50 protein-coding genes (1 of these 50 cut by a window edge) are annotated in these 55,266 nt (G+C 73.9%); 26 read left to right on the plus strand and 24 right to left on the minus strand.

From position 1 onward, the window contains the following. A protein-coding gene (locus AMK13_RS20145) for a hypothetical protein (protein WP_074003500.1) crosses the window boundary here: on the minus strand, positions 1 to 668 show its start. Its footprint begins 1,612 nt before the window's first position; only the first 668 of its 2,280 coding nucleotides appear in the window; the start codon lies at positions 666 to 668; its stop codon lies off the left edge, out of view. A 16-nt stretch (positions 669 to 684) separates the two neighbouring features. Then, a complete protein-coding gene (locus AMK13_RS20150) occupies positions 685 to 3,933 on the minus strand; it encodes a DUF6603 domain-containing protein (RefSeq protein ID WP_074003501.1) in 3,249 nt (1,082 codons plus the stop codon). Positions 3,934 to 4,089: 156 nt separating this feature from the next. On the opposite strand from AMK13_RS20150, the gene AMK13_RS42925 reads away from it, so the two are divergent. Next, entirely contained in the window at positions 4,090 to 4,770 is a 681-nt protein-coding gene (locus AMK13_RS42925) for a hypothetical protein (RefSeq protein WP_143204581.1), read from the plus strand. Positions 4,771 to 4,876: 106 nt separating this feature from the next. Here AMK13_RS42925 and AMK13_RS20155 read toward each other — a convergent pair whose 3' ends face one another. Then, entirely contained in the window at positions 4,877 to 5,488 is a 612-nt protein-coding gene (locus AMK13_RS20155; protein WP_074003502.1) for a TetR/AcrR family transcriptional regulator, read from the minus strand. A 144-nt stretch (positions 5,489 to 5,632) separates the two neighbouring features. Between AMK13_RS20155 and AMK13_RS20160 the strand changes: the two genes are divergently transcribed. From AMK13_RS20160 to AMK13_RS20170, 3 genes are all read left to right on the plus strand, one after another. Then, a complete protein-coding gene (locus AMK13_RS20160; protein WP_074003503.1) occupies positions 5,633 to 6,577 on the plus strand; it encodes an alpha/beta fold hydrolase in 945 nt (314 codons plus the stop codon). 129 nt (positions 6,578 to 6,706) lie between these two features. Beyond that, positions 6,707 to 7,012: a GNAT family N-acetyltransferase gene (locus tag AMK13_RS20165; RefSeq protein ID WP_049653355.1), complete on the plus strand. Its 306-nt coding sequence runs from the start codon at positions 6,707 to 6,709 to the stop codon at positions 7,010 to 7,012. Between the two features lie 131 nt (positions 7,013 to 7,143). Beyond that, entirely contained in the window at positions 7,144 to 7,497 is a 354-nt protein-coding gene (locus AMK13_RS20170) for an antibiotic biosynthesis monooxygenase family protein (protein WP_074003504.1), read from the plus strand. Between the two features lie 114 nt (positions 7,498 to 7,611). Here AMK13_RS20170 and AMK13_RS20175 read toward each other — a convergent pair whose 3' ends face one another. The 4 genes from AMK13_RS20175 to AMK13_RS45005 form a co-directional block, all read right to left on the minus strand. Beyond that, positions 7,612 to 9,264, minus strand: a complete 1,653-nt coding sequence (locus tag AMK13_RS20175) for a phospholipase D-like domain-containing protein (protein ID WP_241852964.1) — start codon at positions 9,262 to 9,264, stop codon at positions 7,612 to 7,614. A gap of 156 nt (positions 9,265 to 9,420) precedes the next feature. Continuing rightward, on the minus strand, positions 9,421 to 10,710 hold the full coding sequence (locus AMK13_RS20180; protein WP_143204582.1) for an MFS transporter: 1,290 nt from the start codon (positions 10,708 to 10,710) through the stop codon (positions 9,421 to 9,423). A 168-nt stretch (positions 10,711 to 10,878) separates the two neighbouring features. Then, entirely contained in the window at positions 10,879 to 11,235 is a 357-nt protein-coding gene (locus tag AMK13_RS20185) for an ArsR/SmtB family transcription factor (RefSeq protein ID WP_049654374.1), read from the minus strand. A 99-nt stretch (positions 11,236 to 11,334) separates the two neighbouring features. Then, a complete protein-coding gene (locus AMK13_RS45005; protein ID WP_074003505.1) occupies positions 11,335 to 14,436 on the minus strand; it encodes a SpaA isopeptide-forming pilin-related protein in 3,102 nt (1,033 codons plus the stop codon). Between the two features lie 329 nt (positions 14,437 to 14,765). On the opposite strand from AMK13_RS45005, the gene hcp reads away from it, so the two are divergent. Both hcp and AMK13_RS20200 read left to right on the plus strand, forming a co-directional pair. Continuing rightward, positions 14,766 to 16,436: a hydroxylamine reductase gene (hcp, locus tag AMK13_RS20195; protein WP_074003506.1), complete on the plus strand. Its 1,671-nt coding sequence runs from the start codon at positions 14,766 to 14,768 to the stop codon at positions 16,434 to 16,436. Beyond that, positions 16,433 to 17,464 (plus strand): FAD-binding oxidoreductase, encoded by a 1,032-nt coding sequence (locus AMK13_RS20200; protein WP_074003507.1) that lies wholly within the window; start codon positions 16,433 to 16,435, stop codon positions 17,462 to 17,464. The genes hcp and AMK13_RS20200 overlap by 4 nt, the downstream gene beginning before the upstream one ends. 42 nt (positions 17,465 to 17,506) lie before the next feature. Here the strand turns inward: AMK13_RS20200 and AMK13_RS20205 are convergent, their stop codons facing one another. Together AMK13_RS20205 and AMK13_RS20210 are read right to left on the minus strand one after the other, a co-directional pair. Further along, complete coding sequence (locus tag AMK13_RS20205; RefSeq protein WP_074003508.1) at positions 17,507 to 18,940, minus strand: PTS transporter subunit EIIC; 1,434 nt, start codon at positions 18,938 to 18,940, stop codon at positions 17,507 to 17,509. Between the two features lie 31 nt (positions 18,941 to 18,971). Then, a complete protein-coding gene (locus AMK13_RS20210; RefSeq protein WP_063780231.1) occupies positions 18,972 to 19,577 on the minus strand; it encodes a MarR family winged helix-turn-helix transcriptional regulator in 606 nt (201 codons plus the stop codon). A 190-nt stretch (positions 19,578 to 19,767) separates the two neighbouring features. Between AMK13_RS20210 and AMK13_RS20215 the strand changes: the two genes are divergently transcribed. From AMK13_RS20215 to AMK13_RS20240, 6 genes are all read left to right on the plus strand, one after another. Continuing rightward, a complete protein-coding gene (locus AMK13_RS20215) occupies positions 19,768 to 20,967 on the plus strand; it encodes a cytochrome P450 (RefSeq protein ID WP_074003509.1) in 1,200 nt (399 codons plus the stop codon). A 94-nt stretch (positions 20,968 to 21,061) separates the two neighbouring features. Next, positions 21,062 to 21,259, plus strand: a complete 198-nt coding sequence (locus AMK13_RS20220) for a ferredoxin (RefSeq protein WP_049654383.1) — start codon at positions 21,062 to 21,064, stop codon at positions 21,257 to 21,259. After that, entirely contained in the window at positions 21,256 to 22,464 is a 1,209-nt protein-coding gene (locus AMK13_RS20225) for an NAD(P)/FAD-dependent oxidoreductase (RefSeq protein ID WP_074003510.1), read from the plus strand. Before AMK13_RS20220 ends, AMK13_RS20225 begins: the two co-directional genes overlap by 4 nt. Before the next feature lie 149 nt (positions 22,465 to 22,613). Then, positions 22,614 to 23,201 carry a hypothetical protein gene (locus tag AMK13_RS20230; protein WP_074003511.1) on the plus strand — a complete coding sequence of 196 codons (588 nt, stop codon included), beginning with the start codon at positions 22,614 to 22,616 and terminating at the stop codon, positions 23,199 to 23,201. Between the two features lie 221 nt (positions 23,202 to 23,422). Next, positions 23,423 to 25,210 (plus strand): MFS transporter, encoded by a 1,788-nt coding sequence (locus AMK13_RS20235; RefSeq protein WP_074003807.1) that lies wholly within the window; start codon positions 23,423 to 23,425, stop codon positions 25,208 to 25,210. Next, positions 25,207 to 25,656, plus strand: coding sequence for a MarR family winged helix-turn-helix transcriptional regulator (locus AMK13_RS20240; RefSeq protein ID WP_049659418.1), 450 nt, complete (start codon positions 25,207 to 25,209; stop codon positions 25,654 to 25,656). The genes AMK13_RS20235 and AMK13_RS20240 overlap by 4 nt, the downstream gene beginning before the upstream one ends. 41 nt (positions 25,657 to 25,697) lie before the next feature. Here the strand turns inward: AMK13_RS20240 and AMK13_RS20245 are convergent, their stop codons facing one another. Further along, positions 25,698 to 26,897 carry a trans-2-enoyl-CoA reductase gene (locus tag AMK13_RS20245; RefSeq protein ID WP_074003512.1) on the minus strand — a complete coding sequence of 400 codons (1,200 nt, stop codon included), beginning with the start codon at positions 26,895 to 26,897 and terminating at the stop codon, positions 25,698 to 25,700. A 360-nt stretch (positions 26,898 to 27,257) separates the two neighbouring features. On the opposite strand from AMK13_RS20245, the gene qcrB reads away from it, so the two are divergent. Further along, positions 27,258 to 28,967: a cytochrome bc1 complex cytochrome b subunit gene (gene qcrB, locus AMK13_RS20250; protein WP_074003513.1), complete on the plus strand. Its 1,710-nt coding sequence runs from the start codon at positions 27,258 to 27,260 to the stop codon at positions 28,965 to 28,967. Here the strand turns inward: qcrB and ctaF are convergent. The 3 genes from ctaF to AMK13_RS20265 all read right to left on the minus strand — a co-directional run bounded on the left by ctaF (position 28,933) and on the right by AMK13_RS20265 (position 31,895). Further along, a complete protein-coding gene (ctaF, locus tag AMK13_RS20255) occupies positions 28,933 to 29,328 on the minus strand; it encodes an aa3-type cytochrome oxidase subunit IV (protein ID WP_074003514.1) in 396 nt (131 codons plus the stop codon). The genes qcrB and ctaF overlap by 35 nt on opposite strands. After that, positions 29,325 to 31,040: an aa3-type cytochrome oxidase subunit I gene (gene ctaD, locus AMK13_RS20260; RefSeq protein WP_074003515.1), complete on the minus strand. Its 1,716-nt coding sequence runs from the start codon at positions 31,038 to 31,040 to the stop codon at positions 29,325 to 29,327. The genes ctaF and ctaD overlap by 4 nt, the downstream gene beginning before the upstream one ends. Positions 31,041 to 31,253: 213 nt before the next feature. Next, entirely contained in the window at positions 31,254 to 31,895 is a 642-nt protein-coding gene (locus AMK13_RS20265; RefSeq protein WP_049660133.1) for an L-threonylcarbamoyladenylate synthase, read from the minus strand. Between the two features lie 229 nt (positions 31,896 to 32,124). Between AMK13_RS20265 and AMK13_RS43595 the strand changes: the two genes are divergently transcribed. Next, complete coding sequence (locus tag AMK13_RS43595; RefSeq protein ID WP_049660132.1) at positions 32,125 to 32,466, plus strand: hypothetical protein; 342 nt, start codon at positions 32,125 to 32,127, stop codon at positions 32,464 to 32,466. A 75-nt stretch (positions 32,467 to 32,541) separates the two neighbouring features. Here AMK13_RS43595 and AMK13_RS44155 read toward each other — a convergent pair whose 3' ends face one another. From AMK13_RS44155 to AMK13_RS20280, 3 genes are all read right to left on the minus strand, one after another. Further along, positions 32,542 to 32,697: a DUF6131 family protein gene (locus tag AMK13_RS44155; protein WP_143204583.1), complete on the minus strand. Its 156-nt coding sequence runs from the start codon at positions 32,695 to 32,697 to the stop codon at positions 32,542 to 32,544. A gap of 167 nt (positions 32,698 to 32,864) precedes the next feature. Then, positions 32,865 to 34,388: a threonine/serine ThrE exporter family protein gene (locus tag AMK13_RS20275; RefSeq protein WP_074003516.1), complete on the minus strand. Its 1,524-nt coding sequence runs from the start codon at positions 34,386 to 34,388 to the stop codon at positions 32,865 to 32,867. A 250-nt stretch (positions 34,389 to 34,638) separates the two neighbouring features. Beyond that, complete coding sequence (locus tag AMK13_RS20280; RefSeq protein WP_074003517.1) at positions 34,639 to 35,301, minus strand: TetR/AcrR family transcriptional regulator; 663 nt, start codon at positions 35,299 to 35,301, stop codon at positions 34,639 to 34,641. Positions 35,302 to 35,478: 177 nt separating this feature from the next. Between AMK13_RS20280 and AMK13_RS20285 the strand changes: the two genes are divergently transcribed. Then, entirely contained in the window at positions 35,479 to 36,117 is a 639-nt protein-coding gene (locus tag AMK13_RS20285) for an SRPBCC family protein (RefSeq protein ID WP_074003518.1), read from the plus strand. A gap of 134 nt (positions 36,118 to 36,251) precedes the next feature. Next, a complete protein-coding gene (locus AMK13_RS20290) occupies positions 36,252 to 36,425 on the plus strand; it encodes a CsbD family protein (protein WP_074003519.1) in 174 nt (57 codons plus the stop codon). A gap of 108 nt (positions 36,426 to 36,533) precedes the next feature. Here the strand turns inward: AMK13_RS20290 and AMK13_RS20295 are convergent, their stop codons facing one another. After that, the gene (locus AMK13_RS20295) at positions 36,534 to 37,937 is read right to left on the minus strand and encodes an FAD-dependent monooxygenase (protein WP_074003520.1); all 1,404 of its coding nucleotides are present in this window, start codon (positions 37,935 to 37,937) and stop codon (positions 36,534 to 36,536) included. An 85-nt stretch (positions 37,938 to 38,022) separates the two neighbouring features. Here AMK13_RS20295 and AMK13_RS20300 point away from each other — a divergent pair, with 85 nt between their 5' ends. Further along, complete coding sequence (locus tag AMK13_RS20300) at positions 38,023 to 38,733, plus strand: TetR/AcrR family transcriptional regulator C-terminal domain-containing protein (protein ID WP_049656883.1); 711 nt, start codon at positions 38,023 to 38,025, stop codon at positions 38,731 to 38,733. 164 nt (positions 38,734 to 38,897) lie between these two features. On the opposite strand, the gene AMK13_RS20305 is transcribed toward AMK13_RS20300, so the two are convergent. Beyond that, on the minus strand, positions 38,898 to 40,889 hold the full coding sequence (locus AMK13_RS20305) for a LamG-like jellyroll fold domain-containing protein (protein WP_074003521.1): 1,992 nt from the start codon (positions 40,887 to 40,889) through the stop codon (positions 38,898 to 38,900). A gap of 247 nt (positions 40,890 to 41,136) precedes the next feature. Here AMK13_RS20305 and AMK13_RS44160 point away from each other — a divergent pair, with 247 nt between their 5' ends. Beyond that, entirely contained in the window at positions 41,137 to 41,622 is a 486-nt protein-coding gene (locus AMK13_RS44160; protein WP_074003522.1) for a DUF6343 family protein, read from the plus strand. A 137-nt stretch (positions 41,623 to 41,759) separates the two neighbouring features. Next, a complete protein-coding gene (locus AMK13_RS20315; RefSeq protein WP_049656887.1) occupies positions 41,760 to 41,984 on the plus strand; it encodes a hypothetical protein in 225 nt (74 codons plus the stop codon). A gap of 146 nt (positions 41,985 to 42,130) precedes the next feature. On the opposite strand, the gene AMK13_RS20320 is transcribed toward AMK13_RS20315, so the two are convergent. Continuing rightward, complete coding sequence (locus tag AMK13_RS20320; RefSeq protein ID WP_074003523.1) at positions 42,131 to 42,367, minus strand: DUF6296 family protein; 237 nt, start codon at positions 42,365 to 42,367, stop codon at positions 42,131 to 42,133. A 258-nt stretch (positions 42,368 to 42,625) separates the two neighbouring features. Between AMK13_RS20320 and AMK13_RS20325 the strand changes: the two genes are divergently transcribed. Both AMK13_RS20325 and AMK13_RS20330 read left to right on the plus strand, forming a co-directional pair. Then, positions 42,626 to 43,891 carry an AI-2E family transporter gene (locus tag AMK13_RS20325; RefSeq protein ID WP_107418793.1) on the plus strand — a complete coding sequence of 422 codons (1,266 nt, stop codon included), beginning with the start codon at positions 42,626 to 42,628 and terminating at the stop codon, positions 43,889 to 43,891. Between the two features lie 283 nt (positions 43,892 to 44,174). After that, on the plus strand, positions 44,175 to 44,924 hold the full coding sequence (locus AMK13_RS20330) for a sigma 54 modulation/S30EA ribosomal C-terminal domain-containing protein (protein WP_074003525.1): 750 nt from the start codon (positions 44,175 to 44,177) through the stop codon (positions 44,922 to 44,924). Positions 44,925 to 45,030: 106 nt separating this feature from the next. On the opposite strand, the gene lpdA is transcribed toward AMK13_RS20330, so the two are convergent. Both lpdA and AMK13_RS20340 read right to left on the minus strand, forming a co-directional pair. Beyond that, a complete protein-coding gene (gene lpdA, locus AMK13_RS20335) occupies positions 45,031 to 46,437 on the minus strand; it encodes a dihydrolipoyl dehydrogenase (RefSeq protein WP_074003526.1) in 1,407 nt (468 codons plus the stop codon). 266 nt (positions 46,438 to 46,703) lie between these two features. Beyond that, the gene (locus AMK13_RS20340; protein ID WP_079272314.1) at positions 46,704 to 48,341 is read right to left on the minus strand and encodes a M28 family peptidase; all 1,638 of its coding nucleotides are present in this window, start codon (positions 48,339 to 48,341) and stop codon (positions 46,704 to 46,706) included. A 153-nt stretch (positions 48,342 to 48,494) separates the two neighbouring features. Between AMK13_RS20340 and AMK13_RS20345 the strand changes: the two genes are divergently transcribed. Then, entirely contained in the window at positions 48,495 to 48,671 is a 177-nt protein-coding gene (locus AMK13_RS20345) for an antitoxin (RefSeq protein WP_049656309.1), read from the plus strand. A 75-nt stretch (positions 48,672 to 48,746) separates the two neighbouring features. On the opposite strand, the gene AMK13_RS43600 is transcribed toward AMK13_RS20345, so the two are convergent. After that, positions 48,747 to 48,902 (minus strand): hypothetical protein, encoded by a 156-nt coding sequence (locus tag AMK13_RS43600; RefSeq protein ID WP_158077730.1) that lies wholly within the window; start codon positions 48,900 to 48,902, stop codon positions 48,747 to 48,749. A gap of 75 nt (positions 48,903 to 48,977) precedes the next feature. Between AMK13_RS43600 and AMK13_RS20350 the strand changes: the two genes are divergently transcribed. Together AMK13_RS20350 and AMK13_RS20355 are read left to right on the plus strand one after the other, a co-directional pair. After that, positions 48,978 to 49,568: a TetR/AcrR family transcriptional regulator gene (locus tag AMK13_RS20350; RefSeq protein ID WP_074003527.1), complete on the plus strand. Its 591-nt coding sequence runs from the start codon at positions 48,978 to 48,980 to the stop codon at positions 49,566 to 49,568. Further along, positions 49,565 to 51,061 carry an MFS transporter gene (locus AMK13_RS20355; protein ID WP_074003528.1) on the plus strand — a complete coding sequence of 499 codons (1,497 nt, stop codon included), beginning with the start codon at positions 49,565 to 49,567 and terminating at the stop codon, positions 51,059 to 51,061. The genes AMK13_RS20350 and AMK13_RS20355 overlap by 4 nt, the downstream gene beginning before the upstream one ends. Positions 51,062 to 51,093: 32 nt before the next feature. Here AMK13_RS20355 and AMK13_RS20360 read toward each other — a convergent pair whose 3' ends face one another. After that, positions 51,094 to 51,621 (minus strand): DinB family protein, encoded by a 528-nt coding sequence (locus tag AMK13_RS20360; protein WP_074003529.1) that lies wholly within the window; start codon positions 51,619 to 51,621, stop codon positions 51,094 to 51,096. Then, complete coding sequence (locus AMK13_RS20365) at positions 51,572 to 52,978, minus strand: MATE family efflux transporter (RefSeq protein WP_158077731.1); 1,407 nt, start codon at positions 52,976 to 52,978, stop codon at positions 51,572 to 51,574. The genes AMK13_RS20360 and AMK13_RS20365 overlap by 50 nt, the downstream gene beginning before the upstream one ends. A gap of 240 nt (positions 52,979 to 53,218) precedes the next feature. On the opposite strand from AMK13_RS20365, the gene AMK13_RS20370 reads away from it, so the two are divergent. Next, positions 53,219 to 54,433 (plus strand): IS110 family transposase, encoded by a 1,215-nt coding sequence (locus AMK13_RS20370; protein WP_074003531.1) that lies wholly within the window; start codon positions 53,219 to 53,221, stop codon positions 54,431 to 54,433. A 225-nt stretch (positions 54,434 to 54,658) separates the two neighbouring features. Then, complete coding sequence (locus AMK13_RS20375) at positions 54,659 to 55,213, plus strand: PadR family transcriptional regulator (protein WP_074003532.1); 555 nt, start codon at positions 54,659 to 54,661, stop codon at positions 55,211 to 55,213. The last annotated feature ends 53 nt before the right edge of the window (positions 55,214 to 55,266 follow it).

The raw sequence follows: 55,266 nt of genomic DNA on the forward strand, positions 1-55,266 counted from the left end.
TAGCGGCCGGCGTCCAGCTCCTCCGCGAGACCGGCCCCGACCCCCGACCGGGAGCGGAGCGAGGCGGGGTCGCCGACTTCCCGGATGTGCGCGAGGAAGTCGAGGTCGGCCGGCCTGGGGGCGATGGCGGTGAACACCCCGGTGGGCACGTCGACGCAGCGGCAGGTGCTGTCCAGGACGTCGGGGAGCACCGTGGCCGCGTCGATGTCGGGCACCCGGACCTGCTCGGTGCCGGAGGCCAGCAGGGCCCGGACCGTCATCGCCGTACCGGTGTCCTGGGGTTGCTCGCCGCGCTCCCCCTCGGCGAACAGCAGCAGCGCGACCCAGGGGGCCCGGGACGTCTCGTCGAGCTGCTGTTCCCAGGGCAGGGTGGCGCGGTCCAGGGTGAGGTGGGGCAGCTGGTCGCCGAAGTCGCCCCGGGCCCCGGCCGCCGGGCCGCAGCTGTGGACCATGCCCGGGTCCAGGCTGAAGCGCGGGGCGCGTACGTCGAAGTCCTGTGCGGCGTCGAACGTGTCCAGCGTGGTGCCGCCGTCGGCGACGGTGTGGGTGACGGTGATCCGGTAGGACCCGCCGGGCAGGGCGGGCCGGTAGGAGTCGTAGAAGGTGACGAGGCGCCCGGTCTCGTCCGGGGCGCCGGGCGTCCCGGTTTCGGTGGGGTGGAGGCTCACAGGGGTCTCCCGGAGGTCAGGCTGCTGCCGGGGCCGGCACCAACAGGGGTTCAGCGGACAGGCCGGCGGCGGCGAAGGCTCCGTAGCCGGGGAGCGGGTCGTCCGTGCCGGGGCTCACCCCGAGCGCGGCCAGCGCGGCGTCGAGGCCGCTCCGCGCCGCGGTCACCGGCGCCGAGGCGATCTCGGCGGCGATGATGCCGACGACGCTCGGGTCCCCGTCCTGCCACGGGTGGGGGACGGGGCCGACGGGCTGTTGCTCCGGGCCGACCGGGAGCCGCCCCTGGTCGAGGTCCTCGGCCGACAGGGCCTCCTCGGTGGCCGTGAGCGGGTTCGGGGCCAGGGCCGCGGGGGGCACGGTGACCGTGAAGCCGGTCAGCTGGTCGGCCACCAGGTCCTGCCCGCCCACCGGGACGGGCGGCGGGCTGTCCAGCGGAGTGCCCCACAGGGCCTTGGGGACGTTGCTCCGCGACTCCTGGACCTGCCAGCCCTCGCCGCGGACGTCGACGGTCTCCTCGCCGCGCTTGATCGTGAGGCGCTGCTGGGAGACCAGACCGGTCTTCGCCATCGGGCGGATGCCCAACGCGTCCCCCGAAGCGAAGGGTGCGTCGTCGAGGAGCAGCTCCGAGGCCGGCACGGCACAGGTCACGGTGAAGCCGAAGCCGTGCGCGGACACCGCCCAGACGTCCCCGGCACCGGACTGCCCGCCGCCGACGGAGGAGCCGCCCGGCAGCAGGCCGGCCACCGCCGTCACCCGCAACACCTGTGCCACTGGCGGAAGTTGGGGTAGGAACTCCTCCCAGGTCAGCGGGTCCGGAGCGGTGTCCCCGTGGGAGCCGAACGGGATGGTCACATGGAAGAACAGCACGTGGAAGGTGGCGCGGCCCCCGACCGGCGGCCCCCACAGATGGACGTCGACGCCCAGCTCCAGGGTGATGGTGAACAGCCAGAGGTGGAGCGACACGCCGACGTCCACGCCGACGTCGACCTGGAAGTACAGCGGCTTCCACTGGACGAGCGCGTCCAGGTAGGCGGTGAGCCACGCCTTCACCGGCCCCGCGTGGAAGTTCACGTTCAGCGACGCCCCCGCCATGACGGCCGAAGGGGTCAGCGCCGCGTACGCCTCACCACGGATCGACACGCAGTCGGAGATCGACCACGAGAACCCCAGCCGCGGCACGTCCGGGTACCAGGAGGGCCGCTTGAAGGCGGGGTGGTAGCCGCCGATGGTGACCAGGGCGTCGCCGCCGTGCCCGCCACCCAGCCACAGGCGCAGGGCCAGGCCCCCGGTCAGCTTGCAGGCCGGGTCGATGACGAAGGACTCGGGGGTCAGCGTCGAGGTCCAGGCCAGCAGCCCCTGCGAGGACTGGTAGAGGGCCTCCGTCTCCACCTGGAGCTGGGCGATGGCGTGGCCCGCCTTCGGGAACGCCGCCGTCGTCAGCCCCAGGAGCCCGACGGTGAAGTCCTGACCGAACTCCACCACGGCCAGCGCCAGCGACTCGACCAGCTCGAAGGAGGTGAACTGCAGCCCGACGGCACACCAGGTCTCGCCCGCCCGGGGGCTCACCCACCCGTCCTGGTCGAGCTTCTCCAGCAGTTCCAGCGGGTCGTCGGACTTTCCGCCCGTCATCATGGTGACGAGGGGGAAGGCGTCCACCCCGTCCGGGGCCGGCAGCTTGAGGTCGCTGTTGTAGCCGAAGCCGCCGAGGAAGCCCTTGACCCGGAACGGCGGCGGCCCGAGCCCCTCCCCCGCCAGGGACAACTGTCCGAGGACGAACATCGACGCGAAGCCGTCCGCACGGTGGGAGTACGCGCCCAGGGCGGAGAGGCTGACCGGCGGCGTCCGGACGACCAGCCCGCCCTCGACCTGGAGGTCGTACGGGGCCGGCGCGGGCTGCCGCACGACCAGCGCCCCGGACAGTTCCACCGGCGGGTGGTCGAAGGCCACACCCAACCCGTCCAGCCGCGTGCGCACCCCGAAGGTATCGCCGTCGAGGGCGAGCCCGAGCCCGAGCCCGTCGGCGCCGACCTCCAGGCCCGAGGCCGTGAACGAGGCGTCCACCAGCACCCACGCGGTGCCGTCCTGGTAGGTCAGCCCGAGTCGGGCGACGGTCAGCGGCCCGAGCGTCCGGTCGAGCCGGACCCAGGCGACGGTCGCGGCGCCGGCCGCCGCGTCGCGCACCCCCGTGCGCGGGGCGGGCGGATTCGGCGTGGACGTCGGGAAGAGCGCGACCAGCGGCTCCTGCTCCACCCCGCCGATCGCGTAGGGCACCGAGAGCGCGGCGCCCTCCTCCAGCCCGGCGGCGGGCGCGGGGAAGCGGGGCAGCCCGGCGGCAGCCGTCTCGGTGGCCGCGACGGCCTCGTTGAGGGCCGTGAGCTGGTCATGGGTCAGCCGGCCCGTGCAGACCGAGACGGCCGCGCCGTCCAACCGGATGTCGTCCTCGGCCGGGAGGAGGCGTCCGACGAGCGGCAGGTCCGACGCCTTCGCGGTGACGACGGCCTCCAGCGTGGCCGCCCACACGTAGCCGGTGGCGCCGGAGCCCTCGGCCGGAACCGCGGCGAGGACGGACCGGGTGTGCTCGGTCGTCACGGCGAGCACCGTCGTACGGCTTGCGGTGTCGAAGCGGAAGGCCGCCGAGGTCAGGGTGGGCAGCAGGGCGTTCGGTACGCCGTCGGGCAGGGTGATGCCCAGGGCCGTGGCCAGCTCGGGCAGGGAGAGCGTCCCGTCGTCGTCGGCGCTCCAGGAGGCGGCGATCGTGTAGCCGCCGCCGGAGGCACGGTCGACCTCCCCGGCGAACCAGATGTGGCCGGAGTCGCCGATCTCGATGCCGACCTCGACGGACAGCGAGACGGCGGCCGCCTGCGGGCTGCCGTCGTCGCCGAGGGTGGAGCGGCTGAGCTTGACCAGCAGGACCGGGGTCGCGCCGCCGATCTTCGTCTCCGCGGCGACGGTGAAGGTCCACTCCGAGCCCTGGGAAGTGGTGAGGACTTCGAGCGTGAGGTTCCGCAGCGTGAGGTCCGCCAGGTCGCCCGGGATCTCGCTGCCCGCCCAGTTCTCGGCGAGGTAGCCGAGGAGGTCGCCGATCGGGATGTCCTGGGCGCTGCCCCGCGTGTGGGTCCAGTCGTCCTCCTGGTCCCAGATGTCGAGGTCCAGGGTCCTGCCGTTGATGGTGATCTGAGTGACAGGGGTGGCGTCGCGCGGGAGCGCGGACCTGGCGCTTGCCAGGGCGGGCGTGTTCCGGATACCGAACGTGTAGTCGCTCGGCAACCCGCCCTGCCGTTGCCAGTCAACTGCTTTGAGGGGCCACACCCGTGGCGGGGGAACCATACCCGTGCCCGCCAGCTTCAGGAATCTGATCCCCTCCGTCGACAGACCCGGGTCATCGAGATAACGCCCCAGGGATTTGTTCGCCTCTTTCCTTACGTGGAAAGCATCCGATTTGACGATCCTCGCACAGCCCTCCTCGAATTTATCTTCGGGGTCGTCATAGCGTTTGCTACCAATCGGCCCGACGAAGAGATTTCCCGGCATCCATTCAAACAGTCGAACCAGATCGTCCCGCCCCTTGGGACCCGGCGCGCTCGCGTCATGTTCAAAGCCCGTGCCGAAGATCTCCGCGAAGCCTTTGAGATTGTCGACATCACCCTGGACATAACTCATGTCCGCGTACTGGTCATAGTTTCCGGAAAGCCTTGCCACCAGTTCCACCAGGGCATCCCGAAGGCCGGACTTCGAGGCGTTGTACTCCCTTTCGATGACCCCGTTCCAGAAATTGATCAACCGGCTGCACGGCACGATGTGGTGGCGGGCCAACGGCACACCGCCGACCTTGCGCAGGTCCAGATTGTCCGGGTCCCTGTCCTCGTCCTGGATTTTCGATTTGAACGGATTGTCCAACCGTCCACCATCGACCATCAGATTTGCTTTCACCGGTCCCGCGTCAGCCATAGCCCACCCTCCGCCAACGGTCCCGGCAGTAGACATCCGGGTTCCGGATCATCAAAGCCGATTCGTCGAACGGTCTCCGGGCGTCGGCCGGATCTGGCGCATTACGGCTCCTCGCTGGCCGAATCCCCGATGACGGACTCCAGCGCCGTCGATTAGTCCATTCGGGTGATGCATTCTTCATTTCCCCGACGAACAACCAGCCGCTGCGCTAATAGGCCTCCGCAGCCCGGGCCAGGAGCGGACGACCAGGCCCGGATACCCGTCAGCTCGCGGCGTCGCCCTCGGCGGCTGCCCGGGCGAGGGAGTCCGCCACCGTCGCGCAGGCCAGCCGGGCCACGGAGCGCAGCTCGGCGTCCGGGGTGCCGGCCCGGCTCAGGACGGCCAGTGACTGGTTGACGGCGACGACGAAGGTGGCGAGCTCGTCGAGCGTCCGGGCGTCGGCCGGGGAGTCCGCCAGCGCGGCGCGGACCCGTCGGTACTGCAGGTCGAGGAGGCCGCGCACCCGCGCACCGCTCTCCTCCGTCAGCGTCGGCGACTGCGCGGCGGACTGGGCGACGAGGCACCCGGCGGGAACCGACGGGTCGGCGATGCGCTCCAGGACGACGTCGAAGAACGCCTCGACGGCGCGGACCGGGTCACCGGGGTGAGCGGCGAACGCCTGCTCGTACCGGGCGCCGTAGATCGCCGCGTAGCGGTCGAGGCACTGGTGGAACAGGGCGTCCTTGCTGCCGAAGGTGCCGTAGAGGGAGCCCCGGCCGAGGCCGGTGGCGGAGCCGAGGGCGTCCAGCGAGGCGTCCGCGTACCCGCGCTGCCAGAACACCCGCATGGCCCGGTCGAGGGCCTCCCCGACGTCGAACTGCTTCCGGCCGGACACCGCACAAACCTCCCGTTTCACCCGTCTGCCATGAGCCTACCCGCGTCCTGGACCGATCGGTCAAACAATCTTTGACCGATCGGTCCAAGATGGCTACCGTGACGGCCAGTGGCCAGATCAGCCGGCACCGCGAAAGGAAAGATCATGAGCCAGTCACCCACGCCCGAAGGCCCCGGCTCCGTCGCCGGGGCACCGAACCTCCCGGCCGGATTCGCGCGGACCTTCACCAGCCGGTACGTCGACACCGGGCACCTGCGCCTGCACGCCGTCACCGGCGGCGAGGGCCCGCCACTGCTGCTGCTCGCCGGCTGGCCGCAGACCTGGTACGCCTGGCGCCTCCTGATGCCCGCGCTGGCACGGGACTTCCAGGTCGTCGCCGTCGATCCGCGCGGCGTCGGGCTGTCCGACAAGCCCCTGGACGGGTACGCCACCGGCACGCTCGCCCGCGACCTGGTGGCGCTCATGGACGCGCTCGGGCACCACCGGTTCGCCATGGTCGGACACGACGTCGGCATGTGGACCGGCTACGCCCTGGCCGCGGACCACCCCGACCGGCTCGAACGCCTGGCCGTCGCCGAGGCCGCGATCCCCGGACTCTCCCCCACGCCGCCGCTCTTCGGCAGCCAGGAGGCCAACGACCGGCTCTGGCACTTCGCCTTCAACCGCCTCGCCGGCGTCAACGAGCAGCTGGTCGCCGGGCGGGAGCACCTCTACTTCGGCCACCAGTTCGCCACGAAGGCCGCGAAGCCCCTGCCCGACCACGCCGTCCGGCACTACGTCGACATCCTCGCCGCCGATCCGCAGGCCCTGCGATGCAGCTTCGAGTTCTACCGGGCACTGGACACCACCATCGCCCAGAACCGGCAGCGCGCGGCCCGACGGCTCTCCCTCCCCGTCCTGGCGATCGGCGGAGCGGCGAACCTCGGCGCCTCGGTCGGCGCGACGATGCGGCTGGCCGCCGACGACGTGGAGACCCTGGTCCTCCCCGAGTGCGGCCACTACCCCGCCGAGGAGTCCCCGGAGGCGATGCTCTCCGCCCTGACGACGTTCCTGGCGCCGTACCGCACCGGGCGGACCGTCTCGGGCTGAGACCGTCCACACCCACCCGCCCCGCGCGTCGCGGCAGACAAATGTTGAGGATTCAACTATGCTGCTCCCAGCGGCGCCGGCCACCAGCGGTCGTCCGCCGAGGCGACCCGCCGCACCCGAGGAGGAACCGTGGAGCAGACCGTCACCGACAACACCGAGAAGTCCCGCTTCGAGATCCACGACGGCGGCGAACTCGCCGGCTTCGCCGAGTACCACCGCTCCGGCGACGAGATCGCCTTCATCCACACCGAGATCGACCCCCGTTTCGAGGGCCGAGGCCTCGCCGGCCGACTGGCCCGCGCCGCCCTGGACACGGCCCGCGACCAGCACCTCGCCGTCCTCCCCTACTGCCCCTTCATCCGCGGCTGGATCACCAAGCACCCCGAGTACGCCGACCTGGTCCCCGCCACCCACCGGGCCCGCTTCGGCCTCTGAGCAGCCGCGTACCGCGCCGTCCGGGCCGCCGCGGGAGGGCCCGGACGGCTTCGGTCAAGATCCCGAACCCTTGTTCCACCGTTCGGTAAAGACACTGGATCACCGGACGCGTGCCGCCCTACGGTGGCGGCATGAGTGATCACTCCGAAGCACCCGTCGCACCCGTCCAGGCCTTTGAACCCCCGTACTACGTGGCCGTCTTCACCACGGTCCGGACGCAGGACCAGAGCGACTACAGCGAGACCAACGCCCGCATGGAAGAGCTGGTGAACGACATCCCCGGGTACCTGGGGATGGACCACGCGCAGACGCCCGGCGGACTGGGCATCACCGTCGGGTACTTCCGCGACGCCGACGCCCTCACGGAGTGGCGGACCAACGCCGAGCACCGCTCCGCGCAGAAGCGCGGGCGGGCCGACTGGTACGAGAGCTACACACTGCACGTGGCGAAGGTGGAGCGCAGCCACGGGTTCGTACGGGCGTAACCCCCGGGTGAGAGCAGAGCGGGGCGGGCGCCGCCATGAGCAGCGCCCGCCCCGGGCGGCCCGAGCAGGGAACCCGCCGGCCGGCCATCAGGCGCCGGGCCTCAGGCCTCGACCTCAGGCGCGGCAGGTCCCGGTGGACCAGTCGACGGTCGCGGCGGCCTGCGAGTACTTCCACTCGGGGCCGAGCAGGTCGCGGTCGAGCTGCGCGGCCGCGTTGCGGTTCTCGACGATGTAGCCGAAGTCCTGCAGCCAGGCCGGGTACAGGTTCTTCGAGCCGATGTAGAAGGCCGAGTCGTCGACCGCGACCAGCTTGTGGTGCAGCGCGTACGGGTGCCCGTCGGCCCACGTGGCGGTGGGGGCCGCACGGAAGGAGGCGAGCTGGAGGTTGCCGCAGAGGGCCGCGTCGGCCTTGCCCCGGTCGCCGGTGAGCGCGGTGAGCCGGGCCTTCAGGACGTCACTGATCTCGGCGAGGGACTTCATCTGCGAGTAGCCCCCGCTGCCCACGGTGCCCCGGTTGGCCGGGTCGCTGACCACGATCCGCACCTTGACCCCGGCGGCCAGCTTGGCGGCCAGCGTGTCGTAGAGCCGGGAGTCGTAGTGCGAGATCGGCGGGCAGGTGCCGTTCAGGTCCTGCTGGGAGATCTCGATGTGCCGCTGGGCGCTGCCGACCAGGGCGCGCAGGGCGTTCTCCTCGGGGTTGACGGTCTCGTAGTCGCGGTCGGCGTTGGTGTTGTCGTGCAGGGTCAGCGGGCCGCACTTGGCGTCCGCCGCGCCGGGGACGGGACCGGGCCGGTACCCGGAGGAGGGGTCCGCGTCCTTGATGCCGACGCCGAGGCCGCCGACGGCTATCACCGGGACGTTCCCGGCGGCGGGGGCGGACGGGTTGAGCTCGCGTTCGATCGACGGGCGGCAGGCGCCGCCGTCCGAGGAGGCGAACCACGCGTTGTCGAGGAGGCCGGTCCGGCCGCAGGTCCACTCCCAGAGGGTGTCCAGGTAGCGGCCGGCGGAGGTCGCGGCGGGGCCGGTGAGCGCGAGGTCGACGTCCGAGACGGGGTGCGAGGTGTCGAGGTAGTCCTTGCTCCAGCCGTTGATGCCGCCGGTGAGGACGGTGCGTCCGTCGACCACCAGGAGCTTGGAGTGGTTCCAGGAGAAGGCGGTGCGCGAGGAGGTCATCGAGGCGATGTTGAGGCTGACGGACGGGGCGGCCGGTCCGAGCTTCGCGACCAGGTCGTCCCGGTACCGCGACGGCAGCACGTTGGCGTTGTACAGCGGCGCCGCGCCGACCAGGATGCGCACCACCGGGCGGTGCCCGGCGGCGACCGAGGCCTTGAGCCCGGCGACCAGGGCGTCCTCGAATCCGCCGTCGGGGAACGGCGCGAGGCTGGAGACGTCGACGGTCCGGGTGGCGGCGGAGACGTCGGCGGTCATCTTCGCGAGCAGCGCGCGGGTGCCGGGCCGGTCGGCGCAGGTGGCGTCGCCCCAGCAACCGGGCGTCTGGAACAGCCAGTTCGCGGGGCCGCCGGCCTGGTCGGCGCCGGCCAGGGCGTTGCCGTCGGTGCGCTGCCAGACGGTGCCCTCCAGGCCTGGCGACAGCTGGCGCAGCACCTGCTCGACGGCGTCGATGTGGGTGGTGTCCGCGCCCTGTGCGGGGGCGGGGGCGGCATGGGACGGCGCGGCCGACAGGACGGTGATCAGGGTGCTGGCCGCGACGGCGGCGAGGGCGCCGCGCAGGGCGCGGCGGGGTCGGCGGGAGCCGGGTCGGTACACGTGAGGATCCTTCAGAACGTGGCAGGCGTCGTGCTGTTCGCCTACGAGACACCCAGAGACTACCTGCTGGTAACACCCCGTCAAACTTGCGCATGACAAAAGCGCGCGGGGGCTCGACCGGCCCCGGCGAACCCCGGCCCCTGGCTGCCCGTCCGGTCAGCGGGTGACGGCGACGCCGCGCTTCCCGCTCGCCGCGACCGTGGCCGCGGCCGTCGCCCCCGGCACCCCGCGCCAGGCGCGGGCGGCCAGCAGGCCGGAGGCCAGGGCGACGGCACCGAGCGCGGCGGAGGCCGCGGTGAGGCCCAGGGTGGCGCCGAGCCAGCCGGCCAGGGGGTAGGTGAGCAGCCAGCAGCCGTGCGAGAGGGAGAACTGGGCGGAGAAGACGGCGGGCAGGTCCTCGGCGGCCACCGAGTCGCGCAGGACGCGGCCGGTGGGGGTGAGGATCAGCGAGCCGGCCGCGCCGAGGACGGCCCAGACGGCGAGCAGGACGGGCCAGCGCCAGGCGCCCGGCCCGGCGGCGGTGAGCACGGCGAGCAGGGCGAAGAGCCCGACGATGCCGAAGGCCGCCGGGAGCATGACGATCCGGTCCGGCACCCGGTCCAGCACCCGGGGCAGCAGCAGCGCCACGGCCATCGACCCGGCCCCGTAGGCGCCGAGCGCGATCGGGACGTCGGTGGCGGGGCGGCCGAGCTGACCGCGGACGTAGACGACGGTGTTGACGATCACCATGGCGCTGGCGGCGGCCGCCGCGAGGTCCAGGGCGAGCATCGCGCGCAGCCGGGGCACGGCGAGGAACAGCCGGGTGCCGCGGACGGACCTGGCGAGGACGCCGTCGCCGGCCCCCTCCTGCACCGACCGAAGCGGCTCCGGCCGCAGCGGCTTGGGCAGCACGGCCGAGAGCACCAGGGCCGCGGAGGCGAGGAACCCGGCGGCGGTTCCCCAGAACAGCCAGTTGTAGCTGATCAGCGCGAGCAGGGCGCCCGCCAGTACCGGGCTGACCAGGCTCTCGGTGTCGTAGGCGAGCCGGGACAGCGACAGGGCGCGGGTGTACTCGCGCTCCTCGGGCAGCACCTCGGGGATCACCGACTGGAAGGCCGGGGTGAAGGCCGCCGAGGCGGACTGCAGGACGAAGATCAGGACGTAGACCTGCCACACCTCGGTGACGAAGGGCAGGGTGAGGGCGACGGCGGCCCGGGTGAGGTCGGAGGCGGCCATCAGCCGCCGGCGCGGGATGCGGTGGGCCAGCGCGGTGACCACCGGGGCGATGCCGACGTACGCGAGCATCTTGATCGCCAGCGCGGTGCCGAGCACGGATCCGGCGCCCGCCCCGGCGAGGTCGTAGGCGAGGAGGCCGAGCGCGACGGTGGCGAGGCCGGTGCCCACCAGGGCGACGATCTGGGCGGCGAACAGGTGCAGATAGGTGCGGTTGCGCAGCACGGAGAGCATGAGGACCCCGCTCGGACTGGACGCGGTAGGACGACACGTCCAGGATAGGTCAACATGTGCACGCATGTGCACATGTTGACCGGAAAAGCGGCCCGGAAGGCGACGAGGGGAAGGCGGCGCCGGGAAAGCGGCCCGCACCCCGGAGGGCACGGGCCGGTACGGATCCGCTCAGTCGTGCGGCGGGAGCTCGCCGATCTGGTGGTCGGCGACGCTCAGCGCCTCGTCGACCAGCCGGCGCAGATGGCCGTGGCGCAGCGCGTACACGACGCGCCGGCCGTCCTTGCGGGTGGTGACCAGGCCCGCCAGCCGGAGCTTGCCGAGGTGCTGGCTGACCGACGTCCGGGGGGCTCCGGCCGCCTCGGTGAGCGTGGTCACGTCGGCCTCGCCGGCGCTCAGCCGCTGGAGCAGCGCGAGCCGGGTGCGGTCCGCGAGCAGCGCCAGGATGCCGGCCGCGGCCTCCAGCCGCTCGTCGTCCCGTCGCTCCTGCGCATGGTGCGCACCTGACACCTGAAGGCTCCCGCTCATGGCGCCATCGTAGGGCCCAGGGCCGTCCGGGGCGCCGTCCGGGCGGGCCCGTGCCCGCCGAAGCGCGGAGGCTTCGGCGGGCACGGGCCGGTCATGCGGTCAGGCGTCCGCGCCCCAGAGGAAGCCCGGCACGGGCGTGAAGCGCACGTACGGACTCCACTCGTCGCCCGGCGGGCAGGGGGTGGGCGGGCACGGCGGCGGCGGACACTTGCTGTCCTCGACCGTGACCGTCACGCACGCGTGGTCCCCGGTCAGCTCGACCCTGGTCACCGAGGGCCGCGACAGGTTGTAGCCCTCGGGTGCGGAGACCTCCTGCCAGTAGTAGGTACCCGGCGGGAGGTGGTCCGCCGAGCAGACGCCCGACGCGGGGGTCGTGCACGGCGGGCCGACGGCGGTGTCGGGGTTGTCCCCCGTGGTCTGCAGACCGGCCACGCCGTTGCTCTCCCGCCACAGCTGGAACACGGCGCCCGCCAGCGGCTGCCCGCTGTCGGCGTCGACCTTCCTGACGGAGGTGGACCCGCTCGGGGCGGTCGGCGTCTGCGTGTCCTGGACGGGGACCTGGACGTTCGGCCGGCCCAGGTCGATGACGACGGTCGTCACCGGGGACTGCGGCAGGTCGTACCCGGGCGGCGGCACCGTCTCCTGCCAGTAGTACGTACCCAGCGGGAGCCCGGACGCCGAGCAGACCCCCGACGCCGGGGTGACGCACGGGGAGCCAACCGCCGTGTCCGGATTCGGGCCGGTGGCCTGCAGGCCCGGAACGCCGTTGGTCTCGTGCCAGAGCTGGAAGGTGGCGCCCGCCAGGGGCTGTCCGGTGGCGGCGTCGGTCTTCTTGACGGAGGTGGACCCGGTGGGGGCGGTCGAGTGGGTGTCCTGGACGGGGAGCTGGATGTCCTGCCCGTTGGTGTCGAGGACGACGGTCGTCACCGGGGACTGCGGCAGGTCGTACCCGGGCGGCGGCACCGTCTCCTGCCAGTAGTACGTACCCAGCGGGAGCCCGGACGCCGAGCAGACCCCCGACGCGGGCGTGACGCACGGGGAGCCAACCGCCGTGTCCGGGTTGGCCCCGGAGGTCTGCAGACCGGCCACGCCGTTGGTCTCGTGCCACAGCTGGAAGGTCGCCCCCGCCAGCGGCTGTCCGGTGGCCGCGTCGGTCTTGGTGACGGACGTGGACCCGGTGGGAGCGATGGTCTTGGCGTCGGCGACGGTGACCATGACGTTCTTCCCGTTCGCGTCCAGCACCACGGTGTTCACGTTGAGGTCGGGCAGGTCGTACCCGTCGGGCGCCGAGACCTCCTGCCAGTAGTAGGTGTCCAGCGGGAGGCCCGACGCCGAGCAGACACCGGAGGCCGGGGTGACGCACGGGGAGCCGACCGCCGTGTCCGGGGTCGCCCCGGACGTCTGCAGACCGGCGACGCCGTTGGTCTCACGCCACAACTGGAAGGTCGCCCCCGCCAAGGGCTGCCCGCTGTCGGAGTCGGTCTTGGTCACGCTCGTCGAGGCGGTCGGAGCGGCGGCCGGGGTGTCGGCGACGGTGACCGGGGCGCTCTGCCCGTTGGTGTTCAGCACGACCGTGGTCACGTTGAGCCCGGGCAGGTCGTACCCGGGCGGCGCCGCCGTCTCCTGCCAGTAGTAGGTACCCAGCGGGAGTCCGGACGCCGAGCAGACGCCCGACGCGGGCGTGACGCACGGGGAGCCGACGGCGGTGTCCGGGGTCGCCCCGGAGGTCTGCAGGCCCGCTACGCCGTTGGTCTCGTGCCACAGCTGGAAGGTCGCCCCCGCCAGCGGCCGCGAGGTGGCGGAGTCGACCTTGGTCACACTGGTGGCCCCGGTCTCGACGACCGGGCTCGTGGTGTCCTGGACGGTGACCGGGACGGTCTGCCCGTTCGTGCCGAGGACCACGGTCGTCACCGGCGGCTGGGGCAGGTCGTACCCGGGCGGCGCCGCCGTCTCCTCCCAGTAGTAGGTGCCCAGCGGGAGGTCGGCCGTGGAGCAGACGCCGTTGCGCCCGGTGGTGCAGGGGGCGCCGACCTTGGTGTCCGGGGTGGTGCCCGTGGTCTGCAGGCCGGCGACGCCGTTGCTCTCCTTCCACAGCTGGAAGGTGGCGCCCGCCAGGGTCTGCCCGGTGGCCGAGTCGACCTTGGTCACGCTGGTCGAGGCGGTGGGGGCCGGCGGGTTGCCGCACTCCGGGAGGTCGCCGTTGAAGGGGTAGGCGTGGAACTCGGTCCCGGTCATGCCCAGACCGGAGTTGTGCAGCAGCGAGCCGGTGGTGAAGAACCGTCCGTTCAGGCCGGGCAGGTTCATCGTGGCGGTGCTGGCCGGGTTGCCGACCAGCACGCTGCCCTGGAACTGCCCCGAGCCGGTCAGGGTGACGGTCGTCGCGGTGGGGAAGTTCCACAGCAGGCGCTCGCGCAGCTGGTTCCACGGGTCGGTGTCCGCGAGGCTGCCGCTGTAGGTGTTGATGGTGCGGGCGTCGCCGACGAGGTTGACCAGGACGGTCGCGTTCGCGGGGATGCCGGCGAAGGTGACCCCCTGGGTCCCGCCGCCGCGGCCGACGATGTCGAAGTCGACGTTGAAGACCTGGAGGGCGGAGGTGCCGTCGCCGGTGAACAGGGTCTGGTACCCCTGGTTGACGGCGGTTCCGGTGGCCGGGCGGGGGGTGCCGGTCCCGGCGTAGCACGCGCTGGCCGTCTGCAGCTCGCCGCGCAGCGGCGCGTAGGCGGCCACGGCCTGCGGGTCGTGGACCTTCGTGCCGGTGACGGTTCCCGTGGTGGCGCCCGCGTAGCGGACGACGCCGCCCTCGGCCAGGAGCGACTGCCCCGGGGCCACGGTGACGTTGCCGCCGGCGGTGAGGAAGTCCGCGCCGTTCGGCGGGGGGACGCGCGAGCCGACGCCGACGATGCCGATGTTGTACACGGAGCTGACCCCGGCGGCCTTGCTCATGTCGAAGTTGCCGAGGGTCACCACGTGCCCCTCGGCCTCGGCGGCCGAGCCCCGGACGTTGAAGTCGCCGCCGACGAAGACGTTCACCCCGGCGTCGCGGCCCGCGAAGGGACCGTTGTTGACCGGGGGGAACGTCGCCGGACAGTCCGCGCCCAGGCAGGGCCCCAGGCCGCCCGGCAGGCCGGCCGCCTGGGCGGCCGACGGTGCGATGAGCGACATGCCGAAGGGGACGAGCGTCAGGGCCAGGGCGGATCCCATCACCCTGCCGAGCCTTCGTCTCCAGCCGACGGCGGTCGCCTGATTCTGACTGGGCTTCACCACAGTCCTTTCCTCATATGAACCGAACAACAACCCTCGGAGTGTTCTCGCCGGAGCCCCGAGCAGCGGCGACCCGCCAGCCGTTTCGTCTGAACGCCGCACACGTACACCCGATCGGACGCGGCGGACGCCGGGCGGCTGGGTCTCCCGACCCCGGATTGGGGCCCTCCGGCCCTGACGCGCCGTCAACGGCGGCCCCATCCTGGACTCGTCGAGGCCCCGTCCGCCCACCGCCACCGAACGACACCACCAGTCCCCGGAGGACCCGCATGTTCTGCTACCAGTGCGAACAGACCGACCGCACCGGCGCCACCCCCGGCTGCGCCGGTCCGATCGGCAACTGCGGCAAGGACTCCCCCACCTCGGACCTCCAGGACCTGCTGGTCCACGCGGTCAAGGGCATCTCCCAGTACGCCGCCAAGGCGCGCGCCCTCGGCGACCCGGACGACGAGGCGGCGGCCTTCGTCCTGTACGCGCTCTTCACCACGCTCACCAACGTCAACTTCAACCCCACCCGCTTCGCCGCCCTGATCCAGCTGGCCGTCGGCGTCCGGAACCGGACCAGGGACCGGTACGAGCGGGCCGCGCGCGCCGCCGGGCAGCAGCCGGAGACGCTCACCGGCCCGGCCGCCTGGGCCCCGGCCGCGGACCCCGGCGCCCTGGTCGGCCAGGCGTCGGGCGTCCGGGTGGACATCGGGCTCCCCCTGGTCGGGCCCGAGGTGGTCGGGCTCCGCGCACTCCACCTCTACGCGCTCAAGGGCATCTGCGCCTACGCCCACCACGCCGACGTGCTCGGCCGCCGCAGCGCCGAGGTGCTCGGCGGCGTCGAGGACGCCCTCGCCTACCTGGCCGGCGAGCCGACCGACCCCGCCGAGCTGCTGGAACGCGCCGTCGGCCTCGGCCGGCTCAACCTCGCGGCGATCGAACTGCTCGACGCCGCCAACACCGGCACCTACGGGCCCCAGCGGCCCACCGCCGTCCGCACCACCCCGGTCGCCGGAAAGGCCGTCCTGGTCAGCGGCCACGACCTGCGGGACCTGGAGGCCCTCCTGGTGCAGACCAGGGGCCAGGGCATCAACGTCTACACCCACGGCGAGATGCTCCCCGCCCACGCCTACCCGCTGCTCAAGGCCCACCCGCACCTGGCCGGCAACTACGGCGGCGCCTGGCAGGACCAGCAGCGGGACTTCGCCGCCTTCCCCGGCCCGGTCCTGATGACCTCCAACTGCGTCATCGAGCCGCACGCCGCCTACCGCCGCCGGATCTTCACCGCCGGACCGGTCGGCTGGCCCGGCGTCCGGCACCTCGCCGACCACGACTTCCGCCCGCTGATCCAGGCCGCCCACGCCCTGCCCGGCTTCCCGGAGACCGCCGCCGAGGAGGATGCCGTCACCGTCGGCTTCGGCCGGGACGCCGTGCTCGCGGTCGCCGACCAGGTCGTCCACGCGGTGCGGCAGGGCGACATCCGGCACTTCTTCCTGATCGGCGGCTGCGACGGCCCCACCCCCGGCCGCGACTACTACACCGACCTCGCCCTCGGCGCGCCCCGCGACAGCGTGGTGCTCACCCTCGGCTGCGCCAAGTACCGCTTCAACCGGCACGACTTCGGCGAGATCGCGGGCCTCCCCCGGCTGCTCGACCTCGGCCAGTGCAACGACACCTACTCCGCCATCCGGATCGCCACCGCGCTCGCCGACGCCTTCGAGTGCGACATCAACGACCTGCCGCTCACCCTGGCGCTGTCCTGGACCGAGCAGAAGGCCGTCGCGGTGCTGCTCACCCTGCTCGCGCTGGGCATCCGCGACATCCACCTCGGCCCCTCGCTGCCCGGCTTCCTGACCCCCGCCCTGGTCGACGAGCTGGTGAAGCGGTTCGGCCTACGGGTGGCCGGCGACCCGGCGGCCGACCTGGCCGCCGCGCTCGAACGGACGGCGTCGTGAGCGCGGGGCACGCCCACCCCGTCACCCTCACCACCACCGACGGCGGCCGGCTGGAGTTCGACTGCGCCCCCGGCCGCAGCGTCCTGGAGGCCGCGGCGGAGGCCGGCGCCGCCCTGCCCGCCTCCTGCCGCCGGGGCACCTGCGGCTCCTGCCACGCCTCCGTCACCGACGGACCGTACGACCTCGGGCCGCACAGCGACCAGGCCCTCCCGCCGGACGGGCGCGAGCGCGGCGAGGTGCTGCTCTGCCGCACCTTCCCGCGCGGTCCGCTGACCGCCGCCCTGCCGTACGAGCAGGCCCGCGTCCTGTACGGCGCCGTCCCGGTCCGCGCGGCCACCGTCACGGCGGTGGACCCGGTCACCCCGGACACCGTGCGGCTGGAGCTGCGCCTCGACGACCCGGACTGCCAGTTCGACCCGGGGCAGTTCATGGAGCTCCAGACACCCGGCAGCGAGGTGAAGCGCGCCTACTCCCCCGCCAACACCGGCAACTGGGAGGGCCGGCTGGAGTTCTACGTCCGGCTGCGGGAGAGCGGGCACTTCTCCTCCTACCTCGCCGACCGGGCCCGCCCAGGCGACCGGCTCACCGTGCACGGCCCGCAGGGCGCCTTCGGCCTGCACGAGACCGGCCTGCGGCCGCGCTGGTTCCTGGCCGGCGGCACCGGCCTGGCCCCGCTGCTGGCGATGGTCCGCCGGATGGCCGAGTGGCAGGATCCGCAACCCGCCCGGCTGTTCCTCGGCGTCAACGAGCCGCGGGACGTCTTCGGACTGGACGAACTCGCCGCCGTAGCCGCCGAGTTGCCCGGCTTCCGGTACGAGGTCTGCGTCCGCTGGCCCGGCCCCGACTGGTCCGGCCCGACCGGCACCCCGGCCGACCTGCTGGCCGCCGCCCTGCCCGAACTCGGCGGCGCCGCACCGGACCTGTACGTCTGCGGCCCGCCGCCCCTGGTCGACGCCGTGCTGCGCACCGCCGCTTCCGCAGGGGTGCCGCCCGAACAGGTCCACCGGGAGCGCTTCCTGGCCACCTGACCGCCGGGCCGCCGCCGATCCCCTTCGGCGGCGGCCCGGCGGCTATTCCGAACCCCCCTCCGGGGCAACGGCGTTGTACTCGGCGAGGGTCTCGCGGGTGAAGCCGAAGAACCAGGTGGCGAGGAAGCCCGCGAGGTAGCCGGTCAGCAGCCCGCCGCCGTAGACGGCGGCGCTCGCGAGGAGTCCGTGCGGGCCGGCCAGGAGCGGGAAGAGGGCCCAGCCGGAGGGGCCGATGGCGGTGGAGCCGACGGCGTCGCCGAGCTGTCCGGCCACCCCGATGAAGGCGCCGCCGGCCGCGCCGCCGACGCAGGCGGTGACGAAGGGGCGCCCCAGCGGCAGGGTGACGCCGTAGACCAGGGGCTCGCCGACGCCGAGCAGGCCGGCCGGGAGCGCGGACCTGATGGTGGCCCGGATCGAGGCGTTGTGGCGCAGCCGCAGGTAGACCGCCACCGCGCAGCCGACCTGTCCGGCGCCCGCCATGGCGAGGATCGGCAGCAGGACGGTGGAGCCCTGCTGCTGGATCAGGGTGGTGTGGATCGGGATCAGCGCCTGGTGCAGGCCGAGCATCACCAGCGGCAGGAAGAGGCCGCCGAGCACGAGTCCGGCGAGCAGGCCGCCGTGGGCGAGCAGCCAGGTGGCGGCGTGGCCGATGGCGGTGGAGACCTCCCCGGCGACGTACATCAGGCCGAACAGCGCGGCCAGCCCGCCGAGCAGGACGGTGACGGTGGGGGTGACCAGGACGTCCAGGGCTGCGGGCACCAGGCGGCGGGTCCAGCGCTCCAGGTGGACGGCCAGCAGTGCGGCGCCGAGTGCGCCGACCACGCCGCCCTGGCCGGGCGTGAGGTGGTGGCCGAAGGCCTCCACCTTGGCGACCCCGGCGTAGACGATCACGCTGGCCACCGCGCCGCCGAGCACGGGCGTGCCGCCGAACTCCTTCGCCGTGTTGTAGCCGACGAAGACCGCGATCAGCGACATGAACCCGGAGGAGACCGGGCCCAGGGCGGTGACCAGCGCCGGTGCCCAGCCGAGGTTGGCGAGCGCCCCGGAGAGGCCGGCGACGATCCCGCAGCCGATCAGGGCGGGGATCAGCGGGACGAAGATGTTCGCGATCCGGCGCAGCGCCAGCTTCACCGGGGTGGCGTTGCGCACCCGGGCCTGGGCCCGGATGCGCTCGCCGCGCCCGGCGAGGTCCTCGGCGGTGGGGGAGGCCGCCGGGCCGGGGGGCTCCAGGAGCCGGCGCAGCCGCTCGGTGACCCCGGCGACGGCGGCGGGCCCGAGCACGATCTGGTAGGTGTCGTCCTCGACCGTGCCCAGGACCTCCGGCAGCGCCCGGAGCGCCTCGGTGTCGACCAGGGCGCGGTCCGCCAGGCCCAGCCGCAGCCGGGTCATGCAGTGGGCGACCGAGCGGATGTTGGCGGCGCCGCCGACCAGCGGGAGGATCGCCTCGGCCACGGCGCGGTTCTTCTCGTCCGACATGCCGGAGGACGTACCCGGGCGCTCCCCCGGCTCAACCGCCTTGGTACGCGGCCGTTCTGGGCCCCGTGGCCGGAGCCGGTGCGCCGGCGGCGCCGTCCGTCCGGTCCGGGAGCGGGTCGTCGTCGGCCCCCGTGGCGCGCACCCGGTGCACGTACCGGTCGATGAGGTGGCGCAGCACGGTGGCGGTGGTGACGACGTCCGCCTCGGGGATGCCGTCCAGCGCGTCGGCGAGCCCGATGATGTTGGCCTGTTTCAGGCGGTCCAGCACTTCCCGTCCGCCGCGGGTGATGGCCACCTGGCGGGCCCGCCGGTCCTGCGTGTCCTGGCTGCGTTCCACCAGCTGCTGGCCCTGGAGGCGGTCGATCTGGCGGGTGACGTGGGAGGGCTTGACCATCAGGCGGTCGGCCAGGTCGCTCACCCGGCTGGCCTCCGCGCGCTCGGCGAGCGCGCGCAGCAGGTAGACGTCCGAGCGGGCGGCGGTGATGCCGGCCTTGGCGGTGCGGCGCTCGTGCTCCTGTGACCGTGTCAGCAGGTAGGCCAGGGTGGCCAGGACGTCCTCCAGGCCGTCCAGGCCGTTCGGGCCCTGCGGCCGGCAGGCGGTGGTCCGGTCGTCTTCGGCGTCTTCTTCGTCCGACATGGGGGAACTGTAGCGATCCGGTCCGGGCGGTGGCCGGGACGGGGAGGCGGCGCCGGGTTTCGGACAGTTTCGGCCGTCACCCGATCCGCCCTTTCGCCACCACGGAACGCGAGTTAGCGTGACTTTCAGTTAGTTGCTTTGGGCACGTAACTAGGTGCCCACGGCTCGACTCCCGGAAGGGGATCCACCGATGGCCACCGCCGAGAAGACCCCCCGATTCACCCACCCCGCCGCCCGCGGCACCTGCCCGTTCGCCCCGCCGCCCGCCTACGACCAGGCCCGGCAGGAGGAGCCGGTCAGCCGCGTCACCCTGTGGGACGGCTCCACCAGCTGGCTGGTCACCCGTCACGAGGACGTCAAGGCCGTCCTCTCCGACGCCCGGTTCAGCTCCGACTCCACCCGGCCCGGCTACCCGTTCATCAGCGCGGGCGCCCGGCAGCTGAACACCGGGCGGCCGACCATCATCCGGATGGACGCCCCGGAGCACACCCACTTCCGCCGGATGCTGACCGGCGAGTTCATGATCAAGAAGGTCGAGGCGCTGCGCCCGGAGATCCAGCGGATCGCCGACGACCTGCTGGACCGGATGACCGACGGACGCTCCGGCGCCGACCTCGTCCACGAGTTCGCCCTGCCGCTGCCGTCCCTGGTCATCTGCCTGCTGCTCGGCGTCCCCTACCAGGACCACGACTTCTTCCAGGAGTGCAGCCGCGTCCTGCTGCGCCGCGACTCCGCCGCCGAGGACGTCGCCGACGCCCAGGCCAAGCTGGTCGACTACCTGATCGGGCTCACCGAGACCAAGCGCACCCACCCCGACGACGGCATCCTCAGCCGCCTGGTGGAGCGCGGCGAGCTGAGCACCCAGCAGATCGGCGACATGGGCCGGCTGCTGCTGATCGCCGGACACGAGACCACGGCGAACATGACCGCGCTCTCCGTGCTCGCCCTGCTGCGCAACCCCGACCAGCTCGCCCACCTGCGCGAGCACCCCGAGTCCGTGCCCGGCGCGGTCGAGGAGCTGCTGCGCTACCTGACCATCGTGCACTCCGGCGTGACCCGGGTCGCCGCCGAGGACGTCGACCTGGGCGACGTGCGGATCGCGGCGGGCGAGGGCGTCATCTGCATGGTCAACACCGCCAACCGGGACGAGCGGGAGTTCCCCGACGGCGACGAGCTCGACCTGACCCGCGACGCCCGCCGCCACCTGGCCTTCGGCTTCGGCGCCCACCAGTGCCTGGGACAGCCGCTCGCCCGGCTGGAGTTGCAGATCGCGCTGGCCACCATCCTGCGCAGACTGCCCGGACTGCGCCTGACCGTACCGTTCGAGGAGGTCCGCTTCCGCGGCGAGATGCTCATCTACGGCGTCCACGAGCTGCCGATCGCCTGGTGACCCGGGCTCCCCCGGGAGCCCCCGGAACCACACCAACCCACCTGCCCCGCACCGGAGTCCACACCGCCGGGGCGCCCGTTCCGAAAGGAAGACCATGCTCGTCCGGATCGACCAGGAGAAGTGCTGCGGCGCCGGGCACTGCGTGCTCGCCGCCCCCGACGTCTTCGACCAGCGCGACGAGGACGGCATCGTCGTCCTGCTCGACGCCCGACCGCCCGCCGAACTCCACCAGGCCGTCCGGGACGCCGCCGCGGTCTGCCCGGCCTCGGCCATCACCCTGGACCAAGCGTGACCGCACTGCGGGACGTGGCCGTGGTCGGCGCCGGCGCGGCCGGGCTGCACGCCGCCGAGGCGCTGCGCCGGGCCGGCTACGACGGCCGCCTCACCCTGATCGGGGCCGAGCCCGAACCGCCGTACGACCGGCCGCCGCTGTCCAAGCACCTGCTCGGCGGGGAGTGGCAGCCCGACCGCCTGGCCCTGCGCGGCCCCGAGGCGCTGGAGGAGCTCCGGCTCGACCTGCGCCTCGGGGTCCGGGCCGAGCGGCTGGACCGCCGGGAGCGGACCGTCCGGCTCTCCGACGGCGGACGGGTGCGCTGCGAGGCCGTCATCGTGGCCACCGGGGTCCGACCGCGCCGGCTCCCGGGCGCCGACGCTCCCCGGCCCGGGGCGCACGTGCTGCGCACCCTCGCCGACGCCCTCGCCCTGCGCGAGGAACTGCGCGCGGGCGTACGGCTGTTGGTGGTCGGCGGCGGGCTGCTCGGCGCCGAGGCGGCGGCCACCGCCGTCGGGCTCGGCGCCGAGGTGACCTGGCTGACCTCCACCGCCACGCCGCTGGCCGCCGTCCTGGGCAGCGAGACGGCCGCGCTGCTGGCCGGCCTGCACCGCCAACATGGGGTGCGGCTGCACCGGGGCGTGGCCACCGGACTGCTCGAACGGCGCGGCCGGGCCGTCGGCGTCCGGCTCGCCGACGGCTCCGAACTGGCCGCCGACGCCGTGCTGATGGCCGTCGGCTCCGAACCGGCCACCGAGTGGCTGGCCGGCAGCGGCGTCCCGCTGGACGACGGCGTGGTCTGCGACGCCTACTGCGCCGCCGGCCCCGGCGTCTGGGCGGCCGGGGACGCCGCCTCCTGGCCCGACCCGCGCACCGGCCGCCACCACCGCCTCGAACAGCGCACCAACGCCACCGAGCAGGCCATGCACGCGGCCCGGAACCTGCTGGCCGGCCCGGACGGCGACCGGCAGGCCTACCGGCCGGTCCCGTACCTGTGGACCGACCAGTACGGGCTGCGGGTCCAGGTGTTCGGCCGGCCCGGCGGCGCCGAGCGGTTCGAGGTGGTCGACGGCAGCCTGGCGGAGCACCGCTTCGCCGCCGTCTGCGTCCGGGACGGCCTGGTCACCGGCGCGGTCGGGATCGCCTCCGCCCGGGCGCTGCGCGGGCTGCGCGCCCAGGTCGCGGCGCACGGCCCGTGGCCGCCCGAGCAGGCCGAGCAGGCCTGAGCCGCCCCGCCGTCGTCGTCCTGCCAGTGCCGCCCACCGTCCCCGCCCGCCAACCGGGCGAGGCGGCGGGCGGACCGGCATGGTGCGAGGGCCCCGGCACGGCCCCGCCCGGAGACTGGTGGCCCGCCGCCGGCCAGGGGAGAGAGCGCATGGACGACCACAGCCACCGAGCCGCCCGGGGGCCCGCCCCCGCCCCCGGGACGACCTCGCGGGCCGGGGTCCTGGGCACCGCGCTGGCCGCCGTCCTCGCCTTCTCGCTCTCCTCCGGCTCCTGGCAGTGGTTCTCCACCTACCTCGGGCTGACCCTCCTCGCGGTGGTCCTCTCCTCCACCCGCCCGCCGAGCCGCGCGACCGACACCGGGGCCGGCTACGCCCGGAGCCTGGCCGCCTACACGCTCGTCATCGGACTGTGCGTGGCCCTCGCCCTGGCCCCGGCGATGCAGCGCTGGTCCTGGCTGTTCCCGATGCCGGGCACCCGCCGCGACTGCCCCCGCCTGGGCGAATACGCCCGGCTGCAGGCCCAGGCCTCCCTCGGCGACCTGGCCGCCCGGGACGGCGCCGCGCTCGCCGCCGCCCAGGGCGAACAGGCCGGGCACGCCGTCGCCGACTGCCTGTCCGCGACCACCACGCTCTGGCTTCCGGTGTACGCGCTGGCCGCGGCCCTGCTGGCCGCGCTCGCCGTCCGACTGCTGGACCGGGGCGGCCGCCGGGGACCCTCCCGGTCCGCCGAGGGCTGAGGGGCGACGGAGGGCGGACGGGCGGCGCGCCCCGGGCACTCCCCCGCGCTCCCCGTGCCCCGGCCGGGTCTACCGGTCGAACATCCGCCGGACTATCGTTAGTTGGCGGAAGCTATCGAATTCCCCACGCCGACCCGCCGGCCGGCCAGCAGGAGGCAGCGGTGGCGACACGACTCTCCGACGGCGGCAGGACGGGGCGGCCGCACCCGGCCGGCCACGGTGTGGCACCGGAGCACCCCCGGTACAAGTGGGTGGCGCTCTCCAACACCACGCTCGGCACCCTGATCGCCACCGTCAACGCCTCGATCGTGCTGATCTCGCTGCCCGCGATCTTCAACGGCATCGGCCTGGACCCGCTCCGCCCCGGCAACGTCAGCTACCTGCTGTGGATGCTGATGGGCTACATGCTGGTCACCGCCGTGCTGGTGGTCACCCTCGGCAGACTGGGCGACATCCACGGCCGGGTGCGGATCTACAACGCGGGCTTCCTGATCTTCACCCTCACCTCGGTGGCGCTCTCCCTCGACCCGCTGCACGGCGGGCCCGGGGCCCTGTGGCTGATCGGCTGGCGGGTCGTGCAAGCGGTCGGCGGGTCGATGCTGATGGCCAACTCGGCGGCGATCATCACCGACGCCTTCCCGGCCCGTCAGCGCGGCACGGCCCTGGGGGTGAATATCGTCGCGGGCATCGCCGGGTCCTTCATCGGCCTGGTCCTGGGCGGGCTGCTGGCCGAGTGGAACTGGCGGTCGATCTTCTGGGTCAATGTGCCGATCGGCATCCTCGGCACGGTCTGGGCCTACCGCTCGCTGCGCGAGACCGGGGTGCGCAAGCCCGCCCGGATCGACTGGTGGGGCAACATCACCTTCGGCGTCGGCCTGACCGCCCTGCTCGCCGCGATCACCTACGGCATCCAGCCGTACGGCGGCCACACCATGGGCTGGACCAACCCCTGGGTGCTGGCCGGACTGTTCGGCGGGGTGGCGCTGCTCGCCGTCTTCTGCCTGGTCGAGTCCCGCACCGCCGAGCCGATGTTCCCGCTCTCGCTCTTCCGCGACCCGGTCTTCGCGGGCGGCAACGCGGCCACCCTGCTGGGCTCGATCGCGCGCGGCGGGCTGCAGTTCATGCTGATCATCTGGCTGCAGGGCATCTGGCTGCCGCTCCACGGCTACGACTACGCCGACACCCCGCTGTGGGCCGGGATCTACCTCGTCCCGCTGACCGTCGGCTTCCTGGCCGCCGGACCGGTCGCCGGCTACCTGTCCGACCGCGCCGGGGCCCGGCTCTTCGCCGCCGGCGGACTGGTGGTGATGGCCCTGTCCTTCGCCGGGCTGCTCCTGCTGCCCACCGACTTCGGCTACCCGTGGTTCGCCCTGCTGGTGTTCGTCAACGGCCTGGGCGGCGGCCTGTTCGCCGCCCCCAACACCTCGCTGATCATGTCCAGCGTGCCGGCCGCCGCCCGCGGCGCGGCCTCCGGCATGCGGGCCACCTTCCAGAACGCCGGCATGGTGCTGTCGATCGGCGTCTTCTTCTCCCTGATGGTGGCCGGCCTGGCGGGCTCGCTGCCGCACACGCTCACCGCCGGACTGACCGCCCAGGGCGTGCCCGCCGCCGACGCGCACGCCATCGCCTCGCTGCCGCCGGTGGGCACCCTGTTCGCCGCCTTCCTCGGGTACAACCCGATCCAGCAGCTGCTGGGCCCGCAGGTGCTCGGGCAGCTGCCGGCGGACAACGTCCGGACGCTGACCGGCCGGGAGTTCTTCCCCCAGCTGATCTCGGGGCCCTTCCACGACGGGCTGGTGGTGGTGTTCTGGCTGGCGATCGCGATGTCGCTGGTCGCCGCGGCCACCTCGCTGGTGCGCGAGCGGACCCGGCCCGCCGCCGCGCGTCCGGCCTCCGCACCGTCCGGCTCCGTACCCTCCGGTGCCTCACCCTCCGGTGCCTCACCGGCCACCACCGCGCCCGCCCCCGCGCGGCCCGCCGCCCCGCCGACGAAGGAGCCCGGGCCGTGAGCGCGGACGGCGGCGGCCTGTCCGCCGAGGCCGTCGTCCGGCTCCGGCTGGCGATCGGCCGGCTCAACCGCCAGCTGGTCCGCGCCTCCGGCGACCAGGACCTCACCGCCGCCCAGCTCTCCGCCCTGGCCCGGGTGGAACAGCACGGGCCGCTGCGGCTCGGCGAACTCGCCGCACGCGAGGGCGTCGCGGTGCCGTCCATGGTCCGTACGGTCACCCCGCTGGTCGCCGACGGGCTGGTCGCCAAGACCCCCGACCCGCAGGACGGACGCTCCCAGCTGCTCGCCCCCACCCCGCTCGGGCTGGAGACGCTGGCCCGGATCCGCCGCGAGCGCACCGCCCTGCTGGCCCGCCGCAGCGCCCGGCTCAGCCCCGAGCAGTGCCGCGCCCTGGAGGCGGCGCTGCCCCTCCTGGAGCTGCTGCTCGACGAACCCGGCACCCCCTGACCCGGGTCCGTGACGGCCCCGGTCCGCCGACGGCAGGACCGCTACCGCTGCCCCGGCCAGGGCACCGAGGTCTCCACACCGGCGGTGTAGTCGACGCCGGGGACGTCCCAGCCGTACAGCTGCCGGAACTGGTTGTAGAACCAGGCGGCCCCGGCCGGGTCGGCGGCCAGCGCGGCCGCCGGGTCGGCCCACAGCTCCCGCACCCGGTCCTGCACGGCGGGGTCGAGCTCCCAGCCGTCCAGGCGGATGCGGCCCCGGTCGTCCAGGGCGGGTTCCTTCGCGCCGGTCAGCTGCTCCCACAGGTCCACGGCCTGGTCGTCGGTCGTGCGCCAGCCGTCCTCGCCGAGGACGTTGCGCAGCAGCGAGGTGTAGAGGGCGATGGAGGGGATGGCGGTGGACGCCTGGGTGACGGCCGCGCCGGCGACGACGGTGAACGCCCGGCCGCGGTCGGCGAGCACCCCGGTCTGCAGCTCCCGGGCGGTGGCCTCCAGGTGCTCCTTGGCGGCGCCGATCGTGCCCTGCCGGTAGACCGGCGCGGTGATCTCGGAGCCGACGTAGGACAGGGCCACGGTGGTGAAGCCGGGGGCGAGCAGGTCCGCCTCGGCCAGCGCCCGCACCCACAGCCCCCAGTCCTCGCCGCCCATCACCTTGACGGTCGCCGCCCGCTCGGCCTCGTCGGCCGGGGCGAGGTCGACGGTGCCGACCTGCGGGGCCCCGTCGTCGAAGAGCAGGGACGGCGAGGTGTACGGGGAGCCGATCGGCTTGATCACCGAGTGGTGGACCTCGCCGGTGGCCGGGTCGGTGCGCCGGGGCGAGGCCAGCGAGTAGACGAGGTGGTCGACCGGGCCGTACCGCTCGGCGAGCAGCTTGAGCACCTCGGCGCGGGTGGCGTCGGCGTAGGCGTCGGCATTGACGAAGGTGACGTCTCCCCCGCTGCCCTCGGCCAGGGCGGAGGTCGCGGCGGTGCGGTACCAGCCGGCGGTGGCGGTGCGCCGCTCGGTGGCGGCGCCCTCGTAGGCGACGCCGATCCCGCGGACGCCGTGGCGGCGCAGCCCGGCGAGCAGGATCGCCTGGCCGTACCCGGCGCTGGCGCCGAGGACCAGGACGACCGGGGCCCGGCCGGTCGCGGCCGCGGGCTCGATGCGCCGCCACTGGCGGTCGACGGTGGCCTCGCTGCCGGCCGGGTGGGAGTTGACGATCAGGTAGCCCCGCTGCTTGGGGGTGATCTGCTGGATGCTCACGCGGTGGCGCCCTCTCCGATCCGGAGATCGTGATCAAGGTGTCGGTCGTCCGGAGCCTATCCGCGTCGCCGGGCGCCGCCCTTGCCATGCCGTCACGGAAGTTGCGGCCCGCGGTTGTCGGGGGTCGTCATTGCGGCGGGCGCCCCGCTTGGGCTATCCCGCTGGGCGGTCCACGAGGTCCCCCGGTCGATCTCCACGAGGTCCCTCCGGTCGGTGACGTTCCCTGGTCGCACCGTGCCGGCCGTGCTGCTGTCCCGGGCGGCTCACCGCAACGGCCGCCCGTTCCGCCGTTGGAGTGCTCTGCCGCCGCCGACCGCGCTCGGCCGCCCCGCGCGCCGTACGGCCCACTAGGTTCCTGCCGTGGACGAAACCAGGGCTTCGAACGGGCACCAGCCGTCCGCCGGCGAGCGCGTCACGGCCCGCCTGGACGGGCGGCTGCCGGTCACGGAGGCGGGCCGGGAGCTGCTGCGCAAGGTCTTCCCGGACCACTGGTCGTTCCTGCTCGGCGAACTCGCGCTGTACAGCTTCGTGGTGCTGCTGCTGACCGGCGTCTACCTGACCTTCTTCTTCCGGCCGAGCATGAACGAGGTCGTCTACCAGGGCGCCTACCTGCCGCTCGACGGCGTCCGGGTGTCCGAGGCGTACGCGTCGACCCTGCGGATCAGCTTCGAGGTGCGGGGCGGACTGATGGTCCGTCAGATCCACCACTGGTCGGCCCTGTTGTTCGCCTCGGCGATCGGCGTGCACCTGCTGCGGGTGTTCTTCACCGGGGCGTTCCGCCGCCCGCGCGAGCTCAACTGGGTGATCGGGGTGACGCTGTTCAACCTCGCGCTGCTGGAGGGGTTCTCCGGCTACTCGCTGCCCGACGACACCCTCTCCGGCACCGGCCTGCGGATCGCCGAGGGCGTGCTGCTCTCGGTGCCGCTGGTCGGCACGTACCTCACCCTGTTCGTCTTCGGCGGCGAGTTCCCCGGGCACGACGTCATCCCCCGGCTGTTCACCGTGCACGTCCTGCTGGTCCCCGGCCTGTTGCTGGCCCTGGTCGGGGCGCACCTGACGCTGGTGGTGGTGCTGAAGCACACCCACTGGGCCGCCCCCGGCCGTACCAACCGCAACGTGGTGGGGATGCCGTTCTTCCCCCAGTTCCTGACCCGCACGACGGGCCTGCTGTTCGCGGTGGGCGGCGTGATGGCGCTCTCGGCGTTCCTCGCCGAGGTCAACCCGGTCTGGCGGTACGGCTCCTACCGCCCCGACGTGGTCGGCACGGGCGCGCAGCCGGACTGGTACATCGGCTTCATCGAAGGGGCGCTGCGGCTGATGCCGGCCGCGGAGACCAGGGTGCTCGGGCACACCCTGTCCTGGAACGTGCTGCTGCCCGCCCTGGTGGTGCCCGGCCTGCTGTTCGCGGCGCTGTACGCCTACCCCTTCGTCGAACGGTGGCTCGACCCCGGCACCAGCGAGCACCACCTGTGCGACCGCCCGCGCAACAGGCCCACCCGCACCGCGCTGGGCACCGCCGGGATCACCGTCTACACGGTGCTGCTGGTCGCCGGCGGCAACGACGTGATCGCGTACACCTTCGGGCTCGACGTCAACGCGCTCACCGTGGTGCTGCGGACGGCGCTGGTCGTGCTGCCGCCGGTGGTCTTCCTGCTCACCCGGCGCCTCTGCCTGGCCCTCCAGGCCCGGGACCGCGACCGGCTGCTGGACGGCGACGAGACCGGCCGGATCGACCAGGCCCACGACGGCGGCTTCTCCGGCCACCGCCGCCCGCTGCCCGAAGCCGAGCGGTACGTGCTGCTGGCGCGCGCCGCGGCGGAGCCGGTCACCGCCCCGCAGGGGGCGCCGCGGCACGAGCGGGTGCGCGCCGCCGCGAGCTCCTGGTTCCACCGTGACCTGGTCGAACTGCCAGCCACCGCAAGGGAGTCGGAGCGGATGGCGGCCGTCCTCACCGCCCCGGCCCACCCCGCTCCCCCGGCCGTCCCGGCGCCCGGGGCGGGCCCGGGCGGCCCGCTCCGGCGGCTGCTGCGCCGGCTCAGCCCGCGCCGTGGTCGCGGTACTGGAAGATGAAGCCGGCGACGGCGAGCGCGAGCACCAGGGCGCCGACGACGATCAGCCAGCGGGCGAACACCAGCCCCAGGGCGAAGACCGTCACACCGACCGCCGCGAGGGCCGGGTAGCCGCTGCGGGCCGGGAAGAACCCCACCGGCCCGGCGGCCTCCGCGATCTCGGCCTCCTTACGGTCCTGCGCCCGGCCGCCGCCCGACCGCCGGTACTGGACGAACCAGAACAGCGCGACCAGACCGGACATCAGGAACGCCACCGCCAGGATCGCCTTGCCGGCCGGCTCGCGGGCCCAGAGGCCGTAGACCAGCCCGGTCACCGCGAAGAACGCGGTCATCACCGCGAACAGCCACCCCTCCGCCTTCACCGCCCGCTCCCCCGTCCGCCGGTACGGCCGTACGGCACACCGGAGTCGCCGGTCGGCGACTCCGCCGCGGACACCTCCGGATGGTGCAGGTCGAAGGCCGGCGACTCGGAGCGGATCCGGGGCAGCGCGTGGAAGTTGTGCGGCGGCGGCGGGCTGGAGGTGGCCCACTCCAGCGACCGGCCCCAGCCCCACGGGTCGTCCTCGGCGACCTTCTCGCCGTACCTGGTGGTCCGCCAGACGTTGTAGAAGAACGGCAGGTTGGAGACCCCGAGCAGGAACGAGCCGATCGAGGCGCACACGTTCAGGGCCGTGAAGTCGTCCACCGCCAGGTAGCTCGCGTAGCGGCGCGGCATCCCCTGGGCCCCCAGCCAGTGCATCACCAGGAAGGTGGCCTGGAACCCCGTGAACAGGATCCAGAAGTGCGCCTTCCCCAGCTTCTCGTCGAGCATCTTCCCGGTGAGCTTCGGCCACCAGAAGTAGAAGCCCGCGAAGGTCGCGAAGACGACCGTACCGAACAGCACGTAGTGCAGGTGGGCCACCACGAAGTAGCTGTCGGTGACGTGGAAGTCGATCGGCGGCGCCGCCAGCAGCACCCCGCTCAGCCCGCCGAACAGGAAGGTCACCAGGAAGCCGACCGACCAGAGCATCGGGGTCTCGAAGGAGAGCGAGCCGTTCCACATCGTCCCGACCCAGTTGAAGAACTTCACCCCGGTGGGCACCGCGATGAGGAAGGACATCATCGCGAAGAACGGCAGCAGCACCTGGCCGGTGGCGAACATGTGGTGCGCCCACACCGACATGGACAGCGCCGTGATGGCGATGGTCGCGCCGACCATCCCGTGGTAGCCGAACAGCGGTTTGCGGCTGAACACCGGGATGATCTCGCTGATGACGCCGAAGAACGGCAGCGCGACGATGTACACCTCCGGGTGGCCGAAGAACCAGAACAGGTGCTGCCACAGCAGCGCCCCGCCGTTCGCCGCGTCGAAGGCGTGCGCGCCGAACTTGCGGTCCGCCTCCAGGCAGAGCAGCGCCGCGGTCAGCACCGGGAAGGCCAGCAGCACCATGACCGAGGTGAACAGCACGTTCCAGGTGAAGACCGGCATCCGGAACAGCGTCATGCCCGGCGCCCGCAGGCAGGTGATGGTGGTGATGAAGTTGACCGCGCCCAGGATGGTGCCGAGGCCGGCCACCACCAGGCCGAACGCCCACAGGTCCCCGCCCGCCCCCGGCGAGAACAGCGGACCGTTCAGCGGCGCGTAGGCGAACCAGCCGAAGGAGGGCGCGCCCCCGGTGGTGAGGAAGCCGCTCAGCACCGTCAGCCCGCCCAGCAGGAACGCCCAGTAGGTGAAGGCGTTCAGCCGGGGGAAGGCGACGTCCGGCGAGCCGATCTGCAGGGGCATGATCGCGTTGGCGAACCCGGCGAAGGTCGGGGTGGCGAACAGCAGCAGCATGATCGTGCCGTGCATGGTGAACAGCTGGTTGTAGCGCTCGTTCGACAGCAGCCCGGTGTCCGGCCCCAGCAGCTGGGCCCGCATCAGCAGCGCGAGCACGCCCCCGACCAGGAAGAAGCCGAAGGCCGTCGCCAGGTAGAGGTTCCCGATGACCTTGTGGTCCGTGGTGAACAGCCAGCGCAGCAGCGTGCTGCCCTGCCGGACCCTCACCCGGGTGCGGTCCCGCGCGGGGGGCGGCGCGGTGGACGAAGCGTTCATGGAACCTCCGCAGCGGAGCCGGTGACGCCCCCGGTCGCGGCGCCGACCCCCTCCCCGGCCCGGCGGAGGGCCCGCCCTCGCACGCCATCGCCGACCCTAGCGGCGGCGGCCCGGGCCGCCGGGGCGCCACGCGGTACGGCCCGTCGACCGGGCGCGGCGCTCCCGCGGACCGGGGCTTCGCTTACGCGGGCCGGGGCTCCGGGGCGTCCGGGCTCAGCGCTCCCGCAGGTCGGGGACCACCTCGCGCAGGCGCTCGGCGCCGATCGCGCCCGCCCGCAGCAGGACCGGCACCTCGCCGGTGATGTCCACGATCGAGGAGGGCACGGCGGCCGCGGTCGGGCCTCCGTCGAGGTAGACGGCCACCGAGTCGCCGAGCATGCCCTGGGCGGCGTCGCAGTCCTGCGGCGAGTCGTGCCCGGTCAGGTTCGCACTGGAGACGGCCAACGGCCCGGTGGCGTTGAGCAGTTCGATGGCGACCGGATGCGCGGGCATCCGCACCGCGACCGTCCCGTTGGTCTCGCCGAGGTCCAGCTCGACCGAATCCAGGTGGCGGGCGACCACGGTCAGCCCGCCCGGCCAGAACTCCTTGACCAGGTCCCGCGCGCGCTCCGTCACCTCGACCAGCCCGTCCAGCGCCTCCGGGGAGCCGACCAGCACCGGCGAGGGCATGTTCCGTCCCCGGCCCTTGGCGCGCAGCAGGCGGTCGACGGCCCGCGGTGCGAAGGCGTCCGCGCCCACGCCGTACACGGTGTCCGTGGGCAGGACGACGAGTTCACCGCGGCGCACCGCGGCCACGGCCTCGCGCAGCCCGGCCGCGCGCTCCGACGGGTCCGAGCAGTCAAAACGACGAGTCATCAGGGGTCTCCACCGGCGGGCCGCCGGCCCGCCCCGTTCCTCCGGCCCGGCCACCTCTCCGGCCGGACACGACCTGGTCAGCCTACCCGTCCCGCTCCCGCCGCCCGGCCACGCCCCGGGGTCGCGGTGTGCGGGGCTCCTCGGCCGCCCGGGTGGCTCGGGACAGTGCTGCCGTACCGGGCCGCCTTCCCCGGGGGCGGCCGGTGGCGGGCGGACGTAGGTTGCGCACATGACCAGTGACGAGACGGTCCCGGCCGTGGGAGTGCGTCCGCTGGACGAGGTGTTCGCCGCGATCGACAAGGTCAACCGGCGGCCCCGGCCCTGGACCGGCTTCGAGCACGGCGTGCTCGGCGCCTACCGGTGGGCCGCCGGCGCCCAGGTCGCGGCCCCGGTCACCGCCGCCGCCACGGCCGGCTCCATCGGCCCGTGCCTCGCCCAGCTGCTGGCCGAGTGCCAGGCCGCCGCCGTCCGCCTCCACCTCGTCCGCACCCAGGGGGCGGACCACACCTACGTCCTCGGCGTCCACCGGGCACTGGCCTGGCTCTGCGGGCTGCACGAGGACCGTCCCTGAACGACCGTCCCCGAGCCCGCCGGGCCCGGGGCGTCGAACGGGTGGCGCACGGCGGTGAACAGGGCGCAGGCCCGGTCAGTAGTAGTGGCGACGGCCGCCGACGGCGTGCCCGAGCGTTCCGGCGAGCCACAGGACCAGGCCGACAACGGCCAGCACGATGCCGATGGTCCACAGGATCGAGATTCCGGTGACGAAGCCGATGATGAGCAGGATGACTCCGAGGAGTATCACGAGGGTCTCCCGGGTTGGTGGGTGGCTGTCGGCGGGGGCGGCCCGGTCGGCTCGAACCGGCCGCAGCGGTCGTCCCCGGGGATCGGGGCCCGTCCTGCCCGGCCCGTCTCCACACCCCCCGCGTCTACCGCGCCGCGGCCCGGGCAAACCGCCCCGCCGCTCCCCCGTCAGCGCCGGTGGCGGCCGCCCTGCCGGCGGGGCGGTGCGGCCACCCGGGGCGCGGGCAGGAAGAGCCGGGCCAGCTCGCGGCCCAGGTTGACGCCGATGGCGAGGGCCATCGCCATCGCGGCGGCCCGCCCGATGCCGCTCAGCCCGATCTCGGGCTCGCCCCGGACGAAGGCCAGCATCCCGAAGTACAGCACCGAGCCGGGCAGCAGCGGCCCCAGGGCGGCGGTGATGTGCGGCAACGCCGAGCTGCCCCGGCAACGCGCCATGAGCTGGCCGGACAGGCCCACCAGCCCGGCGGCCAGACCGGTGGCCAGGATCGGCTCGCCGCCCGCGTTCACCAGCACCCCGTACGTGGTCCAGCCGGCCGCGCTGTTCAGCAGGACCGCCGGCAGCGTGGCCGGCTCGGTGTTCAGCAGCACCGCGAATGCCAGGGTGAGCAGCACCGCGGCGGCGAGCTGCAGCGGGGGGTTGACCGCCCCGGGCGGGACGTCCTGGGCGGCGAGGTCGGCACCGTTGTTGACGCCGACGTAGAGCACCGTCATCACCCCGACCACCACGCCGGTCATCAGGTAGAGCGCTTCGAGCAGCCGGGCGGCGGCGGTGAGGTAGAAGCCCGCCAGGCCGTCCTGGGCCGCCGCCACCATGGGCCACCCCGGCAGCACCGCGAACAGCCCGCCGGTGATCACCACCGATCCGCGCAGGTGCAGACCGTTGAACGACAGCAGGATGCCGATCACGGCGGCGGGCACCGCCGCCACCACGAACTGGTAGAACGCCGGGAGGTCGTGGCGCGCCACCAGGGCCGAGAAGCGCTCGCCCACCAGCGCGGCGACGACGGCGCTGGCGAACACCAGCCAGGCCCGGGCGTCGGCCCGGCCGCCGATCAGCAGCGTGGCGGCCCCGGCCATCCCGCCGCAGGAGAGCACGAACAGCCGGCCGGAGTACCGGCGGCGGCGCCGGCGGGCCGCCACCAGGCGGCCGTGCGCCTCGGGGACGGCCATCCCGCCCACGGCGATCTCGGTGACCAGCCGGAACACCAGGGCCAGCCGCGCGTAGTCGACGGCCGGGCGGCGCACCGAGCACTCGGCGGTCAGCGAGGGCTCCGACGGGCCGGGCTGGTAGGAGATCGCCACCCGGGTGAAGGTCACCTGCGGGTCGCAGGGCTGGACCCGGTAGGCGTGGGCGACGGCGAGCATCGCGGCCTCGACGTCCTCCGCCGCCTCGCCGCTGGCCAGCAGCAGCTCGCCGACCAGCAGCGCGAGGTCCAGCACCCGGGCCGGCTCGACGCCCGTCGGCGGGTCCGCGCCGGCCCCCTCCGGCGCGGGCCGGCGGTCGGCCGTGGGGGTGCGCAGCAGCGGCAGCATCAGGTCGGGCCAGGGAACCGCGGTGCCGTCACCGTCCGGTCCGGGCCGGGCGCCCGCCCCGCGCTTCCCGGACGCGGGGGCCTGGGGCGGCACCCGTTCGGGCCGGGTGGGGTGTCCTTCCGGGCCGGCGGGCGCACCGAGCTGCTCGTGTTCCGTCATCGCGACTCCCTGACCCCACCCCCTCCGCCAACACCGTGCAGCCCTTCAACTACCCGGAGTGACGCTGCGGCGAACGCGCCACACCCGGCACACCCGTACGAACCGGAGCACGACCGGCCGTACACGCCCCAGCACCCCGCGCGTGCCGACCTCGGAGGCGGGGGCCAGCCGGGCCCCGGGGCCGCGGTGGCACCGACGGGGCGTGGCCGCGCGACGACGGCGGACAGGCGGCGACCGGGAGGCGGCCGGGTCAGAACCGCGGCGTCAGCAGGCTCGCCAGCTCGGCCTCGAAGAGCAGCCCGGGACGGAAGCCCATGCCGGTGAAGTGTCCGGCGAGCTCCAGGGACAGCACGCCGTGCAGACGGGTCCAGAAGGCCAGGAAGCGGTGGAGCACCTCGGGCGGGGCCGGCTGCTCGCCCGCCCAGTCCCGGTGGCCCAGCAGGTGGGTGGTGAACGGCGCCTCCGGGGCGTCCGCTCCGGCCGGGGCGAGCGCCGCGCAGGCGTCGACCAGGGTTCGCATGACCTCGTCGGCGATGGCGGTGGTGTCCTCGGGCGCGCGGTAGCCGGGCACGGGGGTGCCGTAGATCAGGAAGTACCGCTGGGGGTCGGCCAGCGCCCAGTCGCGCAGGGCGTGGGCGAGCCCGGCCAGGTCGGCGCCCTCGGCGGCGGCCGCGCCGAGGGTGTCGGCGAGGCTGCGATACGCGTCCCGGACGAGCTCGGTGATCAGCTCGTCGCGGCCGGCGAAGTAGCGGTAGAGCGCGGGGCCGCTCATGCCCATCCGCTTGGCGATCGCGTTGACGGAGAGCGCCGAGGCGCCCGCCGTGGCGATCTGCTCCCAGGCGTGCGCCTTGACCTCTTCGCGCACCTGGGCCCGGTAGCGCTCGCGCGGGGTGTCCGCGCCCGTCCTCGCCATGGCCCTCGCCCGCTCCCCGCGTCGCCCGACTACATGTTCACGCTTCCGTTAGAAGGTATCACGGAACCTGTTGACGCCCCGGCCCTCATGGAGTTACAACTTCTAACGAAGGCATGAGCATCTAGCTCGCAAGGCGTCCGAGCCGTCCCGACGGCCGACCAGTGAATGGGGAGTTCCATGTCCGCCACGCGCAGCTCCACCCGCGGCACCGGCATCCGCACCGCCCTGCTGACCCTCCCGCTCGCCCTCGGGCTGCTCGGCGCCGCCGCCGCACCGGCCGGGGCCGCCACCGCCCACCGCCCCGGCTCCTCGCTCACCTGCGGCGGGGCGGGCGTCGACCCCGACGCCCGCGTCCGCTACCGGACGGAGGCGGTGATCCACGCACCGCTGCGGACGGTCTGGCGACTCCAGACCGACGTGGCGCGCTGGCCCGACTGGCAGGCGCCGGTGCGGAGCGCCGAGCGCCTCGACGGCGGCCCGCTGCGCCCGGGGTCGGCGTTCCACTGGACCACCCCGCTGCCCCCGAACCCCGCCTCGGCCGACCCCGTCCTGGAGATCACCTCCACCGTCCGGCAGCTGCGGTCCGGCGCCTGCATCCGCTGGACCGGCCCGGCGGTCGCGACCGGGCTGCGGATCGACGGCGTCCACGTGTGGAACTTCACCGAGGTCCCCGGCGGCGTCCTGGTGCGCACCGAGGAGACCCACACCGGCCCCCAGGTCGACGCGAACGTCCCCGCCGCCACCGACATCCTCCGCCAGGGCCTCGAAGGGTGGCTGCAGGACCTGAAGACCGCCGCCGAGGCCCGCACCCGGTAGGACCGGCCGACCCGACCGACTCGCCGGACTGTCCCGCCGGGCCGACTCGCGGACCCCGCGCATGGAAGCCCGCGCCCCGGGCAGACGCCGCCCGGGGCGGACCTTCGCCCCGTCGACGAGAGGAGGCACCCGCCGTGGGTACCGAGGAGAAGCTGCGCAACATGGCGGAGAAGGCCAGCGGCAAGGCCAAGGAAGCGGCCGGGAAGGCCACCGGCGACCGTTCGACCGAGCTCAAGGGCAAGGCCGAGCAGGCGAAGAGCGACCTGAAACAGGCCGTGGAGAAGGTCAAGGACGCGGGCAAGCACTGATCCGGCACCCGGCCGGTCGTCCCCGGACGGCCGCCGGGTGTCCGCGCTTCCACCGCGCCCGGCGCACCGGCGTCGCCGGCCGGCCCGGGCACGGACCCCCGGAGCCCCTCAGGGGGCGAGCAGCCCCTGCCGCTCCGCGTAGGCCGCGAGGCCGTCGGCGGTAGCGCCGGCCCACCCGAGGTAGCCGTCCGGCCGGACCAGGAACACCCCGGTGCCGTACGCCTCGTAGGCCGGGATGCGGACCACCGGGGCGGTGACGGCGGGCAGCGGGGTGTCCGTGCCGACGGTGAGCAGCGTCCAGTGCGGGCCGCGGAAGGCGTCGAACAGCCGGGTGCCGCCCCGGCGGCCGTCGGGGGCGCGGTCGCCGGCCCGCAGCGCGTCCGCCGGGAGGTCCTGGCGGGTCTCCACCGAGAGCGCGGACTCCCGGTAGCCGAGGTCGAGTTGCTGGGTTGCCCGGCCGCGGCGCTGCTCGCCGCGGTGGACCCTGGTGGACAGTTCCAGCATCGCGGCCGCGTTGCCGCGGCGCTCCTCCTGGTAGCTGTCGAGCAGCCCCTCCCCCGCTCGCCCGGTCAGCACCGCGGCCAGCTTCCAGCCCAGGTTGTAGGCGTCCTGGACGCTGGTGTTCAGGCCCTGCCCGCCGGCCGGCGAGTGGACGTGCGCGGCGTCGCCCGCCAGGAAGACCCGGCCCGCGCGGAAGCGGTCGGCGAGCGCGGCGCGCGGGCGGAACTCGGAGATCCAGCGCAGTTCGGTGACCTGCTCGGCGGCCAGGTGGGAGCGGGCCGCGACCACCGTGCGCAGCCCGTCGAGGGTGAGGTCGACGGCCGTCCCCTCCGGGAACTGGGCGACCAGCTGGAAGTCCTCGGTGCCGCCGAGCGGGCAGATCGCCAGCATCCCCTCCTCGGAGCCGAACACGTGCCAGTGCTCGCGGTCCAGCCCGTCGATCCGGACGTCCGCGACCAGCATCGGGTCCGGGTCGACGGTCTCGCCGGTCATCCCGATGCCGAGCAGTCGCCGCACCGTCGAGCGGCCGCCGTCCGCCGCGACGACGTACCGCGCCCGGACCGGGCCGCCGGCAACGAACTCGGCGGTCACGCCCTCCTCGTCCTGCGCCAGGCCGACCAGCTCCCGGCCGAACGCGACCTCGCCGCCCAGCTCGCGCAGCCGCCCGTACAGCACCTGCTGGGTGCGCCACTGGGGCAGCATCAGCGCCTCGGTGTACGGCTCGGCCTCGGAGGGCTCGGTCGGGTCGAACATCCGGCGCTCGCCCTGCGGTTCGCCGTCCCGCCAGAACAGGTTGGGCGGGTAGTGCCCGGCGACCGCGCGGACCCGGTCGAGCACGCCGAAGTCGTCGAGCACCTCCAGCGTGCGCGGCTGGAGGCCCTTGCCGCGCGAGCCGGGGAAGAGTTCGGCGCCGCGCTCGACCACCAGCGCGGCGACGCCGTGCCGGGCGAGGTCGAGCGCCAGGGCCAGTCCGGTGGGCCCGGCGCCGATGACCAGGACGTCCGTGTGCATGCCGTGAGAAGCCACGACAACCTCCTTAACGTTGTTAAGTAGCCGTTGCCGACAGCGTGCACTTAACGGCGTTAAACTGTCAACCGTGACCCCCCAGAGAACCCCCAAGCTCGACCGCGGCCAGGTCGTCGACACCGCGCTGGACCTGCTGAACGAGGCCGGCCTGGACGGCCTGACGCTGCGCGCCATCGCTGCCCGGCTCGACGTCAAGGCGCCCGCGCTGTACTGGCACTTCAAGGACAAGCAGGCGCTGCTGGACGAGATGGCGACCGAGATGATGCGCCGCATGACGGCCCGGGCGGCGGCGGACGCGGGCGCCGGGGCGGACGGGGCCGACGCGGCCAGCGGGGCCGACGGGGCCGGTCGCGCCCCGGCCCCGGGCGACTGGCGGGAGACCTACCTGAGGACCATGCGCACCCTGCGCGCCGAGCTGCTGCGCTACCGCGACGGCGCGAAGGTCTACAGCGGCTCCCGGTTCACCGACACCGGCTACGCGGCCGAACTGGACACCTGGCTGCGCCTGCTGGTCGAGTCCGGGTTCACCCCGGTGGCCGCCGCCCGGGCCTGGCAGACCGCCTACAGCTACACCATCGGCTACGTCATCGAGGAGCAGGCGATGGGCCCCAACCCCTTCGACGGCGAGGAGGGCTACGACCTGGACGCCCGCGCCGAGCGCCTGGCCGCCCACCCGCTGGCCGCCGAATCGGGCCGGGTGATGTTCCAGGACTTCGACGAGGGCTTCGAGCAGGGCCTGGCGGCGGTGCTCGCCGGGGTCGAGGCCACCCTGCTCGGCTGACGGCTCCGGGGCGGTCGTCCGCCGTCGGCCGTTCACCGTTTCACCGGTTCGCCGTTTTGCCGGTTCGCCGTTTTGCCGGTTCGCCGTTTTGCCGTCCCGGAAACGACCGCACCGCCGGGCCCGTGCCAGGGCCCGGCGGTGTCCGTGCCGCGCGGAAGCGCGGGTCAGGCGGTCATGAACTCGCCCACCCGCAGCGCCCGCTTCACGATCCGGACGTCCCCGATGTACCCGTGGAAGACCTTGTCCAGCACCCCCGCGTACGCGTAGCCGCCCAGCATCCACGGCCGTCCCAGCGTGGTCAGCCCGACCGCGGGCGTCGCCGGGTTGCGCGCCACCTCGCAGCCGTCGACGTACATCCGGCTGAGCTTCCCGTCGTTGACCACCGCGACGTGCCACCAGTGGTCCAGCGGCAGCTGGTGGCCCCAACAGGTAGACGCCCCGGTCTGGTTGAGCGGGTAGACGCACCACTGGAGGGCCGGCGCCTCGGAGACGCTGAGCGTCGCGACCGGCTCGTCGGCGTCCGTCCCGGGCCCGCTCCTGCCCGCCTCTCCGCTCGTCCCCCAGCGGCTGAGCAGCGCGGACCAGCGGCTCTGCGCGGAGTCCCAGTCGGCGGGCAGCTTGAAGAAGGCCTCGACGGTGAACCCGCGCTCGAAGGCCTCCCGGTTCACCGGCGCGGTGGGCACCGTCTGCAGGTAGCCGCCGCGGACCGGCGAGCGGGTGCCCCTGAACAGCAGGCTGCCGTGGCCCGGCTGGTCCGGGTGGTGCTCGGCGGACCAGCTGAGCGCGCCGTCGGGCGTGCCCGGGGCGCTCTGCCAGAGCAGGTCGTTGCCCTGCCCGCTCAGGTCCTTGACGACCTGCTGCGGGGTGACGGCCGCACCGTCCGCGCCGCCGTTGTCGAACCGCCAGTAGGCCACCGTGTCGCGGACCAGCAGCTCGCCCGCCCGGCGCGCCGGGCGCTGCGGGACGGGCGCGAAGCCGGCGAAGCGGCGCTCGAAGTCGATCGCGAGCGAGAAGCGGTCCACGTCCGAGGTCAGCTCGACGTGCTGGGCCGCCAGCGAGTTGCGCTCCTCGGCCGCGATCTGCTGGATCCACGGCGAGAAGGTCGACACGTCGACGGTGCCGCGGTCGAGGTCGAATCGGTACGCCCGGATCATCGCCGCACCGCCGTAGTAGCGGTCCTGGTAGTTGGTGATGTGCACGTGCACGTCGTGGCCGGCCCTGTTCCGCAGCACGGTGCGCCCGGGCGGCCAGTAGTGCCCGTTGACGGTCAGGAAGATCTGGTCGTTGCCGTCGATCAGCCGCTCCCAGAGCCGCTTCCCGTTGTCGGACAGCTCGGCGCGGCCGCCGTCGTCGGCGTACGCCAGGTCGTGGGTGGTCAGGATCACCGGAAGCTTGGGGTTCGCCGCGATCACCCCGTTCGCCCAGGCGAAGCCCGCGTCGGAGAGCCGCCAGTCCAGCGAGAGCACCATCCAGTCGCGGCCCGCCGCCCGGAACACGTGGCAGGTGTTGTAGCCGTCCGGGCTGGAGCCGCGGTAGCCGGAGGTGCGGGCGGCCCTGGCCTTGCCGAAGGTCTCCAGGTACGGGGTGGTGCCGCGCTGGTCGTCGGTCGAGGAGCGGACGTCGTGGTTGCCGGCGAGCACGCCGTAGGCGGCGCCCGCGTCGTCCAGCAGGCCGAACACCTTGGTGACGGCGGCGTACTCGACGGCCAGGCCGTTCTCGGTGACGTCGCCGAGGTGGGCCAGGAAGACGATGTTGTCGTCCGTCCCGTCCTCCCGGTTGACCCCGCCGTCCAGCACGTAGCGGACCGAGGCCTCCAGCGGCGCCGGGTGGATCCGGTCCTGGTCGAACAGGTACTGGGTGTCCGGCATGACCACGACGGTGAACTGCCGGGCGTCCGGGTCGGGCTGCCACCGCCCCTTCCCCTTGCCCTTCTTGGGCGCCTTCACGGCCGCACCCGCCGCGCCCGCCGCCTCGGGCCCGGCCGCCTGCGCCGGCACCGCGCCGAGCAGACCGAGCCCGGCGGTGCCGACCCCCGCGCCCAGCAGACCGGCCCCGCGCAGGAACCGGCGCCGACTGTCCGCGGCCGGCCCCTCCCCGTCGAGGTCGGCCGTCCGCGGGCAGCCGCACTCGTGCTCGGTCGCCTGGTTGTCGTGCATGTTCGCTCCCGAAAGTGGTGTGGGCCCTGACGGTAGGGACCGGGACTGGTCGGAGATCATCGGGCGGGCCATGCCCCGGTGAACAGCGGCCGAATCCGCCGGGCTTCGGGGCCCGGGCGGCGGGCGGCGGGCGGCGGTGGGCGACGGTGGGCCCGTGCGGGCGGGTGCCCCGCGGGCGTGTGCCGGCGCCGGAACCGGGTAGGCGCGCCGACGGAACACAACCGGCCGAATCCGTTCGGGGGCCGTCATGGCCGTACGACCCAGCCCAGACCTGCCGCACGCGGGCGGGGCCCGCCGCCGGAGCGGCGAGCGCCACGACTTCCCGCACACCCCGCAGGGCCCCGGCCGGACGATGCCCCAGCTCCGGCCGCAGGAGACGGTGCGCCTGGGCACCGAGCCGGTGACCGCCCGATCGGACCTGGAGCTGCGGCGGGTGCTCTCCCGGGTCTTCCTCGTCCTGTTCCTCGGCGGGGCGGTGGCGTTCGCCGTGCTGGCCGCGCTGGCCGGCCCGGGCCCCGCGCCCAACCAGGGGACCTACGCCTTCTTCGCCGCCCTGTGCGCCGGGTTCGCCGGCATCACCGCGCTCGACCTGCTGGTGATCCGGCGCCGCCTGGCCGCCGGCCAGGGCCGCGACCGGGCGGGCGGCCCGGGGAGCACAGACTCGGGGACCACGGCCTCAGGAATCAGGCCTCCGGGGCCTCCAGGACACCCCCGCCCCGACCGGCGGGACTGAGCGTGCGGCCCCCGACCGTCGCCCGCCCAACCGTCGCCGGCGCCTCAACCATCCCACCGGGTCTGGCCCGGTGGCCGTTCGGCAGACCGCGGGTTTGCATGGAGTCACCGAGCCCCCAGCGATCCGGAGGTAGCGCCGTGTACGAGATGTGGGCCGAGCACGACCCGGCGGTCTCCCCACCCGCCGTGGTGTGGCACGTGGTGGCCAAGGACGATGCGAGCTCCTCGCTGTGCGGGCGGTTCCTGGAGCCCTCCCAGCGCGTCGTCCCGGTGGGCGACGGCGCCGGTGCGGCCGGGCCGGACCGGTACTGCGACCCCTGCCTGGTCACCGTGCGCGAGGCCTTGGCCGCCAGCGCTCGGTGACCTTGTCGTTGCGACCTCCGCCCTCCGTCGCCTTCCTCTTCCTCTCGACACGCGTCGTGGCCGTGTGCGCACGGCCACCTGCCCACGACCACGCGCTCACGGCCCACGTGTTCACGACGACGCGCTCTCGGTTCACGACGAGGTGCTCACGGCAGCGGCACCGCCATCAGGCAGGGGTGCCGACTGCCGATCGCGGGAGCCGCCAGGACGGTGGCCACCCCGCCGGTGATCTCCACCCGAAGGTCGCCGTCCGAGCTCTCCCAGACCAGGCCCCCGCCGGGCCCCACGGCCTGCGTCTCGTACACGACGACGACGGACGGTGGAGCGTGCCCGCCGATCGGGCCGGGGAGCGTCACCGCGTAGCGGCGGGTGAGGCTTTTCATCTCGGCCTCCTTCTCCCCCCTCCCTGCGCCATGGATTCTCCCCTCATCCGGCCGCTTGTACACGGAGGACCATTGCCCTTCCCGGGGCGACCGGCGCCGTTCCCGTGTCTGCCCGGGCCCGGCACGCCCGCACACCGACGCGGTCGGCATGCCGCTGTCCGGGTGACGGGACCCGGCGCCGCCGCAGGGCGAACCGTCGCGGTATGGGTCATCGTGACGTGAGAGGACGACACCCGGCCGAGCCCGAGGAGACCGCCCGTGGGAGTGAACGGCGCCGGACCGGACCGGCGGCCCGTGCCGCTGGGCAGCCGCCGCCCCCGGGTGTCGGCGCGCCGGACCCGGACGGGGGCTCCGGGCCCGGGCCCCGACCCGTATCCGTCCGGGGAGCACGTCCCCTCCGGACTGCGGACGACGGCCGGCTACACCTGGCGGCTGGTGCTGCTCGGGCTCGCCGCCTACCTGGTCGTCGACGTCCTCGCCCGGCTCGAACTGCCGGTCGTCGCACTGTTCGTGGCGCTGGTGATCACCTCCGTGCTGCGCCCGCCGGTCGACCTGCTGGCCCGCGGCATGCCGCGCTCGCTCGCCGTCCTGGTCGTCCTCCTCTGCGCCCTCGCGGCCGTCGGCGGGGTGCTGGCGCTGGTCGGCACCACCGTCGCCGACGAGTGGGGCCGGCTGGGCAACGAGCTGCGCGGCGGCCTCTCCCGGATCGACCACTGGCTCACCGGCGCCCCTTTCCACCTGCGGCCCGGCACCGTCACCGACCTGCGGGCCAAGATCGGCGCGTTCATCTCGGCCCACCGCTCCACCCTGCTCAGCACCGCGCTGAGCGGCGCCGGCCGGGTCGTCGAGCTGGTCACCGGGCTGGCGCTCGCGGTGTTCTGCTCGGTGTTCTTCCTGCACTCCGGCGACCGGATGTGGTCCTGGGCGCAGCGGCAGCTGCCGGTCCGGAGCCGTTCGGCCTGGGACCGCGCCGGCCGCGCCGCCTGGCTCACCTTCGCGGGCTACACCCGGGGCGTGCTGATCGTGGCGGCCTCCAACGCGGTGCTGGTGGGCATCGCGCTGGCGATCCTGCGGGTGCCGCTGGTCCTGCCGCTGATGGTGCTGGAGTTCGCGGCGACCCTCATCCCGCTGATCGGTTCCCCGATCGCCCTGGCGGTCGCCGCCGTGGTCGCGCTCGCCGCCCGGGGGCCGGTGATCGCGCTGCTGGTGCTCGCGCTGATCGTGGTCATCGGCCAGATCGAGGGGCACCTGCTGCATCCGCTGGTGCTCAGCTGGTCCGTCCGCATCCACCCGGTGGTGATCGCGGTGTCGGTGGCCGGCGGCGCGGTGCTGGCGGGGGTCCTGGGCGCGGTGGTGGCGGTGCCGGTGGTGTCGGTCGGCTGGGCGGTGCTCGGCGAGCTGCGCACCCGCGGCACGCCCGGCCTCCCGGGGGTGCAGGCCGCTGCGGCGGGCGACCGGCCCGGCCGCGGAGCGGACCGGGGTCGGCGCCCGGAGCAGGGCAGGGGCGGCCGGCCCGGCGGGTGAGGGCGCGGCGCCTGTTCGTCACAGGCCCCGGCTCGTCGTCGGGCCCCCGGTCCGCCGTCAGCAGCCGACGCCGGCCGCGCGCCGCGCTCCCCCGTGCCGGCGCCTACCAGCCCGGGCACGGTGCCTCTCCCGTCCCGTTCACCTACGGCACGGGTCGCCGTCCCCACCGCCCGGCTGGTCCGCCCGGCCCCCCGCAGTGGGGCCGTTGGGCCCTGGCCGCGCGGCCGGGGGCCCGGGATCCTGGTCGCCGGTATGCGCCGGCTGGGAGTGGAAAGGCCTGGGGATGGGCGAGTTGGTCACGGTGAGGGCGTTCGAGGGGCTGACCGGCGAGGTCCTGGCCGAGACGCGGGCCCGGGTGGCCGCCGCGGCGGCGGCTCCGGGGGTGGGGACGCTGGTGGAGGCCCTGCGGGTCCGGCTCGCGGCCGTCGCCGGGGGCGTGCTGGCGCAGGTGAACGCCGAGGTGGACGGTCGGCGGATCCGCGTCCAGGAGGCCGCGGCCGGGCTGGGCGACTCCATCGACCGGGTGAGCGACGCGCTGCGCGGCAGGATCAGGGCCGTCACGGGGGCCTGGGCGCCGCGCCCCTGGCCGGGCCACCGTGCGCCGGACTCCGGTGGGCCGGGCGGCGGCGGGCCGGGCGGCGGGGCCGTCCGCGAGCTCCGGGTGGTCCGCCGCAAGGAGCCCTCGCTGGTGTGGTGCTCGCCGGCGGCCGCCGCCCGGACCATGGACGCGATGGACTACGACATCCACCTGTTCACCGATCCGGCGACCGAGACCGACGCCGTGGTCTACCGGGTCGGGCCGACCGGCTACCGCCTCGCCCGTACCGTCCCCGCCGGTCCGCCCGGCCGCCGGACCTCGCCGATCACCCTCAGCCCGTACGGCGCGCCCCGGCTGACGGAGGCGCAGGCCGTCGACCGGCTGACGGGCGCGGAGCTGCCGTTCCTGTTCTTCGCCCACCCGGTCAGCGGCCGGGGCCGGGTGCTCTACCGCCGCTTCGACGGCCGGCTCGGCCTGATCGCCGGGCACGCCTGACGGCCGCGGGGCCCTTTCCAGCACCCCTGGCCCTTGGGCGGAACCGCGCCGCGCCCCCGCCGAGCGGTCGCTCGACGGGGCGCGGCGTGCGCTCGGGGAGGGCGCGTCACATGTTGATCATGTGACCGGCGAGGCCGTGGATGGCCTCCTTGACCGCCTCGCCCAGGGTCGGGTGGGCGTGCACGTTGCGGGCGACCTCGTGGACGGTCAGGTCCCACTGCTGGGCCAGCGTCAGCTCCGGCAGCAGCTCCGTGACCTCGGGGCCGATCAGATGGGCGCCGAGCAGCTCGCCGTGGGTGCTGTCGCTGATGACCTTGACGAAGCCGATCGGGTGGCCGAGCCCGTGCGCCTTGCCGTTGGCGGTGAACGGGAACTTGGCGACCTTGACGTCGTAGCCCAGGTCGCGGGCCTGCGCCTCGGTGTAGCCGAAGGAGGCGATCTGCGGCTGGCAGTAGGTGGCGCGCGGGATCATGGCGAAGTCGACCTCCATGGTCTCCGCCCCGCCGATGGTCTCGGCGGCGATCACGGCCATCGTCTCGGCGGCGTGCGCGAGCATCAGCTTGGCGGTCACGTCGCCGATCGCGAAGATGTGCTCGACGCTGGTGCGGCCGCGGCCGTCCACCGCGATGGCGTTGCGGTCGGTGAGCTTGACCCCGGTGTTCTCCAGGCCGTAGCCGTTGACCCGCGGCGCGAAGCCGATCGCCTGGAGCACCTTGTCGGCCTCCAGCACCTGCTGCTGGCCGTCCTTGGTGACGGTGACCCGGACCTTGGCGTTCGGGTCGCTGTCGTCGATCGACTCGACCCGGGTGGAGGTCAGCACCTCGATGCCCAGCTTGCGGTACTGCTTGGCGAGTTCGGTGGAGACCTCGACGTCCTCCAGCGGCACCACGCGGTCCAGGAACTCGACGATGGTGACCTTCACGCCGTAGTTGTGCAGCACGTAGGCGAACTCGACGCCGATCGCGCCGGCGCCCGCGATGATGATGCTCTCCGGCAGCTGCTCGGTGAGGATCTGCTCCTCGTAGGTGACCACGCGGTCGCTCAGGCTGGTGCCGGGCAGCAGGCGGGTGGTGGCACCGGCGGCGATGACGCAGTGGTCGAAGGTGACGACGTCGAAGCCGCCGCCGCTGAGCGCCACCTGGAGGGTGTGATCGTCGACGAAGGTGCCCCAGCCGTCGTACTCGGTGATGCCGTTCTTCTTCATCAGGTAGTGGACGCCCTTGACCCGGCCGTCGGCCACCGACCGGCTGCGCCGGAAGGCCTCGCCGAAGTCGAAGGTCACCTGGCCCTCGACCTTGATGCCGAAGGTCTTGGCCTCCTTGGTGAAGATGTGGGCGAGCTCGGCGTTGCGCAGCAGGGCCTTGGAGGGGATGCAGCCGACGTTGAGGCAGACGCCGCCCCAGTACTTGGCCTCGATGACCGCGACCTTCAGCCCCAGCTGGGCCGAACGGACGGCGGCGGTGTAGCCGCCCGGGCCCGCGCCGAGGACGACGACGTCGTAGTGCGTGCTCATGTTGCTGACTCCTCCGAGGGTGTCACGGTGTCGTGATCTCGGTCCCATGGTGTCAGGACCGTGCTCGGCGCACCCACCGGGTCTCGGCGGATGCGCCCCGCGCGGCACCGTACCGGCCCGCGGCCGGATTTGTCAGTGCTCTCCGCTACGGTGACGGCACCCGTGGCCACCAGGGCCGATGACGGAGGGAGGTCCCGGATGGAGCAGTCGCGTACGGCGGTCGGGTGGGCCCGCCGGCCGGGGGCGGCGGTGGGCCCACCCGGGCGTCAGGCCGCCACGCCGTGGGAGCGGTCGCCGTTGGTGCCGCCGATACCCGTCGCGCCCGCGCCGGCGCCGGGCGCCGCCTTCGCGGCCGGGCGCTGGGCCGGGACGGGCCGGTGCAGCGAGGAGAGGTCCCAGGCGTAGGTGCCGATGGCGTTCGCGATCACGTCGATGTTGACGTCGAAGGCGCCCATGTCGATGTTGCCCAGGTTGTCGCAGGCCTTGTGGTAGCACGGGTCGTACGCGACGCCGGCCGTGCCGCCGTAACGGGCCGCCTGCTCCGGGGACTTGACCTTCTCGGCACCGGTGTCGGTGCCGCCGGCCGGGATGCCCGCGTCGATGAACGGACCGTAGTCGGAGCGGCCGTCGAAGGCGGTCGGGTCGTGCGGCAGGCCCCGGCCCTCCAGGTAGCCGTTGATGTCCCGCTCCAGCTGGGCCGAGCCCTCGGGGCCCGCGTCCCCGCCGGCGCTGCCGGAGCCGTTGTAGACGAACTGCGCGTAGTTGGGGGAAGCGATCATGTCGAAGTTGAGGTAGAGGCTGATCTTCTTCTTCTCCGCGTCGGAGAGGGAGGTCACGTACTTCTCGGCGCCCTTGAGGCCGAACTCCTCGGCCGACCACCAGGCGAACCTGACCTTGTTCTTCACCGGGTGGACGCTGAGGTTCTTCGCGACCTCCAGGATTCCGGCCGTGCCGGAGCCGTTGTCGTTGATGCCCGGCCCCTCGGGGACGGAGTCGAGGTGCGCGCCGACCATCACGGTGTGGTTCGGGTCGCCGCCGCGGGTCTCGGCGATGACGTTCCAGGTCTTGCGCTGCTCCATGAAGGTGCGGATGTCCAGGGTCACCCGGACGGGCCCGGCGGCGGCCTGGGCGGCCAGCGCCGCGCCCGCGGCCTCGGTGATCCCGCCGGTCGGGATCCTCCCCGCCGTCGGCTCGCTGAGCGTCCCGTTGAGGCTGCCCTCGGTGTTGTTGTAGATGATCGCCCCGGCCGCCCCCGCGCCGGCCGCGGCGGCCTGCTTCTCGGCGAAGCTGCACCCGCCGCGCCGGATCAGGGCGATCTTGCCGGTGAAGGCGCCCGCCGGGTAGTCGGCGGGCGTGCAGCCGGTGGTGGCACCGACCGGAGCGACCGCCAGGTCCGCGGTCAGGCCCGCCTCCGGACCGCTCACCGAGTACGTCATGGCGATCACCGGCACCGACTCGGCCTTCGGGGAGACCACGTCGAGGTGCTCGGAGCGGGCCTCGAAGTAGGTGTAGACGAACTCCTGCTTGGACACGTTGAGTCCGGCCCGCCGCGCCTGCTCGTAGACGTACTGCGCGGACTGGTCGTGCCCCTTCGAACCGGCCGGCCGGGTACCGCCGTTGCGGTCCGCGATCAGCTGGAGCGCGGCCAGCGTGGCCCGGGCATCCCGGGCGCTGCTCGCCTCGACCAGCCGGGAGGCCAGCTTGGCGCCCTTGCGCGCCGGGTCCGGGTCGGCCGAGGCGCTGCCGGCGCCGGCCAGCAGCAGCGGGGCGACCAGGGCAGCGACGGTCAGGGCGGCGCCCGCGCTCCGCCGGGTGGCGGCGGTTCGCGGGCGTCCTGGAGAGGTGGTGCGGTCGTACGGGGTGGAACGGTCGAGCGGCGAGGTGGAGCGACGGGTGCGCAGCATCAGGGCGACTCCTTCCGACGGGCCGTGAGGGTCATGATTGGACATGATCGGAATCCCGTTGCCAAGCCTTTACGCACACCTTGCGGGATGCGGACCGCAGCGCACGCGGCGATATTGGAGGGGTGGGGGCGTCTCATCCAGGAGTGTGACCAGATGTCCATGATGGATAAGCTCAAGAGCCTGCTGAAGGGCCACGAGGACCAGGCCGACAAGGCCGTCGACAAGGCGGGCGACGCCGTCGACCAGCGCACCGAGGGCAAGTACAGCGGGCAGGTCGACGCCGCCCAGGAGCAGCTCAAGAACCAGTTCCGCGACCAGCCGCCCCAGTAGCGGCGGCTCCGCGGGGCGCCGGCCCGGCTGACCCCGGCCGGGCCGGGCTCGGTCTCAGTCGCCTGACCCGTCGCCCTACGCGTCGTCCTGCGCGTCCGCACCGTCCGTGCCGTCCGCGCCGCAGTTCTCGCAGCTGCCCGGGCCGGTCCGCTCGCGCAACCGTCCGCACTCGGGGCACACCCGGTCCAGCCAGCAGGCCGGCTCGCCGCCTTCGTCCACGTGATCGGTCACGCGATCGATTCTGCCCGGGCATCGGTGCGGCCGCGAGTAGACACTGTCTACGCGCAGCTGGTAGACAGTGTCCTCATGACCGAACAGGAGCAGGACCTGCGGGCCCGACTGGTGGCCGCCGGCGTCGAGTTGGTGGCCGAGGGCGGCGTCCAGGCGCTCGGCCTGCGCGAGATCGCCCGCCGCGCCGGGGTCTCGCACGGCGCGCCCCGCCGCCACTTCCCCACCCACCGCGAACTCCTCGCCGCCATCGCCCAGCAGGGCTTCGGCAGGCTCACCGACACCCTCGCGGGCGCCGACGCCCTCACCGCCGCCACCGGCGCCGACGCGCGCACCCGCCTCGACGCGCTCGCCCGCGCCTACCTCGGCTTCGCGGCCGCCAACCCCGGCATGTTCGAGCTGATGTTCCGTCACGACCTGCTGGAGGGCAGCGGCATCGAACTTCGCCGCACCACCCTGCCGCTGTTCCTCACCTTCGTCGGCCTGGTCACCGAGGTGCACCCGCAGTCCGACGATCCGGCCGCCGCCACCGCCGCCCTCTGGTCCAACCTGCACGGCCTCGCCCAACTGCGCACCTGGGGCAGCCTGCGCCTCATCACCGGCGACGACTCCGTCGAGCCACTGCTGCGCGCCACGCTGGACGCCCACCTCGGCCCCTCGGCCCGATGAACCCGCCACGGCACCACCGGGGGCTCGTCCTGGCCGCGAGCATCACCGGCGCCGTCCTGGTCGCCGTCGACGGCACCGCGCTGACCGTCGCCCGGCCGGCCCTCCAGCACGACCTGCACGCCTCCGTCGCCGCCGTCCAGTGGGCCAGTACCGGCTACCTGGTCACCGTCGCCGCCCTGCTGGTCTTCGCCGGCCGCCTCGGCGACCGGTACGGGCACCGGCGGGTCTTCGCGCTCGGCGTGACCGGCTTCGCCGCCGCCTCGCTCGGGATCGCCGTCGCACCCGGCATCGGCTGGGTCGTCGCGCTGCGCGTCCTGCAGGGCGCGGCCGGCGCGCTGTTGCAACCGGCCACCCTGGGCATGCTGCGGGCCGCCTGGCCCGCCGACCGCCTGGCCGGCCCGATCGCGATCCGCACCGCCGCCATCGGGCTCGCGGCGGCGGCCGGACCGCTGGTCGGCGGCGCACTGACCACGCACCTCGGCTGGCGGTCGGTCTTCCTGCTGGGCCTGCTGCCCGCCGCGGCCGCCCTCCTGGCGGCCCTCGCGGTACCGGCCGGAGCCGGATCGCCCGACACCCGATCCCCGGCCGCCGGGCGCGGCAACCGGCACAGCAGCGAGCACGACGGCCGTCACGGCAGCGGGCTCGACCTGCCCGGCGCGGCCCTGCTCGCACTCGCGCTGGCCCTCCTGGTGCAGAGCCTGGTGACGCTGCCGGACACCGGCCGACCGGCCGTTCCACTGCTCGGCCTCACCGCGGCCGGAGTCCTCGCCCTCGTCCTGGTACGCCACGAACGCCGGACCGCCGACCCCCTGCTGCCGCCCGCGCTGCTCCGCTCCACGGCCGTCGCGCCGCCCCTCGTCGTCCTGCTCGCCGCCTCCGCCGCGCTCCAGGGAACGCTCTTCCCGGCCACCTACTACCTCCAGGACGTGCTCGGGCTCGACCCCCTGCGGAGCGCCCTGCGGGCGGTGCCGCTCGCGGTGACGATGATCCTCGCGGCGCCCGGTTCCGCCTGGCTGGCGAAACGTCACGGCGAGCGGGCGGTGGTGCTGCCGGGAATGGCCCTGATCACCACGGGAGCGCTGCTCACGGCACTTCTCGGCACCGGCACCGGCACCGGCACCGGGACGCTCGCGATCGGCGGCTGCTTCGCGCTGCTCGGCACCGGCTTCGGTGCGGTGATGGCCACCGCCACCACGATGGTGGTCCGGGGCGCGGCCGCCGCCCGGGCCGGGGTCGCGGGCGGCCTGCAGCAGACCGTGCTGAACATCGGCCCGGCGCTGGGCATCGCCCTGGCCACCGCCGCCGCCGGCCGTACGGACCCCGGCACGGCGCTCGCGCCGTCCGCGCTGACCATGGCGGCGGTGGCCGGCGCGGGGACGCTGCTCGCCGCGCGGCTGACCGGACGAGCGGCCGGACCGACGGCCGGTGGGGCTGCCGACCGGACCGCCGGGCCGGCGTCGGGCGCGCGGCCGGAGTCCGCCGGCCGGCGCTGAGCAACGCCCGTGCCGTCAGACCCCGGTTTGGTTCACACCCCGGTGGCGCCGTCGACGGACTCCCGGAGCAGGTCGGCGTGGCCGTTGTGGCGGGCGTACTCCTCGATCAGGTGCACCAGGATCCAGCGCAGCGAGACGCTGTCCGCGCCGATCACCGCGGCGACCTGCGGGGAGAGCGGGCCGGCCGCCTCCAGCGGCTTGTCCGCGGTCAGCTCCCGGCCCCGGTCGACCTCTGTCTGCCAGTCCCGCAGCGCCTCGGCCATCCCGCGCTCCGGGGCCAGCCCGTAGCCGTCGGCGTTGTCCGCGCCGTACACCGGCGGGACGTCCTGCCCGGCGAACACCCGCTGGTACCAGGTGCGTTCGACCTCGGCGAGGTGCTGAACCAGGCCCAGCAGGGTCATCGTGGACGGTGGGACGGACGCCAGCCGCACCTGGTGGTCGTCGAGGCCGTCGGCCTTCCGGGCGAGCGTGGCCCGCTGGAAGTCCAACCAGTTCTCCAGCGTGGTGCGTTCATCGGTGTGCGGGGGCGGGATCGGCCGCCCGTCCGGGGTGTGTGCCATGGCCCCCACCCTGGCACACACCACCGACAGTCCCGCGCGGACTCCGCGACCGTGTCAGTGTGGCGAGCAGCGCGAGCTGCACGGCCGCGCCCACCGCAGGCCCGAGCCACACCCCCGACACCCCCAGCGGCCCGGACAGGGCCGCCGAGGCGGCGAGTTGGGTCCCGAGACCGAGCAGGACGGAGACCACCAGCGGGCGCCCGGCGCCCGCCGCCTGGTGCACTCCGCCGACCGCCACCACCAGCGCGTACGGCAGCAGGTAGAGGGCCGCCGAGCGCAGGAAGCCGACGGACTGCGCGGCCACCGCCCGGTCCTCGGTGAAGAGCGCGGTCAGCGGCACGGCGAGCGTGACGGCGAGCAGCGCCGCCACCCCACCGAGCAGCGCGGCGAGGCGTCCGGTGGCGCGGCGCAGGGTGTGCAGCGCGGCGACCTCTCCCGCACCGGTCAGCCGTGCCGCCTCGATCGCGGCGGCCTGGCGCAGCGCGTAGAAGGCCATGGTGGCGACGAGCAGGACGCGGTAGCCGAGGCCGTAGCCGGCCACCGCCGCGACGCCGAAGCCCGCGACCAGGCCGAGTTGGGCGGTTCCGACGGCCATCCGGGCGGTGAAGTCCAGACCGAACGGTGCGCCCGCGCGCAGGATGTGTACCGCCGCCGCGCCCGCTCCCCCGGTGCCGCCGGGGTCCTGCGGCTGCGGTTCCTCGCGTCTCACCGGCTTCCGTAGTCGCCGCCCGCGCCGCACTCGCAGGGTGACGGCGAGGGCGATCGCCCGGGAGAGGACCAGGGCCAGGGCGGCGCCCGGCACGCCGAGGGCGGGCAGCGGCCCCGGGCCGAGGATCAGCAGGGGGTCGAGGAGGAGCAGCAGCGCGTTGGAGAGCAGGGCGATCCGCATCGGGGTGCGGGTGTCGCCCGCGCCCTTGAACAGCTCGTCGGCGACGCGCTGGCCGACGAAGAGCGCGAAGGCCGGGAACGCGACGGCGAGGTAACCGGCGGCCTGTTCGGCAGCTTCGCCGTCCAGGAAGGCGCCTGCCAGCCGGTCGCGCAGCAGGAAGCCGGGGACGGCGAGCGCCGCGCTGACCGCGGCACAGAGCCGCCAGGCCGCGCGGGTGGTCCGGGCGGCTTCGGCGTGATCGCCGGCACCGAGGGCGTGGGAGAGCCTGACGCTGGTACCGGAGGCGACCACCAGGACCAGGCCGAGCAGCAGGTTCTCGACGGTGCCGGCCAGGGTGACGGCCGCGACCGCGGCCCCGCCGAGACCGGCCACCCAGAGGGCCCCGATCACCGAGGCGATCACCCCGGACAGCAGCTCCGCGTAGACGGGTACCGCCAATGCCGTGAGTCGGCGCAACTGGCCGCGCATGCCCTTCCATACCTTTCTTCGTGGGATCGTTCTGGTCATTCGTAAGATCAGGGCACCCAGGGATGCCGGGTGTGGCTGTCATGTCATTGCCGCGTCCGTGGCTGAGGGAGATTGGCCGCCCGGCATCCCGCGACGACTCGGCCGCTGATTGGGATGCGCGGAACAAGATCGCTCGTATGGACATGTCGGCGAGGTCGTCTGCTGGGACTGTGAACAGGCACGTCGAGCGAGGAGGATTGGATGCCCGAACTGTGGGCCGGGACGGATGCGGGCAAGGCCGAGCACCACTGCACGGCGATCGACACGGACGGGAAGACGGTGCTCTCCCGCCGGGTGCCGAACAACGAGGCCGAACTGCTGGAACTGCTCAGCGACGTCCTGGAGCTGGCCGACGGCAACCCGGTGACGTGGGCGGTGGACCTGAACGCGGGCGGCGCCGCGCTGTGGATCGCGCTCCTGGTCAACCACTCGCAGAAGCTGCTCTACATCCCCGGCCGGACCGTGCACCACGCCTCGGCCGCCTACCGGGGCAACGGGAAGACGGACGCCAAGGACGCCTTCGTCATCGCCGACACCGCCCGCATGCGCCGCGACCTGCAACCGCTGGACCAGGCCGGCGAGATCGCAGTCGATCTGAAGATCCTCACCGCCCGCCGCATGGACCTGTCCGCCGACCGCACCCGTGCCATCAACCGGCTGCGCGCCCAGATGCTGGAGTACTTCCCGGCCCTGGAACGGGCCTTCGACTACAGCGTCTCCAAGAGCGCCCTCGTGCTGCTGACGGGCTACCGGACGCCGGCCGCACTCCGGCGCATCGGTCGGGCCCGACTGGCGGCCTGGCTGAAGAGTCATGGCGTGCGCACCGCGCCCACGGCGAAGAGCACGGCCGAAGCCGCGGTCACGGCCGCCGAGGCCCAGTTCACCGCCGTTCCCGGGGAGAAGACCGCCGCCAGGATGGTCCACACCCTGGCCAGGGAGGTGATGTCCCTCGACCAGGAGATCGCCGAGCTCGAAGCCCTGATCGAGGGCCGGTTTCGCGAGCACCCCCACGCCGAGGTGATCACCAGCATGCCCGGCATCGGCGACATGCTCGGCGCCGAGTTCATCGCCGCCACCGGCGGCGACATGGCCGCCTTCGGCAGTCCCGACCGCCTCGCCGGGGTCGCCGGCCTCGCCCCCGTGCCCCGCGACTCCGGCAAGGTCAGCGGCAACCTCCGCCGACCCCGCCGCTACAGCCGAAGACTCCTGCGGATGTTCTACCTCTCCGCCCAGGTCGCCGCTGTCCACTGCCCCGTCTCGAAGGCGTTCTACCGGCGCAAGCGCGACGAGGGCAAGTCCCACAAGCAGGCCGTCCTGGCCCTCGCCAGGCGCCGTCTCAACGTGCTCTGGGCCCTCATACGCGACAGCCGCACCTTCGATGCAGTTGCGCCCAAGAACGCCGCCCCAGCGCAGTAAGGCAGTCACGAGGCGTCACCGCCCTGGCTTGACAACATCATTGGGAATCTCCCTTCCCCTGTGGTGCTCGTACGTGACCGGGCCGGCCCCGGCCCGCCTCGGCTCTCCTCGATCGGCTGCGGCCCTCTCGACCTGCCTCGAATAGAGATACATCGTTTCGAGGCACATCGACAAGAGGTAACATGACGACTCCACAGGGCGCACTCCGACCGAAGGGCTCCAGCCGTGTTGACGCTCGCGATCCTCGGTTTCCTGTACGACCAGCCGCTTCACGGCTACGAGCTCAAGTCCCGGATCACCGGACTGACCGGTCATGTCCGACCGGTGAGCGACGGCGCGCTCTACCCCGCCATCGCCCGACTGGAGAAGGCCGGACTGCTGCACCGCCGCACCGAACCGGGCAGCGGCGCCGCACCGCGGCAGACGCTGGAGCTGACGGCGCAAGGGCGGGCCGAACTGCTGCGCCGACTGGCCGACCCGGAGCAGGCCGAGATCACCGACCAGATCCGCTTCTTCACCGTCACCACGTTCCTGCACCATCTCGCCGACCCGACCCGGCAGGCCGCCGTGCTCCGCCGCCGACTGGCCTTCCTGGACGCTCCGAGCAGCTTCTTCTACGACGGGACGGGGCAGCCGGTGACCGCCGAGCGCGAGCCGAACCCCTTCCGGCGCGGGATGCTGCTCGTCGCCCGGGCCTCCACGGCGGCCGAGCGGGCCTGGCTGTCCGAGACCGTCGCGGAGCTGGAACGACCGGGCGGGGCGGAGCTCTCGGAAGGCTAGGTCCTCTCTTTCGGATCACGTCGGATCAGCGTGCGGCGTCGGGGTGCGTGCAT

Origin of the sequence: Streptomyces sp. CB02056, assembly GCF_001905545.1 — a bacterium.
Lineage (GTDB): Bacteria > Actinomycetota > Actinomycetes > Streptomycetales > Streptomycetaceae > Kitasatospora.

What these genes read in the sequence shown, in the direction of transcription:
- AMK13_RS43595 (WP_049660132.1), top strand. Translation starts at nt 32,125, where the DNA reads ATGACCAGTGACGAGACGGTCCCGGCCGTGGGAGTGCGTCCGCTGGAC.
- AMK13_RS20210 (WP_063780231.1), bottom strand. Translation starts at nt 19,577, where the DNA reads ATGTCGGACGAAGAAGACGCCGAAGACGACCGGACCACCGCCTGCCGG.
- AMK13_RS20340 (WP_079272314.1), bottom strand. Translation starts at nt 48,341, where the DNA reads ATGCTGCGCACCCGTCGCTCCACCTCGCCGCTCGACCGTTCCACCCCG.
- AMK13_RS20305 (WP_074003521.1), bottom strand. Translation starts at nt 40,889, where the DNA reads ATGCACGACAACCAGGCGACCGAGCACGAGTGCGGCTGCCCGCGGACG.
- AMK13_RS20285 (WP_074003518.1), top strand. Translation starts at nt 35,479, where the DNA reads ATGTCCGCCACGCGCAGCTCCACCCGCGGCACCGGCATCCGCACCGCC.
- AMK13_RS20350 (WP_074003527.1), top strand. Translation starts at nt 48,978, where the DNA reads ATGACCGAACAGGAGCAGGACCTGCGGGCCCGACTGGTGGCCGCCGGC.
- AMK13_RS44160 (WP_074003522.1), top strand. Translation starts at nt 41,137, where the DNA reads ATGGCCGTACGACCCAGCCCAGACCTGCCGCACGCGGGCGGGGCCCGC.
- lpdA (WP_074003526.1), bottom strand. Translation starts at nt 46,437, where the DNA reads ATGAGCACGCACTACGACGTCGTCGTCCTCGGCGCGGGCCCGGGCGGC.
- AMK13_RS20185 (WP_049654374.1), bottom strand. Translation starts at nt 11,235, where the DNA reads ATGAGCGGGAGCCTTCAGGTGTCAGGTGCGCACCATGCGCAGGAGCGA.
- AMK13_RS20160 (WP_074003503.1), top strand. Translation starts at nt 5,633, where the DNA reads ATGAGCCAGTCACCCACGCCCGAAGGCCCCGGCTCCGTCGCCGGGGCA.
- AMK13_RS20320 (WP_074003523.1), bottom strand. Translation starts at nt 42,367, where the DNA reads ATGAAAAGCCTCACCCGCCGCTACGCGGTGACGCTCCCCGGCCCGATC.
- AMK13_RS20360 (WP_074003529.1), bottom strand. Translation starts at nt 51,621, where the DNA reads ATGGCACACACCCCGGACGGGCGGCCGATCCCGCCCCCGCACACCGAT.
- AMK13_RS20280 (WP_074003517.1), bottom strand. Translation starts at nt 35,301, where the DNA reads ATGGCGAGGACGGGCGCGGACACCCCGCGCGAGCGCTACCGGGCCCAG.
- AMK13_RS20355 (WP_074003528.1), top strand. Translation starts at nt 49,565, where the DNA reads ATGAACCCGCCACGGCACCACCGGGGGCTCGTCCTGGCCGCGAGCATC.
- AMK13_RS20295 (WP_074003520.1), bottom strand. Translation starts at nt 37,937, where the DNA reads ATGCACACGGACGTCCTGGTCATCGGCGCCGGGCCCACCGGACTGGCC.
- AMK13_RS20220 (WP_049654383.1), top strand. Translation starts at nt 21,062, where the DNA reads ATGCTCGTCCGGATCGACCAGGAGAAGTGCTGCGGCGCCGGGCACTGC.
- hcp (WP_074003506.1), top strand. Translation starts at nt 14,766, where the DNA reads ATGTTCTGCTACCAGTGCGAACAGACCGACCGCACCGGCGCCACCCCC.
- AMK13_RS20230 (WP_074003511.1), top strand. Translation starts at nt 22,614, where the DNA reads ATGGACGACCACAGCCACCGAGCCGCCCGGGGGCCCGCCCCCGCCCCC.
- AMK13_RS20215 (WP_074003509.1), top strand. Translation starts at nt 19,768, where the DNA reads ATGGCCACCGCCGAGAAGACCCCCCGATTCACCCACCCCGCCGCCCGC.
- AMK13_RS45005 (WP_074003505.1), bottom strand. Translation starts at nt 14,436, where the DNA reads ATGGGATCCGCCCTGGCCCTGACGCTCGTCCCCTTCGGCATGTCGCTC.
- ctaD (WP_074003515.1), bottom strand. Translation starts at nt 31,040, where the DNA reads ATGAACGCTTCGTCCACCGCGCCGCCCCCCGCGCGGGACCGCACCCGG.
- AMK13_RS20275 (WP_074003516.1), bottom strand. Translation starts at nt 34,388, where the DNA reads ATGACGGAACACGAGCAGCTCGGTGCGCCCGCCGGCCCGGAAGGACAC.
- AMK13_RS20170 (WP_074003504.1), top strand. Translation starts at nt 7,144, where the DNA reads ATGAGTGATCACTCCGAAGCACCCGTCGCACCCGTCCAGGCCTTTGAA.
- AMK13_RS20205 (WP_074003508.1), bottom strand. Translation starts at nt 18,940, where the DNA reads ATGTCGGACGAGAAGAACCGCGCCGTGGCCGAGGCGATCCTCCCGCTG.
- AMK13_RS20330 (WP_074003525.1), top strand. Translation starts at nt 44,175, where the DNA reads ATGGGCGAGTTGGTCACGGTGAGGGCGTTCGAGGGGCTGACCGGCGAG.
- AMK13_RS20345 (WP_049656309.1), top strand. Translation starts at nt 48,495, where the DNA reads ATGTCCATGATGGATAAGCTCAAGAGCCTGCTGAAGGGCCACGAGGAC.
- AMK13_RS20265 (WP_049660133.1), bottom strand. Translation starts at nt 31,895, where the DNA reads ATGACTCGTCGTTTTGACTGCTCGGACCCGTCGGAGCGCGCGGCCGGG.
- AMK13_RS20370 (WP_074003531.1), top strand. Translation starts at nt 53,219, where the DNA reads ATGCCCGAACTGTGGGCCGGGACGGATGCGGGCAAGGCCGAGCACCAC.
- AMK13_RS20365 (WP_158077731.1), bottom strand. Translation starts at nt 52,978, where the DNA reads ATGCGCGGCCAGTTGCGCCGACTCACGGCATTGGCGGTACCCGTCTAC.
- AMK13_RS20180 (WP_143204582.1), bottom strand. Translation starts at nt 10,710, where the DNA reads ATGCTCTCCGTGCTGCGCAACCGCACCTATCTGCACCTGTTCGCCGCC.